This window comes from Streptomyces sp. WZ-12 (assembly GCF_028898845.1).
Classification (GTDB): domain Bacteria; phylum Actinomycetota; class Actinomycetes; order Streptomycetales; family Streptomycetaceae; genus Streptomyces.
This window is the reverse complement of sequence record NZ_CP118574.1, coordinates 5,481,544-5,539,214: the sequence shown is the minus strand read 5'-3', so window position 1 is coordinate 5,539,214 and position 57,671 is coordinate 5,481,544. Positions and strand designations below refer to the sequence as shown.

The following is a 57,671-nucleotide window of genomic DNA, read 5'->3' as shown; positions in this document are numbered from 1 at the left end:
GTGTGGACGTTGTTGGAGAGGGTGTCCTCCATGTACGTCTGGCTGAAGGTCGAGCCGGCCTGCCGCAGGTACTTGGCGTAGGCGCGGAGCACCATCGCCTGGCGCCAGTTGAGACCGGCGCGGAGCACCAGCTTGTTGAAGTTGTCGCTCTCCGCGGCGCCCGTCCACACCGCGGTGAACGCCTCCTGGAAGCGCTCACGGGCGTCGTCGCCCGTGACGTGCTCGGGCATCCGCAGGCCGAAGTCGTAGATCCAGGCGAGGGTGGCGTCGGCGCGGCGCAGCTCGTGCGGGCGCTCGTCGACGACCTCGACGCCCAGGCGGTTCAGGCCCGGCAGCACCTTCGACAGCGAGACCGGCTCGCCGCGGCGGTAGATCTTGAACCGGCGCTCGCCGGGCGCGGCGTTGACCGGCTCGTAGAGGCTGACCGAGAAGTCCCGGCCGGGCTCCTCGGTGAGCTTCTCCAGGTGCGTGAGGTCGGCGACCGCGGCGCGCGGGCTGTTGTCGGCCTTGTAGCCCTCGGGGAAGGCGTGCGCGTAGCGGCGCAGCAGCTCGGCGGCGCGCTCCTCGCCGACCTCGGCGGTCAGCGCCTCGGCGAAGCCGTCGGCCCAGGAGCGGGCGGCCTCCACCAGGCGGGCCTCGATGCGGTCCACGTCCGCGTCGGTGGGCTCGGGCAGGCGGGTGCCCGGCTCGACGCGGATGAGGAAGTGCAGCCGGGAGAGGACCGATTCGGTGTTCCAGGCGGTGAAGTCGACGCTGGTGCCGCCCAGTTCCTCCTTGAGGAGGTCGATCAGCCGCAGCCGGACGGCGGTGGTGTAGCGGTCCCGCGGGAGGTAGACGAGGGCGGAGTAGTAGCGGCCGTACTCGTCCTGGCGGAGGTAGAGCCGCAGCCGGCGGCGCTCTTGGAGGTAGAGCACGCTGGTGGCGATGGTCCGGAGTTGGTCCGGCGGGGTCTGGAACAGCTCGTCGCGCGGGTAGGTCTCCAGGATCTGGAGCAGGTCGCGGCCGTCGTGGCTGTTCGGGCTGAAGCCGGCGCCCTCCAGGACCTCGGCGACCTTGCGGCGGATCATCGGCACCCGGCGGACGGACTCGGTGTACGCCGCCGAGGAGAACAGGCCCAGGAAGCGCCGCTCCCCGATGACGTTGCCCGCCTTGTCGAACTTCTTCACGCCGACGTAGTCGAGGTAGGAGGGGCGGTGCACGGTGGCGCGGCTGTTGGCCTTGGTGAGGATCAGCAGCTTGTGCTCGCGGGCCTTGGAACGGGCGTCCGCGGGCAGCCGGTTGAAGGACGGCGAGACCGGGTGGCCGGCGTCGCTCTCCCGGTGCGCGGGGTCGGAGCGCAGGATACCGAGGCCGGTGCCGGGCACGGCGGACAGGACGTCCTCGTCGACGCCGTCGTCGCCGGGCGCGGAGGCCAGCTCGTACTCGCGGTAGCCGAGGAAGGTGAAGTGGTCGTCGGAGAGCCAGCGCAGCAGCTCCCGGGCCTCCTCGACGTCCTCGGCGCGGATGTCGTCGGCGATCGGCTCACCGGGCAGTTCCTCGGCGATCCGCAGCGACGCGGAGCGCATCTTGTCCCAGTCCTCGACGGCCTCGCGGACGTCGGAGAGCACCCGCAGCAGATCCGCGGTGATCTGCTTGAGGTCCTCCCTGTCGGTCTCGCGGTCGATCTCGACGTGGATCCAGGACTCGACGACCGCGTCGTGCGGCAACTCGGCGGCCTTGGCACGGCCGTTGGGACCGTGGATCTCGCTGCCCGCGTCGAGGACCTCGATCAGCTTGCCGGCGACGTCCCGGCGGACGGTCAACTGCGGGTGGATCACGACATGGATGCCGCGCCCCTGCCGCGAGAGCTCGTTGGTGACCGAGTCGACCAGGAACGGCATGTCGTCGGTGATCACCTCGACGACGGAGTGGCTGCACGTCCAGCCGTTCTCCTCGACGGTCGGGGTGTGCACCCGCACATTCGCAGTGCCCTGCGGCCGGTGCTTGGCGAGGCGGTAGTGGGAGAGCGCGGCACCGAAGACGTCGACCGGGTCGCGGTCCGCGAGGTCCTCGGGGGCGGTGTGCAGGTAGTAGCGCTGGAGGTATCCGGCGAGGGTGTCCGGGTCCAGCCCGCGGACCGGGGTGCCCCCGGCCGGGCTGCTCTCACCTACCCGGGCGGCCCTCGCGAGCAGCTCGTTCTTGGCTTCGTCCAGCTTGGTCTGCATGTCCTCTGGCTCCTGTCGCGCGCCGTTGCGTGACGTTGTGGAAGAACTCCGATGAAGCCGCACAACGCCACCGCGACGCGGGGTGTCCTGTCGCTGTCGACGCTATGCCGCGATGGGGAAAGGCCGGGCCGTCGTCGACGAGTTTTGACGAAGTCGACATGGGTTGGCGGCCGCAACGATCAGCGGTCGCCCGGTCACGGTGGTGTCCCGGGCGCACGGCGGGGGGCTTGCCACCCCCGCGGGCTATCGCGCTGATCACGGTGCAAGGCTATCGCTCCCGGCAAGTGGCCGGTTATGCGCCGTGCACGTAAAACCACACCTCTAACTTAGCCCTTCTGGACAACGGACCGCCGGGGTGTCGTATGCCTGGCGGACGCCCGGACCGGCCGGACTCCACGGCCCTACGCGCCGAGCTCCTCCGCGACCTGTACGGCCTCGGCCAGGCTGTCCACCACCGGCGCCCCGGCGACCGCCAGGCTGCCGCGGCTGTGCGATCCACCGGTGTAGAGCACCGCATGGGCCCCCGCGTCCCGGGCGGCGACCGCGTCGTCGACGGCGTCCCCGATGACCACCGTGCGCCCCGGGTCGACGCCCTCCAGGGCCGCCAGATGACGCACCATGTGCGCGCTCTTCGACCCGCCGGACGGCCCCGTGCGGCCCTCGACCCGGACGAACCGGGAGGCGATGCCCATCCCCTGCACCAGGGGTATCAACTCGTCATGGCCGAACAGGCTGAGGATCGACTGGCTCCGCCCGGCCGCCTGCCACGACTCCAGCAGCGCCGCCGCGCCGTCGGCCAGCCCGCACCCCGCGCGGTGCTCGGTGTAGTGCCGTTGGAAGGCCGCGTCCATGACCAGCCACTCGGCCTCGGTCGGCAGCCGGCCCATCAATCTCTCGTAGAACCGCGGCACCGGCACGCAGTACAGCTCGCGGTAGCGCTCCAGCGTGATCGGCTCCAGGCCGATCTCCGCGAAGGCGGAGTTGGTCGCCGCGATCACGGCGTCGATGTCGTGGAACAGGGTGCCGTTCCAGTCCCACACGATGTGTGCGGCGGGCTTCCTCATGCCGTCCGGTCCTTCCCCCCGTGCGAATGCCATGGGAAAAACCGTACCCGCCGCCACTGACAACGGCGCCGGGTCGCGGTCGAGCCCGCCGGAGCGGGTGTCACCCCAGCAACTGCGGGATCTCCTGCACCCCGAACCACATCAGGTCGTGGTCCTCGGCGCCGTCCACCGTGAACTGCGCGTCGTCGTCGCCGAGATCGGCCGCGCCGAGCATCGCCGCGGCCGCCGCCACGTCCTCCTCGGCGTCCGCGGAGTCCACGTGCACCGCCGCGGCCTTCGCCAGCGGCACCGGCCCGGCGACCCGCACCTCGCCCAGCGCGGACTGGTCCAGCCCGCGGTCCGGGTCCACCGCCGCGCTCCGCTCCGGCACGTCCACCGCCACCACGACGCGCCGCCGCGCCGTGTCCGGGTGGCCGGCCAGCAGCCGCAGCGACGCCTGCGCCGCGCGGTTCAGCGCCGCGTACTCCAGCTCCTCGATGTCGTCCGACACGTACCACTCCCGCAGCGCGGGCGTGACGGCGTACGCGAGCAGCGGGCCGGCCGCGAGCTCGCCGCTCTTGTGCGCCTCAGCGAGCCCGGAAAGCGTCAGGGGAACGTAGACACGCATAACAGCCGCTCTCGCTAGATCCAGAACAATGCCCCGCCAGCATACGGCGGTGCGTCCCCCTTCGTGCCGCCCGCGTTCCCCCCGGGCCGCCGGGCCGCGACCCCGGTGCCGTCCCGGACCCGCCCCGTGATCCCGGGCCCGTGCCACGGACGGGTGAAAATCGACCGCCGCCGCCCGGCCGGCCGGACGCCTTGCTGATGCCGGCGCCCCGCCGACAGGATCGCTCACCACAAGCTACCGCCCGGTAAACGCGCCGGGCCCGGCCTGAGGGGGCACCGCGATGACCGATCCGACCAGCCAGAACACCGCACCGACCGGCGCCACGGCACCGACCGCGCGCACCCCTGAGGCGCCCGCTCCGACCGTCCCCCGGCCCCGCCGCTCCCCCACCGACCGCACCCCCGACGCCCCGGCCGCCGCCCACCCCGTGCCGCCGCCCGCCGCGCCGCGGCGCACCGCCCCTCCGGCCCGCCGCGGCACCCGCCGCCCCAACGGCCCCGCGGGCCGCGGCCCCGGCTCAGCCGGCAACCGCGGCCCCACCCGCACCCCCTACCTCGCCCGCAACACCACACAGCGCCGCCCCGATACCACCGCCCCCACGCTCCCCACCCCCGGCGCCCAACGCCGCGCCCACGAGAACCGGCCGCACTTCTGGTTCGCCCACCAACTCCTGCTCACCCTCAGCGACCAGCGCCCCGTCCACGCCCTCCTCGGCCACACCCTCCCCGACGCCTACGACCGGCTCGCCGAACTCGCCCCGCTGTCCCCACTGCGCCCCTACGTCGCCCCGGGCCTGCGCGCCCCCGTCCCGGCCCTGCACGCCTGCGGCCTGTGTCGCCCCCGCGAAGGCATCATCGAGGCGTTCGCCCGGATCACCACCGGCGCCCGACTGCGCGCCCTGGCGTTCCGCCTCGAACGGGGCGCCGACACCCGCTGGCGCTGCGCCGCCCTCGACCTCGGGCCCCTCCCCTGACGGGCACGCCCCACGGCGCCCGCCCCGGGACGGCGCGAAGGGCGCCCGGCCGGATGGCCAGGCGCCCTTCGCGCGGTGCTCGGTGGTCGGCTACTTCTTGCGGCGCCGCCCGCCGCCCTTCTGCGCCTTGCGCCGCTCGGCGCGGGTCAGCCCGTCGGACTCCGAGCGCGCCCGCCCGTCGGACTCCAGGTCGCTGACGAAGTCGCCCTCGATGACACTGCCGTCGCCGTCGACCTTCGGCGCGGTGAAGTGCAGCCGGTCCGGACGCTGCGGCGCCTCCAGACCCTTGGCGTGGATCTCCGGGCGCCCCGCGCCGGCCGCCGCCGGAACGGCGTCCCCGTCGCCCTGCGCCGCCTCGGCCCGGTCCCCGGACTCCTCCACCGGAACCTCCTCGACCTGCTGCTCCACCTGGACCTCCAGGTTGAACAGATAGCCGACGGACTCCTCCTTGATGCCCTCCATCATCGCGGTGAACATGTCGAAGCCCTCGCGCTGGTACTCGACCAGCGGGTCCTTCTGGGCCATCGCCCGCAGGCCGATGCCCTCCTGGAGGTAGTCCATCTCGTAGAGGTGCTCGCGCCACTTGCGGTCCAGGACGGACAGCACCACGCGCCGCTCCAGCTCCCGCATGATCTCCGAGCCGAGCTGCTCCTCACGGGCCGCGTACTGCTCGTGGATGTCGTCCTTGATGGCGTCCGCGATGAACTCCGAGGTCAGGCCCGCGCGGTCGCCGACCTCCTCCTCCAGCTCCTCGATGCTCGCCTTGACCGGGTAGAGCTGCTTGAACGCGCCCCACAGGCGGTCCAGGTCCCACTCCTCGGCGAAGCCCTCGACGGTCTCCGCCTGGATGTAGGCGTCGATGGTGCCGTCCATGAAGTGCTTGACCTGCTCCTGGAGGTCCTCGCCCTCCAGGACGCGGCGCCGCTCGCCGTAGATGACCTCGCGCTGGCGGTTGAGGACCTCGTCGTACTTCAGGACGTTCTTGCGGGTCTCGAAGTTCTGCTGCTCGACCTGCGATTGGGCGGAGGCGATCGCCCGCGTCACCATCTTGTTCTCGATCGGCACGTCATCGGGCACGTTGGCCATCGCCATGACGCGCTCGACCATCTGCGCCTTGAACAGCCGCATCAGGTCGTCGCCCAGGGAGAGGTAGAACCGCGACTCGCCCGGGTCGCCCTGCCGGCCGGAACGACCGCGCAACTGGTTGTCGATCCGCCGCGACTCGTGCCGCTCGGTGCCCAGGACGTAGAGCCCGCCGAGCTCCTTGACCTCCTCGAACTCCGCCTTGACGGCCGCCTCGGCACGCTCCAGGGCGGCGGGCAGCGCGGCCGCCCACTCCTCCACGTGCTCGACCGGGTCCAGCCCCGCCTGGCGCAGCTCGGTCTCGGCGAGGTCATCGGGGTTGCCGCCGAGCTTGATGTCCGTACCGCGACCGGCCATGTTGGTGGCGACCGTCACCGCGCCCTTGCGGCCGGCCTGGGCGACGATCGTCGCCTCCCGGTCGTGCTGCTTGGCGTTGAGCACCTCGTGGGCGATGCCGCGCTTCTTGAGCTGCTGCGAGAGGTACTCGGACTTCTCGACCGAGGTGGTGCCGACCAGGATCGGCTGGCCCTTCCCGTGCTTCACGGCGATGTCCTCGACGACCGCGTCGAACTTCGCGGGCTCGGTGCGGTAGATCAGGTCCGCCTGGTCCTTGCGGACCATCGGGCGGTTCGTCGGGATCGGGACGACGCCCAGCTTGTAGATCTGGTGGAACTCCGCGGCCTCGGTCATGGCCGTACCGGTCATGCCGGAGAGCTTGTTGTAGAGGCGGAAGAAGTTCTGGAGGGTGATCGTGGCGAGCGTCTGGTTCTCGTCCTTGATCTCCACCCCCTCCTTGGCCTCGATGGCCTGGTGCATGCCCTCGTTGTAGCGACGACCGGCGAGGATACGACCGGTGTGCTCGTCGACGATCATGACCTCGCCGTCGATGACGACGTAGTCCTTGTCGAGCTTGAACAGCTCCTTGGCCTTGATCGCGTTGTTGAGGTAGCCGACCAGCGGGGTGTTCACCGACTCGTAGAGGTTGTCGATGCCCAGCCAGTCCTCGACCTTGCCGACGCCGGACTCGTGGATGCCGACGGTGCGCTTCTTCTCGTCGACGTCGTAGTCGCCGGACTCCTCGACCCCGCGCTGCGGGTTGGCCGGCTCGCCCCGCTTCAGGCGCTGCACCAACTTGGCGAAGTCGCCGTACCACTTGGTGGCCGAGTCCGCCGGACCGGAGATGATCAACGGCGTACGGGCCTCGTCCACGAGGATCGAGTCGACCTCGTCGACGATCGCGAAGTTGTGGCCGCGCTGGACCAGTTCGTCCTTCGACCACGCCATGTTGTCGCGCAGGTAGTCGAAGCCGAACTCGTTGTTGGTGCCGTAGGTGATGTCGCAGTTGTACTGCTCGCGACGCTGAGCCGGCGTCATGTCGGCCAGGATGCAGCCGACCTTCAGGCCCAGGAACTTGTGGACCCGGCCCATCATTTCGGAGTCGCGCTCGGCCAAGTAGTCGTTGACCGTGATCAGGTGGACGCCCTCGCCGGACAGCGCGTTCAGATACGCCGGGAGGGTACCGACCAGGGTCTTGCCCTCACCGGTCTTCATCTCCGCGACATAACCGAGGTGCAGCGCCGCGCCGCCCATGAGCTGGACGTCGTAGTGCCGCTGACCGAGCACGCGCTTGGCGGCCTCGCGGACCGTGGCGAACGCCTCGGGCAGCAGGTCGTCGAGGCTCTCACCGTCGGCGAAGCGCTGCTTGTACTCGTCGGTGAGCGCCCGCAGCTCGGCGTCGGAGAGGGCCGCGAAGTCCTCCTCGATGGAGTTCACCTGGCCCGCGATGCGGTGCAGTCTGCGCAGGATCTTTCCTTCGCCTGCACGCATGATCTTCGTCAAGACGGACACTTGGGCTGGTCTCCTTGCCGGTCGGGCCTGCACGGTCGAGTGCGCGGGCGCGGCATGTTTCCAGGGGGCAGGCCCCGCCGCAACGGCCATCGTAAAGGAGGACACTGTCCGGCCGGGAGGTCCGCCGCCACCGAGCCCGCCGACCCCTCGCCACGTCAACGCACGAGCCCGCGAGAAGGTGCCGGAAAACTTTCCGCCCGACCGTCCCAACGACCTGATCGCGGGGCGTTGTCAGTGCCCGCACCTACGCTGTGCCCCATGACCGCCGTGACGCAGCGACAGCCCACGCCACCCCCTGTGACCACCCTGTCCGCCGACGACGCCAGACGGCTGGCGCTGCGGGCCCAGGGCCTGCTCGGCGCCCCCGACCGACGGGCCGGCGTCCGCGGGATGCTGCGCAGCCTGGGCGCGGTCCAGCTCGACACGATCTCGGTGCTCGCCCGCTCCCACGAGCTGGTCCCCTACGCCCGCCTCGGCGCCGTCGGCCGCCCCGCCATCGAGGCCGCCTACTGGTCGGCGGGCCCCGCGGACGGCTCCCCGGCCCGGCCGCACAGCTTCGAGTACTGGTCGCACGCCGCCTGCATCCTGCCCATCGAGGAGTGGCCGCACTTCGCCTTCCGCCGCCGCGCCCGACGGGCCAAGGGCCACCGCTGGCACGTCATGAAGGACTCCGCCCGCTCCTGCGCCGCCGTCCTGGAGCGGCTGACGGCCGAAGGGCCGCTGACCACCTCGCAGTTGGGCGGAGGCCGGAAGGGCGGCGAGTGGTGGGACTGGTCCGAGACCAAGATCGCGGTGGAGTGGCTGCTGGACACCGGCGAGGTGGTCTGCACCGAGCGCCGCGGCTGGAAGCGGGTCTACGACCTCGCCGAGCGCGCCGTCCCCGGGCCGCTGCTGCACGACGACCTCGATGACACGGAGTGCATACGGCGCCTGGTCGCCCAGGCCGGCGCCGCGATGGGCGTGGCCACCCGCGCGGACCTGGCCGACTACCACCGTCTCAGGGGCGAGCAGGTGGCGGCCGTCATCGAGGACACCGGACTGGTGCCGGTCACGGTCGAGGGCTGGGCCAAGCCCGCCTGGGCCGACCCCGAGGCGCTCGCCGCGCCGCCCCGCGGCCGGCACCGCACGACCCTGCTCTCCCCGTTCGACTCCCTCATCTGGGACCGCCCGCGCACCGAGCGGATCTTCGACTTCACCCACCGCCTGGAGGCGTACGTCCCCAAGCCCCAGCGGATACACGGCTACTTCGCGATGCCCCTGCTGGCCGGCGGCAAGCTGATGGGCCGCGTCGACCCGGCCCGCGAGGGCACCACGCTCGTCGCCCGCCAACTCTCCCTGCACGGCCCCAAGGCCGTACGCCCCATGGCCCAGGCCCTCCGCGAGGCGGCGACCTGGGTCGACTGCGACGCCGTCCGCATCGAGCGCTGCGACGACCCACGACTGGCCGCCGCCCTGCACACCGAACTCGCCCGTACCGACGGGCAGGACATCCCCCTATCCCACGGCGCCCGACAGGACGCCACGGGCTGACCCACACCGTCCGGCACCGGCTCGGGGGCGAACCGCCCCCGGCCTCACCGGATTTCGAGGATCTTCTCCCGCATCGCATAGACCACGGCTTCCATCCGGGAATGCAGTTGCAGCTTCTCCAGGATGTTGCGCACGTGATTCTTGACGGTGTTCTCGGAGATGAACAACTCCTTGGCGATATCACGGTTGTTCATGCCCGTGGCGACGAGCTTGAGCACCTCCAGCTCGCGGTCGGTGAGCCGGGGCGCCGGTACCAGCCGGCGCTCGTCGGTGCGCTGGATCATCGACTTGAACTCCGTCAGCAGCTTGGACGCCATCGACGGGCTGATCTGCGACTGGCCGTCCGCGACCGCCCGGATCGCGGTGGCCACCTCGTCGGTGGAGATCTCCTTGAGGAGGTATCCGGTGGCGCCGGCCTTGATCGCGTCGTAGAGGTCGGCCTCCTCGTCGCTGATCGTCAGCATGATGATCTTCGCGCTGGGCGCCACCTCCTTGATGGAGGTACACGCCTCGATCCCGCCGCGCCGAGGCATCCGCACGTCCATCAGCACGATGTCGGGGAGCAGGTCGGCGGCCTTGTCGACCGCCTCCGCGCCGTCCCCCGCCTCGCCGACGACCTGGATGTCCTCCTCCTGCGCCAGCACGATCTCCAGGCCGCGACGGAAGAGCGCATGGTCGTCCACGACGAGGACGCGGATCGGCTCCTTGCGCGGCACTCGCGCGCTCTCCCCCTCGTCGACCCCCACGCCGCAGACGTCGCCGTCCGCATCACCCCGCGCGGGCCCGAAACTCTCCCCCATGGTTCCTCCCCGTCAACCACTCGGCCGAAGGCCAGAGCTTGGATATAAGGCTGGTTGACAACAGCCCTTTGCGGCCAGCCCGATCAATGCCATACGACCGTCTCCCCGGCATGTCGCCGTTTCGTGCCCACATACTCCCCGGCTGGCACAAACACTATACGGCTTCAACTCCAGCCTTCCGCAGGCACGATGGTGCCCCCGGGCGTGCGCCGGGGGCACCTAACGGGTGGGGATCAGCCGCCCAGTGCGCCCCCTGCACCGCCGGGCGATTCCTCTCCGAACGCGTCGGAATTCAAGTGGATGACGCCGTAGTCATAGGCGTGCCGCCGGTAGACGACACTCGGCTGCTTGGTCTCGGCGTCGACGAAGAGATAGAAGTCGTGTCCGACCAACTCCATCTCGTAGAGCGCCTGGTCGAGCGCCATCGGCGCGGCGGAGTGGGTCTTCTCCCGGACGACCACGGGCCCTTCGCCCTGGATCTCCAGCGATCCCATCCGGGTGGTCGGCACCTTCACCGCCTCCGCGGCTTCCTCCGCGGCCGTCAGGCCATGGCCGTTCAGCCGCGCCGCGTCGGGGACGGTGACCGCGACCTCGCTCGCCGGGATGCGTCCGTTGCCACGGCGCGAGTGACGCTTGTCGTTCTGTTTCCGCAGGCGCGCCTCCAGCTTGGCCGTGGCCAGGTCCAGAGCGGCGTACGGGTCGGCTGCGGCCGCCTCGGCCCGGACCACCGGGCCACGGGAGCGGAGGGTGATCTCCACTCGGTCAGAACGGTCGGCCTGCCGCGGGTTGGGCTCCTTGGACACCTCGACGTCCAGGCTGATTGCCTTGCCATCGAGCTTCTGGACCTTGTCCAGCTTCAGCTTCTCGGCCACGTGCTTGCGGAACCGCTCGGGCACCTCGGTCTTGCGGCCCTTGACGACGATGTCCACGCAGAACTCCGTTCCCGGATCGCCCCGCTCAGCAAGCGGAGCAGCTCCTTCTTGCACCAGGCCCCGGTGAGTGCCGGAGCCTCGGACTGGCGACTTTCACCTCCTCCTCCCCCAAGGACGAGCTCTCCACTCCCACTTTTCAGGATCGGCGAAAAACCCCGAAACGCATGCAATACGACATCCGAGGCAAAGCGTCTGCCAAGTCCTCACAACCGAACATAGCTCTACTGGACGGGTGTCGGCACCCCCTCGCCACGACCAGCTCCGTTTGAGTGAAAATCGCCCCTCACTACCAGCAACGACGCCGTTCCCGGCCCAGTTCCCTTTGCCGCTCGCGTTACCCGGCATCGAGGGGAGATCCGAGGAGAGAAACCCGCGGGGTCCGGTCTTGCGGGGTGTCCGGAGTTCGATCCGGTGTCCGGTCCCGCACCCGGTCCTGCGTCCGGCACCAGGCGTTGCGTGCGGGTGCGGCCGGCAGCCCCGGCCCCCCCGATTCGAGGGGCGCAATCGCCCCGGCTCTCGTAACACTCCTCAGCTTCCCGTTGGAACACCTCAGCTTCCGTTGAAAAGGAAAGAACTACGGGGTGCAGCCACCACCGCCGCACCCACCACCCGGCCCCCGGCCGCCCTCAGCGCCCGCGCCGCCTCGGCGAGCGTGGCCCCCGTCGTCACCAGATCGTCCACCAGCACCACCCGCGCCCCCGTCAGCAGCCTGCCGGCCGCGCCCGGCACCTCCAGTGCACCCGCGACGTTCAACAGCCGCTGTCGGGCGGCCAGCCCCGCCTGATCGGCCACCGCACGACGCTGCCGCAACACCGCCAACACCCGCACCCCGCGCCCCGCCCGCCGCAGCTCGGCGGCGGCCACCCACGCGATCCTGCGCACGGGGTCGTGACCACGACCGGCGACGGCCTTGCGGGCGGAGGGCACCGGCACCAGCAGGAGGGGGGTGCCCCCGCCCCCCCCACCCCCCGCACCGCCCCCGCCAGCACTGCTCCGAGCGGCGCGGCCAGCCGCAGCGCGCCGCGCTCCTTGTGGGCCAGCAGCACAGCCCGTACCTCGTCGGCGTACGGCGCACCGGCCCACACCCGCGGCAGCCCCGCGGGCACCGGCCACGGCCGTACCCGCCCGGCACCGCGACCACCGCGCCACAGCGCCCGCCGGCACTCCGCACACAGCTCCGTACGCGGCTGACCACACCCCGCACAGTCGACCGGCAGCACCAGCCCCGCCAGTTCTCGCCACACCCCCCGCATGACTCCACTTTCGCGTCGTGCGCGCCGGGCCACCACCCCTGTGGATAACTCCGCGCACGGGGCGAAGGCAGCGGACGGGACAGTGACCAGCGCTGACCCACCGCCCATCCGCCGCCGCTCAACAGCAGGCACGGCCATGCGCCCACGCCGGGGCACGGGCACGGCTACACGCCGCCGGCAACGGACCCGGTACGCGGGAGGGAGGCGCCGCTCATCCACCCACCCCGAGAGCCACGCACCTGCCAGTCACCCACAAGAAGCCAACCACCCGCCACCGAGCACCCCACGCCAGAAGCACCCGCCTCAGACGCCGGCGCCCAACGCACCCCACGAACAAGCCCAGAAGGCCAGAAGGTCAGAAAGCCGGAAGGCCACAACGACCGCCAAGCCCCCGACTGCAATCAGCAGCACGCCGGCAAGCGGAGCCCTCACCCCGGATAGACCGGCGCCGTCCCGTCCTTCGCCACCGTCTTCCAGTTCGCGTCCGGAGGGAGTCGCACGATGCCCTCCGTGGCGTCCGCGATCAGCGGGCGGGTCTCGTCCTCCGAAGCGGCCACCGCCTTCACGCCGTTGACACCGGGCAGCGTCTGCGCGTCCGACGCCGAACCGTCGGTCTCCATGAACTGCATCTGCTGCACCCCGCCGGCCTCCCGGCCCACGACCACCAGTCGGCTGCCGCCCGCCCAGGAGGCCGCCACCACGTCCTCCAACTGGGGCGCGATCGGCCGCAGTTCCTGCACCGACAGCACGGGGTGCGCCGAGGTGCCGTCCCGCTCGACCCGGCCGAGTTGGAGCGTCGTACGGCCCTTGTCCTCGACCAGGATCGCGATCCGGATGCCGTCCGCGGCCACCTTGATCGCCTTGATCCGGCGTTTGCCGAGGCCGGGCACCGAGACCTCCTCGGGGTCGCCCTTGCCCTCGCGCATCCGCAGCAACCGCGACCCGTGCGCGTCCCGGTCGGCGATCCACAGGTCGCCCAGCCCGTCCCAACTCGGCGCGGTCAGGCCCTCGTCGGCGCCCTTGCCCGTGCTGGTATTGGTGCTCGTACTGGTCATCAGTGGCGCGCCGCGTGCGGCGCCGGCCTCCAGCCCGGCCACGTACAGATACCGGCCGTCGCCGGACACCCCGGCCGCGGTCGTCTCCCCGCGGGAGATGGCGATCGAGCGCAGCGGGGTCTGGCCGGTGCCGAACGGCCCCTGCACCGGCGTCGGTTCGGTGGTCGCATCCGACATCGCGACGACGCGGTGCTCGGCGTCGATGAAGTACTCCCGGCCGGCGGGCCCGTTGTGCCCCGGCGCCGCGAAGTCCTGGTTGGCCTGATCCTGGGTCAGCGCGCACAGCGAGTTGCCGCTCGGGTCCTGGAGCTCCACCTCGCTGATCTTCGAGGCGCGCGTCATGTCCTGGACGGTGAAGAAGAGTTGCGCCGCCATCCGCTTGCACTGGGCGGTGTCGGTGTTCACCGCCTGCTTGCTGAGCTTGACCTGGAGGCTGTTGCTGTCATCCAGGGACAGGTCGCGGGCGGCGAGCCGGGTGCCGGGCGGGAACGCCGAACTCGTCACCCGGTCCAGCCAGTCGGTGGGCCCGGTGAGCAGCGCATCCACGCTGGACGTGATCGGTTTTATCCGCTGTCGCAGGTAGACCGGGTCGGCGACGAGGACGTTCTTGCTCGCCTTGGGGTCGTCCGACTCGGACTTGTAGGAGGCGAAGTAGTACTTGTTGACGGAGCGGTAGATGCGCTGGAAGTCGGACTGCCCCAACACCAGCCCGTCGGGCAGCCGGTCGATGCGCCACTGGTCCCCCTCCTTGATGAGGTGGATGGTCGCGCGGTACGGCTTCTCCTCCGGGGTGTAGGCATGGTTGCCGTCCACCGTCGCGACCTGACTGCCGGCGAGCGTGACGGTGTAGCCGTCGCCGCCCTCACGGCCGGGCTGGGCCTCCGGCTCGGACTTGGGCCGCTCCTGGAGCACGTTGGTCATCAGGAACGGCCGCCAGGTCCGCTTCGCCGACGAGGCCAGATACATCCTGGCCGTGCGGAAGTCCGCCTCGTCGCTGGTGGTCGCGTCCAGGAAGCTGCGCACGATGTTGGTGGGTTGGGCGCCCTCCGCCGGCGGCACGCCGTAGACCCGCACCTGGGAGTCGCCGTCGGCGCGCGGGGACGGGTCGACGGCCGTGACGTCGCCGCCGTCCGGCATCGAGGCACAGCCGGCCAGCAACGCCCCGGCGCAGCCCAGCAGAACGGCCTTCCGGCCCATCCGCCCCAGGCGTCCCGGGTGCGCGGTGCCGGCGCGCCGCGGTATCCACCCCCGGAGCCTCGCGGTGCGCGTCCCTTCGTGCTCAGCGCCCACGCCGCCCGCCTTCCCGCTCCACATCGCCTACGGTTTCCTGCTCGGTGCGGTCCGCGGCCGGACCGCCGCGCCGCCCCGCACCGTTGTCCGGCACGTCCGCGCCCGGTGCGTCCGCGCCCGGTGCAGTGTTGGGTGTCGTGTCGTCGGGTGCCGTGTCGTCGGCGCGCGCGTCCTCGGTCGTCGGCGCGGTTCCTTGCGGGGGCAGCGCGCGGGAGCCGCCGGGGGGCAGCGCGGCCGGGGTCGATGCCGGCCGGGCCGGGGCGTGCGGCGTGCCGGGGCGCGGCTGGGCCGGGACGGTGGCGGGCTTGCGGCCCGCGCGGGGCCGCCCGTTCTCGTCCAGGCCGCGGTGGCGCCGGGAGTCCTCCGGCTCCAGGGGTATCGGGGAGCCACGCAGCGCCTCGCCGGCCGTACGGGGCAGCGTCAGTCGGAACTGGGAGCCGCCGCCCGGCTCGCCCCACGCCTGGAGCCAACCGCCGTGCAGCCGGGCGTCCTCGATGGCGATGGAGAGGCCGAGCCCGGTGCCGCCGGTCGTCCGGGCCCGGGCCGGGTCCGCGCGCCAGAAGCGGTTGAAGACCCTGGTCGCCTCGCCGGGCTTGAGGCCGACGCCGTAGTCCCGGACCGCGACGGCCACCGCGCCGTCGCTGCGACCGCCCGCGGACGCCAGCCGGACCACGACGTCGCGGCCCTCGCCGTGCTCGACGGCGTTGACGACGAGGTTGCGCAGGATCCGCTCCACCCGGCGCGGATCGGCCTCGGCCATGACGGGGTGCTCGGCACCGCGCACGACGATGCGGGTGCCCGTGCGCTCGGCGAGCGGTTCGGCGCCCTCGATGACGCGGTGGACCACATCGCGCAGGTCGACCGGCTCGGCCTCCAGGGCCGCCGCGCCGGCGTCGAACCGGCTGATCTCCAGCAGTTCGGCGAGCAGCGACTCGAAGCGGTCGAGCTGGCCGCGCAGCAGCTCCGCGGAGCGCGCGGTGGCCGGGTCGAACTCGTCCCGCACCTCGTGGATGACATCGGCGGCCATCCGCACGGTGGTGAGCGGGGTGCGCAGCTCGTGCGAGACGTCGGAGACGAACCGCCGCTGCATCCGGGACAGTTCCTCCAACTGCTGGATCTTGAGTTGGAGGTTCTGCGCCATCTTGTTGAAGGACTCGCCGAGCCGGGCGATGTCGTCCTCGCCGGTGACCTTCATCCGCTCCTGGAGGAGGCCGGCGGCCAGCCGCTCGGAGATCCCCGCGGCCATCCGCACCGGCGTGACGACCTGACGGACCACCAGCCAGGCGATGGCGCCGAGCAGGATCACCACGAACACCCCGGCGGTCGCCAGCGTGCCGGTGACCAGCTTCAGCGACTCCTCTTCCTGGTTGAACGGGAAGAGGTAGTAGAGCTGGTACTGGTTGCCGTTGATGTCGTTGAGCCGCTTGCCGATGATCAACGCCGGCATGCCGTCGTTGGATCCGATGCGCCGGATCTGGGTGTACTGGCGGAACGTCCCGGACTTGCTGTCCAACTTCCGCCGCAGGTCCGGCGGGACGCTGCGCTCGGGATCGACGTCCCCGGAGGCGCGCGGTCCTCGGGTGCCGGGCGTGGCGTCGCCGAACGGCTCGTCGGAGTCGGAGCTGAGCGCGACGACCGAGAACACGCCCTGGCCGCCGCTGGCGAGCTGCTCGACGAGGCTGGTCAACCAGGTCGCGGAATCCTGGGAGCCGCGGCTGGCGGTGCGGTTGCTGTCGTCGGTGTGGTTGTCGTCGCCGCCGTCGGCCAGCTTCCGGGCGACCTCAAAGCCGCCGACGGCCTGGCTCTGGGCGGCCTGTGCCTTGGCGGTCAGCAGGCCGTTGCGGACCTGGCCGACGACCACGACGCCGAGCAACAGCACCACGGCCAGCGACATCAGCAACGTGGTGGCGACCACCCGGAGTTGGATGTTGCGCCGCCACAGTCGCAGTGCGGGCAGCAGCGGGCGGCGCACCCAGCGGCTGAAGAGCCGCAGCAGGGGGTGGACCGGCCCGCTCACCGCGCCGTCGGGCAGCAGTTGCCCGCCGCGCAGCAGCCGTGCCGCCAACCGATCCGAAAAGGACATATCACCCGCAGGAGCGACGGTGCGACCCCGCTGTCCCTCGGGGGCCGAACCGTCCCGGGCCATCTCAGCTAGGCCCGGCCTTGTAGCCGACGCCGCGCACGGTCACCACGATCTCCGGTCGCTCCGGGTCCCGCTCGACCTTCGAACGCAGCCGCTGCACATGGACGTTGACGAGCCGGGTGTCCGCGGCGTGCCGATAGCCCCAGACCTGCTCCAGCAGCACCTCGCGGGTGAACACCTGCCACGGCTTGCGCGCCAGCGCCACCAGCAGATCGAACTCCAACGGGGTCAGCGCGATCGACTGCCCGTCCCGCTTCACGGAGTGCCCCGCCACGTCGATGACGAGGTCCCCGATGGCCAGTTGCTCGGGCGCCGGCTCCTCCGAGCGCCGCAGCCGCGCCCGGATCCGGGCCACCAGCTCCTTGGGCTTGAACGGTTTGACGACATAGTCGTCCGCACCCGATTCGAGGCCGACCACCACATCCACCGTGTCGCTCTTGGCGGTCAGCATGACGATCGGTACGCCCGACTCGGCCCGGATCAGCCGGCACACCTCGATGCCGTCCCGTCCGGGCAACATCAAGTCGAGCAGTACAAGATCGGGCTTGGTCTCGCGGAACGCAGCGAGCGCCTTGTCGCCGTCCGACACGAACGACGGTTCAAAGCCCTCACCACGCAGCACGATGCCGAGCATCTCTGCCAGTGCGGTGTCGTCGTCGACGACCAGGACGCGTCCCTTCATTCGGCCATCATCCCATTACCTGATCGTGACGTTCTCCATCGTGAGGCGGAACACACGTCCGCCAGACGCTCGCCGGTCACCGGCGACACCACCCCGGCCTCCGTGACGATCGCCGTCACCAGCTCCGCGGGCGTGACGTCGAAGGCCGGGTTGTAGGCCGGCGCGCCCAACGGCGCCACCGGCACCCCGCCGCCGGCCTCCCCTCCGGCACCTCGCAGGTGCGGCAGGGAGAACTCCGTCACCTCGCCGCCCGGCCGCTGCTCCACCTCTATGGCGCTCCCCTCCTTCGTCTCCAGATCCACCGTGCTGGTCGGTGCCACCACCACGAACGGGACGCCGTGGTGGCGGGCGAGCACGGCCAGGGGATAGCTCCCGACCTTGTTGGCCACCGCGCCGTCCGCCGCGATCCGGTCGGCGCCGATGAGCACGGCGTCCACCTCACCGGCGGCGAACAGCGAACCCGCAGCGCCGTCCGCCAGCACCGTGTACGCCATCCCGGCGCGCGCCGCCTCGTAGGCGGTCAGCCGTGCCCCTTGCAGCAGCGGCCGGGTCTCATCCACCCACAACCGCCGCAGCGCGCCCGCCCGGTGCGCCGCCAGCGCCACCGCCAGGGCGGTCCCCTCTCCTCCGGAGACCAGGGCACCCGTGTTGCAGTGCGTGAGAATCCGATGTCCGCCACCGGGCAGCAGCTCGCCCAGCAGCGCCAGACCGTGCTCCGCCATGCGCGCGCTGGCCGCCCGGTCCTCCCCGTGGACGGCCCGCGCCTCGGCCAGCGCCGCCCCTGCCGCATCCTCCGGACCGGCGCCGCCGGCCACCGACCGCCGGTACGCCGCGGCCGCGCGCCGGACGCCGTAACCGAGGTTGACCGCGGTCGGTCGGGCGTGCGCCAGTGCCTCCGCGGCCTCCTCGACGTCGAGCCCCCGCGCCGCGGCCAGCGCAACGCCGTACGCGCCCGCGATGCCCAACAGCGGCGCCCCGCGCACGGCCAACGTCCGGATCGCCCGCACCAGCGTCGGGACGTCCGCGCAGACCAGTTCGGCCTCCTCTGCTGGCAGCCGCGTTTGGTCGAGAAGGACCACGGCCGGGCCCTCGGGTGGTTCCGCCCAGCGCAACGACGGGATCGCGAGCGACCCACCGCCCGCCTCCGGTGCTTCGTGCTGATCAGCCATGGCCTCAGTCTGCCGCCGACCACCCGCCCAACAGAAGGTCGTCTTCCTCGAAGGGCACGGGTACAGAGCGCCATCGGCCATGACACGATGACTGACACCGCGGACCCCGGACCCCGGCCGCCGCCCCGGCGGACGGGCAGCAAGAAGGAGCGACGATGAACAACTCTCCGGGCTGGGCCTCGCCCGGATCCTCCCCCTCCGACCAGCCGGACCGCGGTGCCTCGGAGCAGCCCACCCAGCCGGCCGCTCCGGAAGACCGCCCCGGCGCGCCCGAGCAGGCGGCCCCACCGAGCTGGTCCAGCAACCAGCCGCCCCCTGGGCAGTGGACGGCCCCGGCCGGTATCCCCGGCCAGAGCGGCCGTGGCACCGGTGACCGCACCCGCGCCTCGTCCGGCCAGCCCCGGGGCGGCTGGACCACCCCGCCGGGCCCCGGCGGCGCCCCCGGCTGGGGCGGAGGCTGGGCGGCAACGCCACCCGCCGCCAAGCCGGGCGTCATCCCGCTGCGCCCGCTGGGCGTCGGCGAGATCCTCGACGGCGCGGTGGCCACCATGCGCGCCCACTGGCGCACCGTGCTGGGAATCTCGCTGATCGTCGCGGTGATCTCGCAGACAGCCGTCACGCTCGTCTCCGGCCTGTGGTTCCCCGGCCCCAATCCCCGCGCCGCCCTCGACGAGGGCTCCGGACCGCCGCTGCGCCAGCTCATGAGCGACATGAGCGACTCCCTCGCCGGCTCCGCCATCAGCTCGGTCATCGGACTGCTCGCGACGATCGTCGCCACCGGCATGCTGACCATGATCGTCAGCCGGTCGGTGCTGGGCCGCTCGGTGACCACCAAGGAGGCGTGGCGCGACGCCCGTCCCCAACTCCCGCGACTGCTCGGCCTGGTCCTCCTGCTCTCGCTGGTCGTCACCGCCGTGTTCGCGGCCGGTCTCGCCCCGGGTCTCCTCGTCTCCGCCTCCGGCCCGCTCTCCGTCGGCCTGCTGCTCTCCCTGCTCGGCCTGTTCGCCGCCGCCTGCGTGAGCATCTGGTTGTGGGTCCGCTACAGCCTGGCCTCCCCGGCTCTGATGCTGGAGAAGCAGGGCGTCTTCGCCTCCCTGCACCGCTCCGCCAAGCTGGTCCGGGGCGCCTGGTGGCGGGTGCTGGGCATCCAGCTCCTGGCCTACCTGCTGATCGTCATGGTCGAGTTCATCGTCCAGATCCCGGCCACCCTCATCGCCTTCCTGATAGACGGTGAGAGCCTGATGGACTGGGCCAACGGCGCCAGCGGCTCCACCGGCTGGTCGTTCCTGATCACGATGGGCATCGGCGCGGTCATCAGCTCGACGGTCGCGCTCCCGATCAGCGCCGGCGTCACCGCCCTCCTCTACGTCGACCAGCGCATCCGCCGCGAGGCGCTCGACCTCGAACTCGCCCGTGCCGCCGGCCTCCCCGGCTACGGCGCCGAGGCTCCCGCCGCGCCGCAGGCCACCGGCACCGCCCCGGCCCCCCGGACCGCCCCCGACGCCGCGCCGGGCGCAACCGCCGTCACGGAACGGACGGTTGACGCCCCGTCCGACCAGGTGGCGACAGCCCCAACACACCCGACGGAGCGTCAGCCAACGGCCGCTCAGCCGGCGAACGTTCAACTGACGAAGACCCACCCCTCCGAGGGCGAGAACGCGGCACCGAACCCGACCGCACCCGCCGCCGACGAGACGCCCGACACTCCGTCGGCACCCGCGGAGCCGTCCACCGACATTCCTGGCCCACGCCCGACCGACGCCGCGCCGGGAAGCTGATGCGGTGACCACAGGGGGGAAGATCGCCGCGCTCGTGCGCCTCACCGCGCTCTCCGACGAGGACACACCGGTACGGATCTCTCGCGTCCCCGCCCGTGAGGCGGCGGAACGCGAGCTGTCCGATCCCCGGTACCACCAGCACGACCCCAACCTGCTCCAGCGCGCCCTGAATTGGCTCTGGGACCATGTCGGCGAGCTCTTCCACTCCGCCGCCGGCGCCACTCCTGGCGGCTGGGTCGGGCTCATCGCACTCGCCGCGTTCGTCGTGCTGCTGATCGTCGCCCTCCGGCTGCGGCTCGGCGCGGTGCGCCGCACCCCGACCACGCTCGGCGCCCTCTTCCCCGATACGCCCCGGACCGCCGCCCAACACCGCGCGACCGCCGACCGGCACGCGGCCGAGGGCCACTGGAACGAGGCCGTCCAGGAACGGATGCGCGCCCTCGTCCTCGCCCTGGAAGAGCGCGCCCTGCTCACCCCCGGCCCGGGCCGCACCGCCGACGAGGCGGCCGCCGAGGCCGGCCTCGTCCTACCCGCGTACGCCGGACAACTGCGCACGGCGGCCCGCACCTTCGACGACGTTGCATACGGCGGGCGCCCCGGAACGGAACGGGCGCACGCCCTCCTGGCCGACCTCGACACCGAGCTCCAGCGCGCCAAGCCCCACCTGGCCGCTGCCTCAACCAGGAGCCGCGGATGACCACGGCCACCACGACTCCCAGCCACACCGCGCACCGCCTGTGGACCCGCTCCCGGGGCGTCCTGCTGGGCCTGCTGCTGCTCGTCATCGGCGGCATCGTCCTCGCCACTCTGCGGTCCGGCGAACAACACGGCCGGCTCGACCCCCGCTCCGCGGACCAGACCGGCAGCCGGGCCCTCGCCCAACTCCTGTCCGCCCACGGCGTCACCACCCAGGTCGTGACCACCTCCGAGGAGGCCGCCGCCGCGGCCGGCCCGGACAGCACCCTGCTCATCACCGCCCCCGACGTCCTGACCGAGGGCCAGCTGACCAGCCTCTCCGCAGCGGCCGACCGCGCTCCCGGCCGCACCGTCCTGCTCGCCCCCGGCGCCACCTCCCTCCAGGTCCTCGCGCCGACCGTCCAAGTCGAACCGCAGATCGGCAACGCGGCGCGCCAGCCCGGCTGTTCGCTGCCCGCGGCCCGCAGCGCGGGCGACGTGCTCCTCGGCGGTCTCCGCTACACCACCTCCGCCCCCTCGGTCGACCGCTGCTACGACGCGAGCGGTTACTCCGCCCTGTTGCGCCTCCCCGCACTCGACGCCGACCGTGACACGGTCCTCCTCGGCTCCCCCGACTTCCTCTACAACCAGCACCTCGCCGAGCGCGGCAACGCCTCGCTGGCCCTTCAACTCCTCGGTACGCACAAACATGTGGTCTGGTACCTCCCCTCCGTCAGCGACCCGTCCTCCACCGTCCCGGACGACAAGCCCGGTCTGCTCGGCCTCATCCCCGCCGGCTGGCGCTGGGCCCTCCTCCAACTCGCCCTCGCCGCCCTCTGCGCGGCCCTGTGGCGCGCCCGCCGGCTCGGCCCGTTGGTGCCCGAACGACTCCCGGTCACCGTCCCGGCCACCGAAACCACCGAGGGCCACGCCCGCCTCTACGAACAGGCCCACGCCCGCGACCGGGCCTCGGCCGTCCTGCGCTCGGCGACCCGCGACCGGCTCGCCCCCTTGATCGGCGTGCCCGCCGCGCACGCCCACACCCCCGACGTCCTCCTCCCGGCCGTCCGCACCCAGTTGGGCACCGCCCCCCTGGCCACGACCGACCTCCAGTCCCTGCTGTTCGGCCCCGCCCCGGCGGACGACAAGGCCCTGGTGCACCTGGCCGACCAACTCGACACACTCGAAAGCTCGATCGTTTCCCAAGAGAGGCACGCACCTCGTGAGCACCCCGACCGCTGACAGCGCCCGAGCCTCCCTTGAGGAACTGCGCACCGAGATAGCCAAGGCCGTCGTAGGCCAGGACCCCGCCGTCACCGGCCTGGTCGTCGCCCTGCTCTGCCGCGGTCACGTACTCCTCGAAGGCGTCCCCGGCGTCGCCAAGACCCTGCTCGTCCGCGCCCTGTCGACAGCCCTCGAACTCGACACCAAGCGCGTACAGTTCACCCCCGATCTGATGCCCAGTGACGTCACCGGTTCGCTGGTCTACGACACCCGCAACGCCGAGTTCTCCTTCCAGCCCGGCCCAGTCTTCACCAACCTCCTGCTCGCCGACGAGATCAACCGCACGCCCCCCAAGACCCAGGCGTCCCTGCTCGAAGCGATGGAAGAGCGCCAGGTGACCGTCGACGGCACGCCTCGCCCACTTCCCGAGCCGTTCCTCGTCGCCGCAACCCAGAACCCCACGGAGTACGAGGGCACTTACCCCCTGCCCGAGGCCCAGCTCGACCGCTTCCTGCTGAAGCTCACGATGTCGCTGCCCGCCCGTCAGGACGAGATAGACATCCTCACCCGGCACGCAGCCGGCTTCAGCCCTCGCGATCTGAACGCCGCGGGACTCCGCCCCGTCGCCTCCGCCGCCGACCTCGAAGCAGCTCGCGACGCCGTCGCCAAGACGGCCGTCTCCCCCGAAGTCACCGGCTACATCGTCGATATCTGCCGTGCCACGCGCGAATCCCCCTCGCTGTCTCTCGGCGTCTCCCCCCGAGGAGCCACCGCCCTGCTCTCCACTTCACGTGCCTGGGCCTGGCTCACCGGCCGCGACTACGTCACGCCCGACGACGTCAAAGCCCTGGCTCTCCCCACCCTCCGGCACCGCATCCAACTCCGGCCCGAGGCCGAGATGGAAGGAGTCACCGCTGACTCCGTGATCAGCGCCGTGCTCGCTCATCTCCCTGTCCCCCGCTGAGGCAAGCCCGTGGCCCTCACCGGACGTACCGCTCTCCTCTCCGCACTCGGAGCCCTCGTCGTGGGCTTCGCGCTCCCCGGCTGGCTCGGGATCCTCACCGTCCAACTCGCCTTGCTGATAGCAATCGTGTGCGATCTGGCCCTCGCCGCGCCAGTGCGAAAGCTCCATTTCACCCGAACCGGTGATACAAGCGTTCGACTAACGGGCGAAGCCCACATCCGCCTCACCCTCACCAACCCAGGCCGCCGCCCCCTACGTGCCGAGCTCCGCGACGCCTGGCCCCCGAGCTCCTTCCGCCCCGGCGACGACATCCCCGCGTCCCGCCACGCCCTCCGCGTCCCCGCCGGCGAACGACGCCGCCTGACCACCACGCTCCGCCCCACCCGCCGCGGCGATCACCACGCCGTCCGCGTCACGGTCCGCTCCTACGGCCCGCTCGGCCTGGCCGCCCGCCAAGGAAGCCACCACGTCCCCTGGACCCTGCGAGTCCTGCCTCCGTTCACCAGCCGCAAGCACCTCCCCGCCAAACTGGCCCGGCTCCGCGAACTCGACGGCCGCACCAGCATCCTGACGCGCGGTGAGGGCACCGAATTCGACAGCCTCCGCGACTACACCCCCGGCGATGACACCCGCTCCATCGACTGGCGCGCCACCGCCCGCCGGCAGACCGTCGCGGTCCGCACCTGGCGCCCCGAACGCGATCGGCGCATCCTCCTCGTCCTGGAAACCGGCCGCACCTCCGCTGGCCGCGTCGGCGACATCCCCCGCCTCGACGCCTCCATGGACGCCGCCCTGCTCCTCGCCGCCCTCGCCGCCCGCGCCGGCGACCGCGTCGACCTCCTCGCCTACGACCGCCGGGTACGCGCCTCCGTACAGGGTCGCACCGCCCGCGACCTCCTGCCGGCCCTCACCGACGCCCTCGCGCCCCTGGAACCGGAACTCATCGAAGCGGACGCCCGCGGCCTGGCCGCAACCATCCACCGCCACGCCACCCGTCGCTCCCTGATCGTCCTCTTCACCGGCCTCGACCCGGCCCCCACGGAAGAGGCCCTCCTCCCGGTCCTCCCCACCCTCACCCAACGCAACGAACTCATCGTCGCCGCCGTCGCCGATCCCCGTATCGAAGAGATGGCCGCCGGCCGCCGCACCCCGCAGGCCGTCTACGCGGCCGCCGCCGCGGAACAGACCCGCGCCGCCCGCCGCCGCACCGCCGACCGCCTCCGCCGCCACGGCATCACGGTCCTCGATTCCACTCCGGCCCACCTGGCCCCCGACCTCGCCGACGCCTACCTCTCCCTCAAGTCCGCCGGCCGCCTCTAACCACCACCCCACACAGCACGGCATGGCCCCGCCCCCATCCGTTGCCCCCTCCACACCACAAGCAGGCCAGACGGCCCCTCCCTTCCACCGGTCCCCTCCACTGCGCCCTTGCACCCTCGGCCTTGCGCACCCCACCCCACGATCAACTGCGTTGCCTTTCTATCCACACGGATACGTGCGGCCCACCACGGCCCCCAACAACATGCCTGTCTCACCCGCACACACTGCTGAAACCCGGCCCCACCACAAACCAACACCCGCCCCACAACGCAAAAAAGCCCCACCCCAAGCCAAACCCAGGAACGAGGCTCCAACACCACAACCACCAACCACCAACCACCACAACAACAACGCAAAAAAGGCTCCGACCCCCGAATCTTACGATTCAGAGGCCGGAGCCATAAAAGAAGTTCGGCGGCGTCCTACTCTCCCACAGGGTCCCCCCTGCAGTACCATCGGCGCTGAAAGGCTTAGCTTCCGGGTTCGAAATGTAACCGGGCGTTTCCCTAACGCTAAAACCACCGAAACACTATGAAACTTAGAACAACCGTTGGTCTGTTCGTGGCTTCAGAACCAACACAGTGGACGCGAGCAACTGAGGACAAGCCCTCGGCCTATTAGTACCAGTCAACTCCACACCTTACGATGCTTCCATATCTGGCCTATCAACCCAGTCATCTACTGGGAGCCTTACCCCATCAAGTGGGAGGGAGCCCTCATCTCGAAGCAGGCTTCCCGCTTAGATGCTTTCAGCGGTTATCCTTTCCGAACGTAGCCAACCAGCCATGCCCTTGGCAGAACAACTGGCACACCAGAGGTCCGTCCGTCCCGGTCCTCTCGTACTAGGGACAGCCCTTCTCAAGACTCCTACGCGCGCAGCGGATAGGGACCGAACTGTCTCACGACGTTCTAAACCCAGCTCGCGTACCGCTTTAATGGGCGAACAGCCCAACCCTTGGGACCGACTCCAGCCCCAGGATGCGACGAGCCGACATCGAGGTGCCAAACCATCCCGTCGATATGGACTCTTGGGGAAGATCAGCCTGTTATCCCCGGGGTACCTTTTATCCGTTGAGCGACGGCGCTTCCACAAGCCACCGCCGGATCACTAGTCCCTACTTTCGTACCTGCTCGACCCGTCAGTCTCACAGTCAAGCTCCCTTGTGCACTTACACTCAACACCTGATTACCAACCAGGCTGAGGGAACCTTTGGGCGCCTCCGTTACCCTTTAGGAGGCAACCGCCCCAGTTAAACTACCCACCAGACACTGTCCCTGATCCGGATCACGGACCCAGGTTAGACATCCAGCACGACCAGAGTGGTATTTCAACAACGACTCCACACCAACTGGCGTTGGCGCTTCACAGTCTCCCACCTATCCTACACAAGCCGAACCGAACACCAATATCAAGCTATAGTAAAGGTCCCGGGGTCTTTCCGTCCTGCTGCGCGAAACGAGCATCTTTACTCGTAATGCAATTTCACCGGGCCTATGGTTGAGACAGTCGAGAAGTCGTTACGCCATTCGTGCAGGTCGGAACTTACCCGACAAGGAATTTCGCTACCTTAGGATGGTTATAGTTACCACCGCCGTTTACTGGCGCTTAAGTTCTCAGCTTCGCCTGAACGAATCCAGACTAACCGGTCCCCTTAACGTTCCAGCACCGGGCAGGCGTCAGTCCGTATACATCGCCTTACGGCTTCGCACGGACCTGTGTTTTTAGTAAACAGTCGCTTCTCGCTGGTCTCTGCGGCCACCCCCAGCTCAGACAGAAAATGTCATCACCAGAAATGGCCCCCCTTCTCCCGAAGTTACGGGGGCATTTTGCCGAGTTCCTTAACCATAGTTCACCCGAACGCCTCGGTATTCTCTACCTGACCACCTGAGTCGGTTTAGGGTACGGGCCGCCATGAAGCTCGCTAGAGGCTTTTCTCGACAGCATAGGATCATCCACTTCACCACAATCGGCTCGGCATCAGGTCTCAGCCTTAACATGTGACGGATTTACCTACCACACGGCCTACACCCTTACCCCGGGACAACCACCGCCCGGGCTGGACTACCTTCCTGCGTCACCCCATCGCTTACCTACTACAAGTCTGGTCCGTCGGCTCCACCACTCCCCTTTGCCCGAAGGCTCCAGGGCGGCTTCACGGACTTAGCATCGCCTGATTCAGTATTGGGCGCTCCAAAGCGGGTACCGGAATATCAACCGGTTGTCCATCGACTACGCCTGTCGGCCTCGCCTTAGGTCCCGACTTACCCTGGGCAGATCAGCTTGACCCAGGAACCCTTAGTCAATCGGCGCAAGAGTTTCCCACTCTTGTATCGCTACTCATGCCTGCATTCTCACTCGTGAACCGTCCACAACTCGTTTCCACGGCTGCTTCACCCGGCACACGACGCTCCCCTACCCATCACCACACCCGTTAGGGCTCTCATGGCAATGACACGACTTCGGCGGTGTACTTGAGCCCCGCTACATTGTCGGCGCAGAATCACTTGACCAGTGAGCTATTACGCACTCTTTCAAGGATGGCTGCTTCTAAGCCAACCTCCTGGTTGTCTCTGCGACTCCACATCCTTTCCCACTTAGCACACGCTTAGGGGCCTTAGTCGATGCTCTGGGCTGTTTCCCTCTCGACCATGGAGCTTATCCCCCACAGTCTCACTGCCGCGCTCTCACTTACCGGCATTCGGAGTTTGGCTAAGGTCAGTAACCCGGTAGGGCCCATCGCCTATCCAGTGCTCTACCTCCGGCAAGAAACACACGACGCTGCACCTAAATGCATTTCGGGGAGAACCAGCTATCACGGAGTTTGATTGGCCTTTCACCCCTAACCACAGGTCATCCCCCAGGTTTTCAACCCTGGTGGGTTCGGTCCTCCACGAAGTCTTACCTCCGCTTCAACCTGCCCATGGCTAGATCACTCCGCTTCGGGTCTAGAGCGTGCAACTCAACGCCCTCTTCGGACTCGCTTTCGCTACGGCTTCCCCACACGGGTTAACCTCGCTACACACCGCTAACTCGCAGGCTCATTCTTCAAAAGGCACGCAGTCACGACGCAGAAACAAAGTCTCTGCGCGACGCTCCCACGGCTTGTAGGCACACGGTTTCAGGTACTATTTCACTCCGCTCCCGCGGTACTTTTCACCATTCCCTCACGGTACTATCCGCTATCGGTCACCAGGGAATATTTAGGCTTAACGGGTGGTCCCGCCAGATTCACACGGGATTTCTCGGGCCCCGTGCTACTTGGGTGGCTCTCAAGCAAGCCGCTGACGTTTCAGCTACGGGGGTCTTACCCTCTACGCCGGACCTTTCGCATGTCCTTCGCCTACATCAACGGTTTCTGACTCACCGACCGGCCGGCAGACCGATCAAGAAAGCTCCCACAACCCCGCACTGGCAACCCCTGCCGGGTATCACACCAATACGGTTTAGCCTCATCCAGTTTCGCTCGCCACTACTCCCGGAATCACGGTTGTTTTCTCTTCCTGCGGGTACTGAGATGTTTCACTTCCCCGCGTTCCCTCCACACTGCCTATGTGTTCAGCAGCGGGTGACAGCCCATGACGACTGCCGGGTTTCCCCATTCGGACACCCCCGGATCAAAGCTCGGTTGACAGCTCCCCGGGGCCTATCGCGGCCTCCCACGTCCTTCATCGGTTCCTGGTGCCAAGGCATCCACCGTGCGCCCTTAAAAACTTGGCCACAGATGCTCGCGTCCACTGTGCAGTTCTCAAACAACGACCAGCCACCCGTCACAACCTGCACCAAGCAGACCTACACCGGGACCGGCACACCGAAGGACGAGCAACGCTCGCACCCTCAGACACCCAACAGCGCGCCCAACACAACCAGCCAAGACCCCGCGTTCCACGCCGAAGCAGTACTAACAGTCCCAAACCGATCGTGCCGAATAGTCAACGTTCCACCCATGAGCAACCAGCATCAGACACTCGCCGATGTACTGGCCCCTGACCAAGCACAAAACTTGGTAAGAAGTGCTCCTTAGAAAGGAGGTGATCCAGCCGCACCTTCCGGTACGGCTACCTTGTTACGACTTCGTCCCAATCGCCAGTCCCACCTTCGACGATTCCCTCCCACAAGGGGTTGGGCCACCGGCTTCGGGTGTTACCGACTTTCGTGACGTGACGGGCGGTGTGTACAAGGCCCGGGAACGTATTCACCGCAGCAATGCTGATCTGCGATTACTAGCAACTCCGACTTCATGGGGTCGAGTTGCAGACCCCAATCCGAACTGAGACCGGCTTTTTGAGATTCGCTCCACCTCACGGCATCGCAGCTCATTGTACCGGCCATTGTAGCACGTGTGCAGCCCAAGACATAAGGGGCATGATGACTTGACGTCGTCCCCACCTTCCTCCGAGTTGACCCCGGCAGTCTCCTGTGAGTCCCCATCACCCCGAAAGGCATGCTGGCAACACAGAACAAGGGTTGCGCTCGTTGCGGGACTTAACCCAACATCTCACGACACGAGCTGACGACAGCCATGCACCACCTGTACACCGACCACAAGGGGGCGACCATCTCTGGCCGTTTCCGGTGTATGTCAAGCCTTGGTAAGGTTCTTCGCGTTGCGTCGAATTAAGCCACATGCTCCGCTGCTTGTGCGGGCCCCCGTCAATTCCTTTGAGTTTTAGCCTTGCGGCCGTACTCCCCAGGCGGGGAACTTAATGCGTTAGCTGCGGCACGGACGACGTGGAATGTCGCCCACACCTAGTTCCCAACGTTTACGGCGTGGACTACCAGGGTATCTAATCCTGTTCGCTCCCCACGCTTTCGCTCCTCAGCGTCAGTATCGGCCCAGAGATCCGCCTTCGCCACCGGTGTTCCTCCTGATATCTGCGCATTTCACCGCTACACCAGGAATTCCGATCTCCCCTACCGAACTCTAGCCTGCCCGTATCGAATGCAGACCCGGGGTTAAGCCCCGGGCTTTCACATCCGACGCGACAAGCCGCCTACGAGCTCTTTACGCCCAATAATTCCGGACAACGCTTGCGCCCTACGTATTACCGCGGCTGCTGGCACGTAGTTAGCCGGCGCTTCTTCTGCAGGTACCGTCACTCTCGCTTCTTCCCTGCTGAAAGAGGTTTACAACCCGAAGGCCGTCATCCCTCACGCGGCGTCGCTGCATCAGGCTTTCGCCCATTGTGCAATATTCCCCACTGCTGCCTCCCGTAGGAGTCTGGGCCGTGTCTCAGTCCCAGTGTGGCCGGTCGCCCTCTCAGGCCGGCTACCCGTCGTCGCCTTGGTAGGCCATCACCCCACCAACAAGCTGATAGGCCGCGGGCTCATCCTTCACCGCCGGAGCTTTCCACACGAAACCATGCGATCCCGTGTCATATCCGGTATTAGACCCCGTTTCCAGGGCTTGTCCCAGAGTGAAGGGCAGATTGCCCACGTGTTACTCACCCGTTCGCCACTAATCCCCTCCCGAAAGAGGTTCATCGTTCGACTTGCATGTGTTAAGCACGCCGCCAGCGTTCGTCCTGAGCCAGGATCAAACTCTCCGTGAATGCTTTACCCGACTGCGTTTAACTAAAAACCGCCGGTGAGACACTCGCGTTGAGCGGAACCACAAGGAGGAATAATCCCCGTGGTTCACAGCGTCCTCGCTGTGTGCGCCTCCCAAGAAACTTGGAAGGACTTTTCAAAGGAACCTCATCCCCCACGATGTGGGGAACGGGGTATCAACATATCTGGCGTTGACTTTTGGCACGCTGTTGAGTTCTCAAGGAACGGACGCTTCCTTCGGCCTGCCCTCGCGGGCTTCCTCCGGGCGCTTCCCTTCAGTCTTGCGTCTCCGACTCTATCAGATCCTTTCGGCCCTGATTTTCGCCGGTGCGATTCGACCTTTCGGCTTCTTCGCGATTCCAACCTTACCAGATCCGTTTCCGTCTCCGGCCCCCTGTTGGAGCGGGGTTCAACCGCTTCGCTTTCGCTTTTCGGTCTTTCCGACTTTATCAGATCTTCCTTCGTTTCCGGCCGCTGAGCGGCTGGTTCGAATTTCGCTCTGAATTGCCCGTCGAAGGGGCTTGCCTTTCGGCTTTTCCGACTTTATCAGAAGAAGATCGACCCGAAAGATCGGGTGAGACTTCCAGTGAAAGGCCGGATACGCTCCACCGATCTGAAAGGTGCGGCCGGAGCGGAGATTGAGACTAACCGTCGCGATCGAATTTGTCCAGTTCGTTGCAACCGTTTGAATCTACCTCCCCCTGCTACCCGTGTCAACGGGTTACTGGGGTGAAAAGGAGATTAGCAGGTCAGCGGGGGTATGCGCACGTCAGGCGGCGGTGGGGAGGAGGGCATCGCGGTCGGTGGGGGCGATGTCGCCGGTCTCGCCGACGCGTACGGCGCGGCCGCCCAGGACGTAGACGTAGGTGAGGAACGCCAGCTCGGCGAGGACGCCGATGCTGATGCGGGCCCAGGTGGGGAGGGCGGAGGGGGTGATGAAGCCTTCGAGGATGCCGGAGACGAAGAGGACGGCGGCGAGGCCGATGGCCACGCCCAGGGCGGAGCGACCTTCTTCGGACAGGGCCGTGCGGCGAGTGCGGGGGCCCGGGTCGATGACCGTCCAGCCGAGGCGGAGGCCGATTCCGGCGGCGACGAAGACGGCAGTGAGTTCGAGGAGGCCGTGCGGGAGGAGGAGGCCGAGGAAGGTGTCGAGGCGGCCTGCGGAGGACATCAGGCCCAGGCCGGCGCCGAGGTTGAGCATGTTCTGGAAGAGGACCCAGAGGACGGGGAGGCCGAGGAAGGCGCCGAGGACCAGGCAGAGGGCGACGGCCTGGGCGTTGTTCGTCCATACCTGGGCGGCGAAGGCCGCGGCGGGGTGGTTGGAGTAGTACGCCTCGTACTGGCCGCCGGGGCGGGTCATCTCGCGTAGGTCCTGTGGGGCGCCGAGGGTGGCCTGGACCTCCGGGTGGGCCGATATCCACCAGGCCAGGAGGGCGGCGGCGGTGAGGGAGAGCACCGCGGTGGGGATCCACCAGCGGCGCAGGCGGTAGACGGCGGCGGGGAACGAGGTGGTGAAGAAGTGGGCGGCGTCGCGCCAGGACGCCTTGCGGGCGCCGGTGACCTTGCTGCGGGCGCGGGCCACGAGGGAGGTCAGGCGGCCGGTCAGGGCGGGGTCGGGGGCGCTGGAGAGGAGGAGCGAGAGGTGGGTGGTGGTGCGTTGGTAGAGGATGACGAGTTCGTCGGCCTCGGCGCCGGTGAGATGGCGCTTGCGGCGCAACAGGGCTTCCAGTCGGTCCCATTCGGCGCTGTGGGCCGTGACGAAGACATCCAGGTCCATACGGTTCGCTCCTCGCAGCGCGGTGGGTGGGTGCCGGGCCAGCTTGGCAGACTGGCCGGACGCGGGGCCCCGGGTCTTCGGGGGTGGGACCGCGGTGGGACGAGAGGGAGTGGGTGCGTGAGTCAGCTGGTGACGGGGGAAGCGGTGGTGCTCGGGCTGCGGCCGGCGCGGCTGGCGAGCCGTGGGCTGGCGGTGGCGGTCGATCTCGCGGTGGCCTGGGGGACATACATCGCGGTGACGCTGGTGATGCTGAGCGCGGCGTCCTCGATGGACAGTGCGGTGCTGGCGGCCGTCCAGGTGGCGACGTTCGTGCTGGTGCAGGTCGGGGTCCCGATCGCGGTCGAAACGCTGAGCCACGGGCGGTCGTTGGGGAAGCTGATCTGTGGGCTGCGGGTGGTCCGGGAGGACGGAGGGCCGATCCGGTTCCGGCACGCGCTGGTGCGGGGTGCCATGGGGGCCGTCGAGATCGTGATGACGATGGGGGTGTTGGCATCGGTGGCGTCCCTGGTGTCGGCTCGGGGGCGGCGCCTGGGCGACGTGTTCGCCGGGACGCTGGTAATACGGGAGCGGGTGCCCGAGGCGGAGGGCGCGGGCGTGCAGTTGCCGGAGCCGCCGCCGTGGCTGGCCGGGGAGGTCGGGGGGCTCGATCTGTCGCGGGTCCCGGACGGGTGGTGGCTGGCCGTGCGGCAATGCCTGGGGCGGCTGGGCGAGTTGGACCCGCAGGCGGGCGCGGCGGTGGCCTGGCGGCTCGCCGGGGATCTGCGGGGCTTCGCGGGGGCGGAGCTGCCGGCGGGGGTGGATCCGGTGGTGTACCTGGCCGCGGTGGTGCGCGAACGGCAGGGGCGGGAGTCCCGGCGGGCGTTCGGGGAGGGCGGCGTTCCGGGGGTGGCTTCGGGGGGCGTGCCCGGGGGTGCGGCCCCTGGGGGCGGGGTGCCGACGGGTGGCGCTGTGGTGGGAGCAGCGTCCTCGGGTAAGAGGGGTGCGGTGGTGGCCGGTGGGGCGTGGGCTGCGCCCGGGGGTGCCGTGGCGACAGGGCAGGCGGTGGCTGGCCAGGTGGCCCGGCCCGCGGGAGAGGACGTGCCGGGTGACGGGCCGCGTGGGCGGTCGTCGACGGGCGGCGGGACGGGGTTCGCGCCGCCGGTGTGAGCCGGACGGAAGGCGCGCGGGGGCAGTCGCGAGACGGGCAACCAGTGAGGACGGCAGGGCGGGTGGGGGCCAACTGCCCGTCCACCGGCTCGCGTTCATCGGCAGTGGTGCTTCGGCTCGCGGTGTGGTGCGTGCGGTGCCGCTCCCTTCCTCCGCGTCAGGTGAACGTCGAGGGCGGCGAGTCGAGGGATTCGAGTTCGATGCCGGGGGCGGCGAGGACGACGTCGCCGGCGAGGTGGACGGCGTGCTGTTCGCCGGTTTCGAGGTCGGTGACCTGGTACTCGTCGGCGATCAGCGGGGCGTTGTCAGTGGCGTGTGGTGTGCTGGAGAGCAGCGCCCAGGACTGGTCGAGGGTGCGGGGTGCGAGGACGGGGGGTGTGAAGGCGACGAGGCGGACGCGGGTGGCTCCGGCGCCGGCGGTGAGGCGCAGCAGCCGGGCGGTGGCGACGAGGAACGCCGGTGAGGCGCCGGTGAAGGCGTGGGCGGGGACGTTGCCCTCGGTGGCGTGGGTGCCGGTGGGGTCGGTGCGTACCCAGGTGACGCCGTCGAGGGCGGCGCCGCGGACCTGCCAGGCGACGGCGTGCAGTTCGAGGCGGAGGGGGCGGCCGAGTTCGTCGAGGGTGAGGTCGACGGAGCCGGTGTGTTCGCCGGCGGTGTTGAGGGTCTGGGAGACGTAGCGCCAGCCGGAGGGGCCAGTGGCGCAGTGGAAGTGTTCTTCGCCGAGGGGGGTGTGGTCGTGCGGGTCGTGCAGGGAGTAGTGGCCGCGGGGCATGGGGGTGCAGTCCTTGGGAGCGGGGGGTGGGGCGGTGCGCGGGTGGCGCGGGGGTTTCCGGGGGTTCTGCGGGCCAGGCCCCCGCCCGGAGGGCGAGGGCCTGGTGCCAGCGGCTGCTGGGGGTGCCGGGTGCCGGTCCGCGGGCGGACCGGTGGCGGCTCAGTAGCGGTAGTGGTCGGGCTTGTACGGGCCCTCGACCTCCACGCCGATGTACTCGGCCTGCTCCGGGCGCAGGGTGGTGAGCTTGACGCCCAGCGCGTCCAGGTGCAGCCGGGCGACCTTCTCGTCCAACTGCTTGGGCAGCACGTACACGTCGGTCGGGTACTGCTCGGGCTTGGTGAACAGCTCGATCTGCGCCAGCGTCTGGTCCGCGAAGGAGTTGGACATCACGAACGACGGGTGACCCGTGGCGTTGCCCAGGTTCAGCAGCCGGCCCTCGGACAGCACGATGAGCACCTTGCCGTCCGGGTGGGTCCAGGTGTGCACCTGGGGCTTGACCTCGTCCTTGACGATGCCCGGGATCTTCGCGAATCCGGCCATGTCGATCTCGTTGTCGAAGTGGCCGATGTTGCCCACGATCGCCTGGTGCTTCATCTTGGCCATGTCCGCGGCCATGATGATGTCCTTGTTGCCCGTCGTGGTGATGAAGATGTCGGCCGTCTCCACCACGTCGTCCAGGGTGGTGACCTGGTAGCCGTCCATCGCCGCCTGCAGCGCGCAGATCGGGTCGATCTCCGTGACGATCACGCGGGCGCCCTGGCCGCGGAGGGACTCGGCGCACCCCTTGCCGACGTCGCCGTAGCCGCAGACGACGGCGGTCTTGCCGCCGATCAGGACGTCGGTGGCCCGGTTGATGCCGTCGATGAGGGAGTGGCGGCAGCCGTACTTGTTGTCGAACTTCGACTTGGTCACCGCGTCGTTGACGTTGATCGCCGGGAACAGCAGGACGCCGTCGCGGTGCATCTCGTAGAGGCGGTGGACACCGGTGGTGGTCTCCTCCGTCACGCCACGGATCTCGGACGCCAACTTCGTCCACTTCTGGGGCTGTTCGGCCAGCGTGCGGTTGAGCAGCGCCAGGATCGCGGCGTGCTCCTCGTTCTCCGCGGACTCCACCGCCGGCGCCTGGCCGGCCTTCTCGTACTCCACGCCCTTGTGGACGAGGAGGGTGGCGTCACCGCCGTCGTCCAGGATCATGTTCGGGCCACCGGTGGGGACGTCCGCCCAGGTCAGCGCCTGCTCGGTGCACCACCAGTACTCCTCAAGCGACTCGCCCTTCCAGGCGAAGACCGGGACGCCCTGGGGGTTCTCCGGCGTGCCGTTCGGGCCCACCGCGATGGCCGCGGCGGCGTGGTCCTGGGTGGAGAAGATGTTGCAGGACGCCCAGCGCACCCGCGCGCCCAGGGCGACCAGGGTCTCGATCAGCACGGCGGTCTGCACGGTCATGTGCAGCGAGCCGGTGACCCGCGCGCCCTTCAGCGGCTGCTGCGCGGCGTACTCCTTGCGGATCGCCATCAGGCCGGGCATCTCGTGCTCGGCGAGGGTGATCTCCTTGCGGCCGAAGGCGGCGAGGGACAGGTCGGCGACCTTGAAGTCCTGGCCGGTGGCTGCTGTGGTCATACGGGCTGCTCCTCGGAGTCGAGGTTGATCGGGCATTTCGGGCAGTCTGCGGCGCGGGTCGGGGTCCCGGGGTTCTCCGGGCGTAGGCGAGCCTACGGGGAGGCGGGTACACCTCTCCCCTTGCCGCAGCGCAGTCCGTCGGAGGCCCTCTCTCCCTCGGTCGGTCCGCGGTGCGGACCGCCCGACCGCCATCAGCAGCGACGTCTGGCACTGGGGTCGAATTTACACCGATCCGATCCGTGGCCCCAGACCGCATGGTCTTCTCCGCCGGCTTGGCTTCGTCGGGCGGTTGGTTGGCTTGTTCCGTGTGGTGCGGGGAGGGCGGGCCCCGGGGGGACGGTGCGGGCCCCGCCTCCCTGGGGGTGGCGGGGCCCGCGGTGGTCAGTTGGTGCCGGGGGGCGCGGCGGCGGCCCGCTCGTCGTAGATGTCGGGTTCGAGGTAGATGACGCGGGCGATGGGGACGGCTTCCCGGATGCGGGCCTCGGCGGCGTTGATGGCGTCGGCGATCTGGCGGGCGGTGTCGTCGTGCTCGACGGCGATCTTGGCGGCGACGAGGAGTTCCTCGGGGCCGAGGTGGAGGGTGCGCATGTGGATGACGCGGGTGACGACGTCGCCGTCGACGAGGGCCGCGCGGATCTTGGCGATCTGGTCCGGGCCGGCCGCCTCACCGAGCAGCAGGGACTTGGTCTCGGCGGCGAGGACGAGGGCGATCAGCACCAGCAGGGCGCCGATCGCCATGGTGCCGATGCCGTCCCAGACGCTGTTGCCGGTGACGAGGGTGAGGACGACGCCGCCGAGGGCGAGGACCAGACCGATCAGGGCGCCGAAGTCCTCCAGCAGCACGACGGGGAGTTCGGGAGCCTTGGCCCGGCGGATGAACTGGGTCCATGTCTGCTGGCCGCGCAGCGTGTTGGACTCCTTGACGGCGGTGCGGAAGGAGAAGCCCTCGGCGATGACGGCGAAGAGCAGGACGCCGACCGGCCAGTACCAGTTGTCCAGCGGGTGGGGGTGCTGGATCTTCTCCCAGCCCTCGTAGAGCGCGAAGACGCCGCCGATGGTGAACAGGACGATGGAGACCAGGAAGCCGTAGATGTAGCGCTCGCGGCCGTAGCCGAAGGGGTGTTCTGCGGTGGCGGCGCGCTTGGCCCGCTTGCCGCCGAGGAGCAGCAGGCCCTGGTTGCCGGAGTCCGCGATCGAGTGCACGCCCTCGGCCAGCATCGAGGACGAGCCGCTGAAGGCGAAGGCGACGAACTTGGCTGCGGCGATCGCCAGGTTGGCGCTGAGCGCCGCAACGATCGCCTTGGTACCGCCGGATGCGCTCATGGGTGCGCAGGTCCCTTCCGTAGACCGGGCTTTACCGCTCCTTTAACGCGGTTGCGGCGGTCATTGTCGCAGTCGGGCCGGTGGGGGATGGCGGGCGGCCGGATGCCGGACGGGCCGTTACGCGACGACGGTGGCGCGGAAGAGGGTGCCGTCCCCGCAGGCGGTGAGGTGTTCGCCGGCGGGGGCGAAGACGGAGCCGCCGGGGGCCAGGGTCAGCTCCCGGGTGGTGCCGGCGTCGCTGGTGAGGCGCACGGTGCCGGCGGTGCAGAGCAGGATCTGCGGGGTGCGGGCGGGCAACGGGCGCGGGGTCCCCCCGGGGGCGAGGAGGAAGCGGGAGAGGCGGAACTCGTCGACGGGGGTGTCGTAGACCTCCTCGCCGTCGACGTCCTCGGGGCGCAGCACGCCGGCGTCGCGGGGCTCGAAGCGGACCACGCGCAGGAGTTCGGGGACGTCGACGTGCTTGGGGGTGAGGCCGCAGCGGAGCACGTTGTCGGAGTTGGCCATCAACTCGACGCCCAGGCCGCTGAGGTAGGCGTGCGGGATGCCGGCGCCGAGGAACAGGGCCTCGCCGGGCCGGAGTTGGACGTGATTGAGCAGCATCGCGGCGAGGATGCCGGGGTCGCCGGGGTGGTGGTGGGCGAGGTCGGCGTAGGCGGCGTACGCCTCGGCGTGCGGTCCGCCCTTGGGGGCGAGGTGGGCGGCGGCGGTGGCGGCGCGTTCGACGGTCTCGGCGATGGCGTGCCGTTCGGCGCCGAGGACGGCGGTGAGCACCTCGCGCAGGGCGGATTCCTCGGGGTTGGCGCGCAGGATGTCGACGTACGGCTTGAGGTCGGCGACGTCGAGGCCCTCCAGGAGGTCGGCGGCCTCGGCGGGGTGCCGGAAGCCGCACAGGCCGTCGAAGGGGGTGAGGGCGCAGAGCAACTCGGGCTTGTGGTGCGGGTCCTTGTAGTTGCGGTGCGGGGCGTCGAGGGGGACGCCGCGGGCCTCCTCGGCGGCGTAGCCGGTCTCGGCCTGGATGCGGTCGGGGTGGACCTGGAGGGAGAGCGGGGCGCCGGCGGCGAGGATCTTGAACAGGAACGGCAGCCGGGGGCCGAAGGCGCGGACGGTCTCGGCGCCCAGTTCGGCCTCGGGGTCGGCGGCTATCACGTCGGCGAGGGAGACCGGGCCGTCGCCGCGGTCCAGGCGGGAGGGGGCGCCGGGGTGGGCGCCGAGCCACAGCTCGGCCTGCGGCTCGCCGGTGGGCGGGACGCCCAGGAGGTCGGGGAGGGCGGTGAGGGAGCCCCAGGCATAGGGGCGCACGGTGTTGACGAGGCGGTCCATGGGGCGGCTGCTTCCTGACGTGGCGTGGGCGGTCCGGTGGGGCGCGGGGCCCTGCTCCCTAAGAGCTCGGGGCCGGGCCGTCTGCCGCGGGCCCCACCGGAGCCATGATCACTCGGTGCCGGCGAGCGCCAGGTAAACGGCGCCGAAATCGGCGATGGCGAGGAGTTCCGCGGCGCGTTCCAGGTCGCTGCCGGCGGTCGGCTCCAGTGCGCTGAGGGGGGTGTCGCGTTCGTCGGCGAGCTCCTGGGCGGCGCGGGTGGCGGAGAGCGGGCCGGGTGCGTCCTCGCGGAGCAGGACGACCCGCGCGTGCAGGGCGGCGGGCTGTTCGACGCGGTCGCGGAAGAAGTCGTCCGGGTCGGCGCCGGCGGCCAACGCGCCGGCGAGCAGCGCGCGGTGGGTGGTGAGCGCCTCGGGGAGGTCGGCGGCAAGGGCGGGGCGGCCGGCCAGTCCGGCGAGTTCGGTGGCGAAGTGGCGGCCGACGGCGCCGGCGATCAGGCCCTCGGTCCAGATGAGCGGGAGCGCGTCGGCGAGGTCGGCGGCGAGGGTCTTGCCGGGGTTGGTGTAGGTGGGGATGGCCGGGCCGCAGCGCTCGGCGACCTGGTCGAGGCGGTCGGCCAGCTTGCCGATGTCGTCCACGGAGGCGCTGATCAGGCCGATCCGGTCGGCGAGCACCAGCAGCGGGATGAGGACGGACCAGAGGGTGCCGGGGGCGGCCGGCGGGGCGCCCTCGACGTCGAACTCGGCGTCGTAGTCGGTGGTGGCCAGCGGGACGGCCAGGCCGCGGGCCTGGACGACGGCGTCGGCGAGCGGGCCGCCGGCGGGGGTGACGGCGACGACCGCGCAACCGCGGCGGTAGGACTGCTCGACGAGTTCGGCGAGGCCGGGGTCGGCGGCGTCGGGGCCGGCGACGAGGAGGAGGTCGAGGGGGCCGGCCCAGCCGGGGAGGGTCCAGCGCAGCGCACCGGGGACGGGGGCGACGCCGGTGGGCTGGATGAGACTGACCGGGCAGCTTCCGCCGCTGAGGGCGCGCAGCAGGTCGGCGACGCCGGCGGCGGCCGGGCTGGGGCCGGCGACCAGGACGGCGCGCGGGCGGCCGTCGGGGGTCAGCTCGGGGATGCCGGACTCGGCGGCGCTGCGGGCCGCGGTGCGGACCCGGGCGCCGGATTCGGCGACGCCGCGCAGCAGGCCGAAGCGGTCGGCGCCGGCCAGCGCCTCGGGAGCGTCGAGGAGTGACTCGTCGAGCATGGTGGCGCGGCCTCCGATCGCCGGCGGGGCGGGTGGTGCCGGGTCAGGCGGGGCGGACGGCTTCGTCGACGAGGAGGACGGGGATGCCGTCGCGGACCGGGTAGGCGAGGCCGCAGGCGCCGGAGGTGCAGACCAGCTCCGCATCAGACGCCGGACCCGAAGGGTCTCCGCCCGGGGTGGTGGCGGGAGACGGGTGGGAGGCTGCGCTGCGGTCCTCCAGCGGGGCGTGGCAGGCCGGGCAGGCGAGGATCTGGATCAGGCTGGCGTCGACCGGCATCGGGGCTCCTTCGGCGTGGTTGCGGCGTGGCCAGCGTACCGCCGGAGTGGGGGCCGGGGCTTGCCCGGAGGGGTGGGGCTGCGGGGAGGGCCGGGCGGCCGGCCCTCCCGTGGGTGGCGGTGGGTCAGCCGCGGATGATCGCGAGGGCCTCGTCGCGGATGCGGTCGACGGTGGCCCGGTCGCGGGCCTCGGCGTTGAGGCGGAGCAGCGGCTCGGTGTTGGAGGGGCGGACGTTGAACCACCAGTCGGCGGCGGTGACGGTGAGGCCGTCGAGCTCGTCGAGGGCGATGCCGTCGCGGCCTTCGTAGGTGGCCTTGAGGGCGGCCAGGCGGCCGGCCTGGTCGTCGACGGTGCTGTTGATCTCGCCGGAGGCGGCGTAGCGGTCGTACTGGGCGACGAGCTGGGACAGCGGGCCGGCCTGTTCGCCGAGGGCGGCGAGGACGTGGAGGGCGGCGAGCATGCCGGTGTCGGCGTTCCAGAAGTCGCGGAAGTAGTAGTGGGCGGAGTGCTCGCCGCCGAAGATGGCGCCGGTGCGGGCCATTTCGGCCTTGATGAAGGAGTGGCCGACGCGGGTGCGGACGGGGGCGCCGTCGTGCTCCTTGACGACCTCCGGGACGGACCAGGAGGTGATGCAGTTGTGGATGACGGTGCCGCCGGGGTGCTTGGCCAGTTCGCGGGCGGCGACCAGGGCGGTGATGGCGGACGGGGAGACCGGGTCGCCGTTCTCGTCGACGACGAAGCAGCGGTCGGCGTCGCCGTCGAAGGCGAGGCCGAGGTCGGCGCCGACGGCGCGGACGCGGGCCTGGAGGTCGGTGATGTTCTTGGGGTCGAGCGGGTTGGCCTCGTGGTGGGGGAAGGAGCCGTCCAGCTCGAAGTAGAGGGCGTCGAGGTCGAGGGGCAGGCCCTCGAAGACGGTGGGGACGGTGTGGCCGCCCATGCCGTTGCCGGCGTCCACCACGACCTTCAGGGGGCGGATGGCGGTGAGGTCCACCAGGGAGCGCAGGTGGGCGGCGTAGTCAGCGAGGACGTCGCGCCGGGCGACGGTGCCGGGGCGGGCGGCCGGCTCGGGGGCGCCCTGCTCGGTCCAGCGCTCGACCAGCGCGCGGATGTCGGCGAGGCCGGTGTCCTGGCCGACGGGGGCGGCGCCGGCCCGGCACAGCTTGATGCCGTTGTACTGGGCCGGGTTGTGCGAGGCGGTGAACATCGCGCCGGGCAGGTCCAGGGCGCCGCTGGCGTAGTAGAGCTCGTCGGTGGAGCACAGGCCGATCTCGGTGACGTCGACGCCGCGGGCGGCCGCACCACGGGCGAAGGCGCGGGACAGGCCGGGCGAGGAGGGCCGCATGTCGTGGCCGATGACGATCGCGTCGGCGTCCGTGACCTGGACGAAGGCCGCGCCGAAGAGCTCGGCCAGCGCCTCGTCCCACTGGTCGGGGACCACACCGCGCACGTCGTACGCCTTCACGATCTGCGACAGGTCAGTCACGCCAGCCTCCTGGGGTCGCCTACGGGGGGTCACAAACCTACCCGTACGTTCTGTACGGGGGCCGTGAACCAGCCGGGTACGGGGGCGGGCGGGCCGGTGACGGCCCGGTGCTCAGGAGTCGGGCGAGCGCAGGACCCGGAGGTGGCCGCGGCGGGCGACCTCCATGGGGTGGCCGTCGCGGCCCGTGGGGGTGGGGGTGTCGGTGCCGCCGGCGGCGCGCTCCTGGGGGCGGGCGGCCTCGCGGACGGCGTTGGCCAGCGCTTCGAGGTCGTCGCCGCTGGGGCGCGCGGGTCCGGGGTCGATGGCGAGGCGGACGACCTCCCAGCCACGGGGGGCGGTCAACCGCTCGGAGTGCTCGGCGCACAGGTCGTAGCAGTGCGGTTCGGCGTAGGTGGCGAGCGGTCCGAGCACGGCGGTCGAGTCCGCATAGACGTACGTCAGCGTTGCGACGGCGGGGCGGCCGCACGCAGTGCGCGAACAGCGACGTACAGGGCTCACGACGTTGGACGGTACCGCACTCTTGAGCGGGCCGCGACGACTCTCCCTCGGCTCACCCAACCGTGTCGTCCCGCTTCGTCCGATGCGTCTGACCTGCACCCCCCGGCCGGGGGGCGGTACGGAGGTGACCGCCGAGGCCGTGCGGTGGGCGGGATCCCGAGGGCATCCCATCACCAGGTAGTGCATTTCATGTCATTCCGCGTCGGACCGCGGGAGTTGGGCGGTCGGATGCGGTGCGGCAAACGGACCGAACCGGGTCTGGTCCGGTCAGCCGGCGACAAGTGGCGAGTTGTCGCACAACGCCGTGCCGGTCGTCCCCGGAGGGCTACGCTCGATCTGATGGACAGCCCCGTACCTCCCCGTCCTGCGGAGCCCCGGCCCCGGCGCCGCGACCGCCACGGCCGTGGCATGCGCGGCCCGATCGCCCCTCCCCAGGTGCCGCTGTCGGTGAGCCGCGGCGACGCGTTCGCGGACCTGGTCTACGACTCCCGGGACCGGCTGGAGCGGCGCTGGCCGCAGCTCGCACAGGTCGACTTCCTGGTGCTGGAGGTGCCGGGGTTCGGGCTGGACGGCGGGGCGGATCCGCTCCTGGAGGACGACGTCGTGCCGCTGGGTCGGGTGCTGCCGGCCGGCGACGAATATCGCGATCGGATCGTGATCTACCGCAGGCCGGTGGAGATCCGCACGAAGGGCCGCGACGAGCGGGCGCTGCTGGTGCACGAGGTCGTCGTCGAACAGGTCGCCGAGTTGCTGGGGCTCGCGCCGGAGTCGGTGGACCCGCGCTACGGGCAGGAGTGAGCCGGCGGCGCGGGTGTCGCCGCTGAGGGGCGGTGATCGGCCGTCAGCGGGCGAGCAGGGACAGGTCCTGGCCGGCGGTCGGGACGAGCACCGAGCCGCGGTCGTCGGGCAGCGGCTGGATGGTGAAGGCGGGCAGCCCGCCCTGCGGGACCTCCAGCATCCGGGCCGCGTAGACCGGGCCGCTGCCGGACTGGGGCTCGACGGTCAGCGCGTAGGAGCCCTTCAGGCCCGTCGGTTGCGGCGGCTGGACGGCGAGGCTGGTGCCGCCCTTGACCGTGTACGTCTTGCTGGTCGGGGTGCCGCCGCCGCTGCCGGCCGACGCGGTGACCTTCACCTTGGCGTCCTTGCCCTTCTGGGGGGCGACGAGGGTGAGCGTGCTGCCCTTGGCGCGGTTGTCGACGGCGGTGCCGCGGGCCTCGATCGGCCGGGTCGCCGGGATGAACGCCATCTCCTGGTTGTCGCCCTTGCCGCGGACGACCCGCAGCGCCGCGGCGATGGGCGCCGCGGAACCGTCGCCGCTGGGGGTGAGGACCAGCGAGCCGGCCTCGCCCTTGGTGACGTCCTTGAGGTCGACGGTGGCCGTCATCCCGCTCTTGACGTGCAGGCTGTCGAGGCCGGTCGGGGTGATCAGGCCGGTGGGCGTGGCCAGTTGGACCTTGAGGTCGGCGTCGGAGTTGCCGGGGGCCACGGCGACGAGCTGGACGTCGGTGGCGTCGGAGGGGATGCCGGGGAGGACGGCCTCGGGGGCCGGGTCGGCGGCGGGCGGCAGCCAGTCGCCGCCGCTCTTGGCGTCGGCGGCCTGGACGGCGGCGCCGACCCGGCCGGAGCGGGCGGTGACGTGCAGCGCGGCGCCGTCGGCGGGGCCGCTGGTGAGGGTGGAGAGCAGCACCGGGACGGTGGTGTGCGGCGGCACGGTGATGTCCTCGCCACCGCCGCTGCCGGTCAACGGGCCGTCCTTGCCGCGCATTTCGAGGTCGACGACGGCCGGCGCGCTGTCGGGGTTGGTGAGGTGGACGTAGTCGGTGCGCCCGGCGGCGGTGCTGACGCCGGGGAACCAGAACTGGGTGTCGGGGGCGGTGCAGCTCAGGCCCTGGAGGCCGCGGCCGGAGCCGGCGGCGATGCTGGTGGTCTGCTGGACGGTCCAGCCGGGGGCCAGCACGCCGTCGGCGGAGCCGGCCAGGGCGGGGGCGTTGGCGCTGTCGGTGCTGGCGGTGACGGGCTTGCCGGCTTCCTGGAGGGGCACCAGCGGCTTGCTGTCGGCCGGCGGCACGGTCGCCGGCGCCCCGCCCTGGTCCACCGCGCCGCCCTTGCCCTTGGCGTCCTTGCCGCCCTTGCCGGCCGGGTTGCCGTGGCTGTCGGCGAGCGTCCCGGTGGGCCGGAGTTGGGCGGTGCCCTTCTTGGTGTCCGCGCCGGCCGCCGCCCCCGGGGGCGCGAAGGCGGTGTAGGTGGTGTCGGCGACCTCCGAGGAGCTGGGCGCCGGGCACACCAGCGTGGACCGCTGGACGGGCAGCCGGGTGCCGCTGGTGGGGGCCGCGGTGGTGCCGTCGCCGGGGGCCGCGACCGCGGCGACGCCGGTGACCGCGGCCAGCGCGGCGGCCGCGGCGGTCAGGGACAGGATGGTGCGCTTCACTGCTGGTCGCTCCCGTCACGGCGCGGCTCGGGGAAGGCGCCGGGGTACGTCGTGCCGTCGTAGTGCTGCGGGTGCTGGGGCTGCTCGGGGTGCTGGGGCTGCTCCACCGGCCCGGCGTCGGGGTAGGGCGACTGCTGGCCGTAGCCGTACGGGTCGTAGGCGCCCGCCTGGTACGGGTCGGTCGCGTAGCCGCCGGACTGGTAGCCGCCCGCCTGGTAGGGGTCGGCCGGCGCGGGCTGCTGCTGGCCGTCGTAGTAGCCGGGCTGGTACGGGTCGGCCATCGGGGCGTAGGGCTGCTGGTCGGCGGCCGGGTCCGGGGCGGGGGCCCAGCCCTCGTAGGAGGGCTGCGGCGGGACCGCGGCATACGGGTCGACGACCGGGGTCGGGTCCGGGGCCGGCGCGGCGGCCGGCGGCTCCTCGGCGCTGCGGGCGGCCGGGATGTCGGTGGCCTGGGCGGCGGTGCCGGCGGCCTCGGCCTGGGCGCGCAGCCGGCGGGCCCGGCGCCCCTCCCCCGCGACCGGGGCGGTGACCACGGCCGCGGGGGCCTCCTCGGGCAGGTCGTCGTCGATCTCCCGCCGGCGTCCCGGCAGCGCCATCACGACCAGGACGAGCGCCAGCAGGCCCTGCGCCCACAGCCAGAGGGTGTGGCCGAGGGGGTTGTCGTGGGTGAGGTCCAACCGGCCGCCGTTGGACGGCAGTTGGAAGCCCTGGGCCCAGCCGTCGACGGTGACCGGCTTGAGCGGGGTGCCGTCGAGGGAGGCGTGCCAGCCGTCGTCGGCGGCGTCCGCGATCCGCAGGATCCGGCCGGCGGGCCCCGCCGGCACCTTGGTGGTGTGCGCGTCGACCGGCCCGGCCGGCACCGGGACGGGGGCGACGGCGTCACCGCTGGCGGTGCCCTCCTTGGTCGGGCCGGGCACGATCGCGATCCGGGAGACGCGCTGGTCGACCCGCCACAGGGCGCTGCCGTCCTCCTGGCTGAGCCGGGTCAGGCCCGGGGTGGCGTCCAGGACGCGGCCCATCTCCCGCGGGGCGCCCTTGCGGACCAGGATGTAGCGGACCGCGTAGCCGCCGAGCCGGTCGGTCTGGTCGGCGCCGGAGCCGGCGACGAGGTGGGCGACGACAGCGTCCAGGCGGGCGTCCGGGCCGGCCTCGGCGGCCAGGTCCGCGTCGCCGAGCTGGGCGCCGGCGCCGCGCACGAGGGAGTAGTCGACGTGGCCGGGGGTGCCGTCCAGGACGAGGGTGCGGGCCCGGTCGGTGGTGGTGGACTCCTCGGCGACGAACGCCGGGACCTGGGTGGCGTCGCGCCGCTGGACCGGGCCGGCGGCCCCGGTGATCATCCAGCTGACCGCCGCGTAGAGCGGGGCGATCAGGCAGGCCAGGGCGATCAGCACGGCGGCCGGCTGCTTCCAGCCGAAGCCGAGCGCGGTCATCCGGGTGCGGATGCCCTCGGCACCGAGGGCGGCCGCGCACAGCAGCGCCAGGCCGTAGACGAGCAGGGCCGGGCCGGTCCAGCCGGAGCCGTTGCCGAGCGCCGCGCACAGCAGTCCGACGAGGGCGACCGCCCAGGCGGTGCGGATCGCGCTCTGCCGGGCGTCGCGCAGGGTCGCGCCGAGGGCGGCCAGCACGACGCCGAGGAGCAGCAACCCGCCGACGGCCTTGGGGCCGCCGGGGCTGATCCCGATGAGGTTCAGGACGGAGGCGGAGCCGGCACCGTAGTCGAGGCCGACCTCGCGGAAGAACCGCGACGGGTTGGCGAGCAGCGACAGCGACCAGGGCGCCAGCACCACGAGCGGGGCGAGCGCCACGGCCAGGAACCGCAGCAGGTAGGGCACCAACAGGCCGCGGTTGCCGTCCAGGAACCGCAGCACCAGAAGGCCCACCCCGAGCAGCACCGCGATCGGCCAGACGATCGGGGTGAAGGCGGTGGTGACGGTGACCAGCAGCGCGTACGCCCAGGCGGCCCGCCAACTGGGCCGGGTGCCGGGAGCCAGCCGCAGCCCGCTGGCGGCGACCGCCGCGCGGGCCATCAGGGGCAGCAGGATGGCCAGTACGGCGGTGCCCAGGCGGCCGCCGGCGAGCGCGCCGGTGGCGGCGGGCAGGAAGGCGTAGGCGATGCTCGCCCAGGCCCGCAGCAGCCGGGAGGCGACGAGGGGGCGGGAGGCGAAGTAGGCGGTGAGGCCGGCCAGCGGCACCGAGCAGACCAGCAGCAGGGTCAGGGTGAAGCCGGTGCTGCCCAGGAAGAGCGAGGAGAGCGCGGCGAGCACGGCGAGGTAGGGCGGCGCCGCGGCGGTGTCGCCGACGCCGACCGGGTGCCAACTGTCGACGTACGAGGACCACAGCGCGCCGAGGCCGCCGGGCGCCGGCAGCAGGGCGCCGCCGACCAGCGAACCGCCGCCGAGCAGCCCCCGGCAGGCGATCAGCGAGACGACCAGCAGGACGAGGAAGAGCACCGGCGCGGGGCGGCGGGCGATCCGCTTGAGCCGCGCGAACTGCTCGATCTCCAGGTAGTCGGCGTCGTCGCCGCCGGGCCCGGACTCCACCGCGCCGTGCCGGCCGGCGGAGGCGACGTCGGGGGCGGCCCGGCCGGCGAGGTTGCCGGCGACCTGTTCGACGGTGGCGCGGACGGTCGCGCCGGGCGGCGGGAAGAGCGAGCGCAGCTCGCCCGCGTCGACCGTCGGCTTCCCGCGTCGCTTACGGGCCGCGAGGATCTTCCCCGGGCGCAGCAACGTGCCGAAGAGTCCGGCGAGTTCGTCCAGGGCCTGCCCGGGGACCTTGCCGACGAGGTAGGCGACGACCCGCAGCAGCGTGCCGATCAGCAGCCGCAGCAGGGTGTACGGGAGCAGCGCGCCACGGGTGTTGGCGAGCAGGGCGTAGACGGCGCCGGCCTTGTCGACGCGGTGCGGGCTGGCCACCGAGCGGCCGACGCAGTCGATGGGGCGGCGCTCGCGGGCGGCGGCCTCGGCGTGCCGCAGCGCCGCGTCGGGGGCGATGAGCACCTGGTGGCCGGCGGCCTGGGCGCGCCAGCACAGGTCGACGTCGTCGCGCATCAGCGGCAGCCGGCGGTCGAAGCCGCCCAACTGCTCGTAGACGTCGCGGCGGATGAGCATGCCGGCGGTGGAGACGGACAGGACCGGGCGGACCTGGTCGTGCTGGCCCTGGTCCTGCTCGCGGCGGTCCAGCCCGGTCCAACGCCGGCCGCTGCGGGCGATGCTGACGCCCGCTTCGAGCAACTGCCGGCGGTCGTACCAGCTGCGCAGCTTGGGGCCGACGACGGCGGTGGACGGGCTGGCGTCGGCGACCCGCAGGAGCTCGGCGAGCGCGTCGGGCGCCGGCGCGCAGTCGTCGTGCAGCAGCCACAGCCACTGGACCGGTTCCCCGTGCGGGAGTTCCGGCAGGTCGTACGCCTCGTCGTGCCAGGTGCGGCTGACGGGGTCCCAGCCGCTGGGGCGGCGCAGGTAGGGCAGGTCGTCGGGGCCGAGGACCGGGGCGGTGCGCACCGCCTCGTCGACGGCGGTGCCGAATCCGGAGCGGCGGGCGAGGTGGAGCACGCGGTCGTCGCCGATCGCCTCGGCGAGGAGTTGGGCGGAGTCGTCCGCGCTACCGGTGTCGGCGCCGATGACGTTCTGCACCGGTCGCTCCTGGCCGAGCAGCCCGGCGAGCGCGTCGGGCAGCCAGCGGCCGCCGTCGTGCGAGACGATCACGGCGGTGACGACGTGCCGCGGGAACTCCGGTGCGGCGGTTGCGTAGGGGGCGGACTGGGCCGCCGACTGGCTGTGCACGGACATCGAGGTACGGGCCCTCCGGACCCGGGAGTTCGGGGCCCGCGGCGAAGTCGCTCAAGGCCCCCGCCCCCGGAAGACACTGCGACGGACTACGAGGGACACGCGCACCCCGCGCCGGCGGTGCGGGCGTGTCTCGGACGGGGCCCCACACTAATGGTTCGCGACGGGGCACCGATCGGCTCCGTACACAGCAAACCGCCTCCGGCGGACAGGGCGCCGGAGGCGGTGCGTTCGGTATAGGTGGATATGGGGAGTTGGAGAGGTGCGGCGGCGCGGTCGGCACGGCCGCGGGGTGCGGGGTGCTGGGCTGCCACGGTCAGACGGCGGCCTTCTTCAGGCGGCGGCGCTCGCGCTCGGACAGACCGCCCCAGATACCGAAGCGCTCGTCGTTGGCGAGGGCGTATTCGAGGCACTCGGACCGGACTTCGCAGGCGAGGCAGACCTTCTTGGCCTCGCGGGTGGAGCCACCCTTTTCCGGGAAGAAGGACTCGGGGTCGGTCTGGGCGCACAGTGCGCGCTCCTGCCAGCCGAGCTCCTCGTCCGCCTCCTCGACCAGCAATTCCTGGAACAGCTCGGTCATGTGCGCCCCTCGTCTGTCTTTACGTCCCCGTGATCAAGCCGTGATCGAAATCGGCTGAACGACACGAGTGAAATTACAAGTGTGCTGATCCGGGCCAGTCAAGCCGAGATCTGCTATTGGGCCTCTTATTCACTCTGCGGAACCAAGCGTATGCGGAAAGTGTTCAAATCATCCAAAACTAGGACACTTCACCGGGCAATCAACCCGTGGCCTCCTTCTCACCGAGTGAGACGCCACCGGACACCTTTTGCGTTGCACTTCGCGCGCCAGAGCGGGGAAGATCACAGCGGGGTCACAGCTCTACAACGGCCGCCCCGGGTGCGGATGCTGGTCCGCTTCTCCTCACCGGGGGTCGCACAAACCTTTCTCCGAACGGCGTAACCGGATGAGGTGAACGCCGCCGACCCCCGCGCCCTCCGTTTGACATCGCGCTGCCGCCCCGTGTCTCCTTGTCCGCATGCCAGCGACCTCCGCGCACCGACTGACCCGCTCCTACGGGTCCCTCTGCGCCGTGCAGGCCCGCTGTCGCTGTTCGAGCTGTCGTAGCCACTGAGCTCCAGCCGCCGCGCTCGGAACACCCCTCCCCCAGCCACCGCTGGGAGGCACCCGCAGCGCACCGCTTCTCCGCGACCACCGCGCCGTGCCCCCACAAGGAAACGGCCCGCGCCGTGCCGCACCCTCTCCCGCCCCGCCCCGCGGGGTTTCGCGCGTACGCCCAGCACTCCCGCCGAGGAACCCGTCCATGAACAGCGACGTCCAGATCGCCGGCGACCCGCTCGCCATCCCCCACCTGCTGCCGCCCGTCCCCGCCCACCCCAGCACCGTCGCCGGCTTCGCGGGCCTGGCCCGCTCGATCGCCGCCGACCGCGACGCCTGGGCACCCCTGGTCCGCTACGACGCCACCACCCGCTGGTACCACCGGCTGCGCACCGGCCCCCAGTACGAGGTGTGGCTGCTGAGCTGGCTGCCCGGGCAGGGCAGCGGCCGGCACGATCACGGGCCGTCGTCGGGCGTACTGACCGTCCTGGAGGGCGAGTTGACCGAGCACACCGCGGACGGGCCGCGCGGCCTGACGGCCGGGAACCAGCAGGTCTTCGCCCCCGGTTACGTCCACGAGGTCGTCAACGACGCGCTGGTGCCGGCCGTCAGCCTGCACGTCTACTTCCCGGGCCTGACCGAGATGCCGATGCGTCCGCGCGGCCGCCTCCGTCCGGCCGGGGCGGCCCCCGCGCAGGAGCCCGCGGCCAACTGACGCCCCGCGCCCGGTCCGTGGTCCGGCCTTCCCCAAGCTCCCAACTCCGTCCGGGCAAAGGGGAAACCCCATCCCCCTCAAGGACTCGGCCGGCGGCTGACATGCTTATGGGCATGCGCATTGTGGTTCTGGCCGGCGGTATCGGCGGCGCCCGCTTTCTGCGGGGACTGAAGGCAGCGGCTCCGGACGCGGACGTCACCGTCATCGGCAACACCGGTGACGACATCCATCTGTTCGGGCTGAAGGTGTGTCCGGACCTGGACACCGTGATGTACACGCTCGGCGGCGGCATCAACGAGGACCAGGGCTGGGGACGGGCCAACGAAACGTTCCGGGTGAAGGAGGAGTTGGCCGCGTACGGCGTCGGGCCGGAGTGGTTCGGGCTGGGCGACCGGGACTTCGCCACCCACATCGTGCGGACCCAGATGCTGGGCGCCGGCTATCCGTTGAGCGCCGTCACCGAGGCGCTCTGCGACCGTTGGCAGCCGGGCGTGCGGCTGCTGCCGATGTCCGACGACCGGGTCGAGACCCATGTGGCCGTCGAGGACGAGAACGGCGAGCGCAAGGCGGTGCACTTCCAGGAGTACTGGGTGCGGATGCGGGCCTCGGTGCCGGCGCTGGCCGTGGTGCCGGTCGGCGCCGAGGAGGCCAAGCCGGCGCCCGGCGTGCTGGAGGCGCTCGCCGAGGCCGACGTGATCCTCTTCCCGCCGTCCAACCCGGTCGTCAGCGTCGGCACGATCCTGGCCGTGCCGGGCGTCCGGGAGGCCGTCGCGGCGTCCGGGGCGCCGGTCGTCGGGCTGTCGCCGATCGTCGGGGACGCGCCGGTGCGCGGGATGGCGGACAAGGTGCTGGAGGCGGTCGGCGTCCGGTCGACCGCGGCGGCGGTGGCCCAGCACTACGGCGCGGGCCTGTTGGACGGCTGGCTCGTGGATGACGTGGACGCCGGCGCGGTGGCCGAGGTCGAGGCGGCGGGGATCCGTTGCCGGGCGGTGCCGCTGATGATGACCGACCTGGACGCGACCGCGGCGATGGCCCGCGAGGCGCTGGCGCTGGCCGCGGAGGTGCGGGCATGACCGGGACGGCTCCGGAGCCCGGCTACCGGGTGTGGGCACTGCCGGGGATCCCCGAGGTGCGGCCGGGCGACGACCTCGTGAAGCTGATCGCGGCCGCCACGACGGCCGAGGGCGCGACCCAACTCGCCGACGGCGACGTGGTGGTGGTCACCTCGAAGATCGTCAGCAAGGCCGAGGGGCGGATCATCGAGGCCACCGACCGCGAGGCGGCGATCGACTCCGAGACGGTGCGGGTGGTGGCCCGCCGCGGCACCCTGCGGATCGTGGAGAACCCCCAGGGTCTGGTGATGGCCGCGGCCGGCGTGGACGCCTCCAACACCCCTGCCGGCACGGTGCTGTTGCTGCCCCTGGACGCCGACGCCTCGGCCCGCGCGCTGCGCGCCGGGCTGCGCGAGACGCTCGGCGTGGACGTCGGGGTGCTGATCAGCGACACCTTCGGGCGGCCGTGGCGCAGCGGGCTCACCGACGTCGCCATCGGGGCGGCCGGGGTGCGGGTCCTGGACGACCTGCGCGGCGGCACCGACGCGTACGGCAATCCGCTCAGCGCCACCATCGTGGCCACCGCCGACGAACTGACCGCCGCGGGCGACCTGGTGAAGGGCAAGGCGACCGCGCTGCCGGTGGCGGTGGTGCGCGGGCTGCCGCACGTCGTGGCCGAGGAGGCGGAGACCGACGAGGGGGAGGTGCCGGGGGCCCGGGCGCTGGTGCGCGACGCCGAGAACGACATGTTCCGGCTGGGCACCTCCGAGGCCGTACGGGAGGCGGTGACGCTGCGGCGCACGGTGCGGGAGTTCACCGACGATCCGGTGGACCCGGGCGCGGTGCGGCGCGCGGTGGCGGCGGCGCTGACCGCGCCAGCGCCGCACCACACCGCGCCGTGGCGGTTCGTCCTGCTGGAGTCGGCGGAATCCCGGACCCGGCTGCTGGACGCGATGCGGGACGCCTGGGTGGCGGACCTGCGCGCGGACGGGAAGTCGCAGGAGTCCATCGCCAAGCGGGTGCGCCGCGGCGACGTGCTGCGCAACGCGCCGTACCTGGCGGTGCCGTGCATGGTGCTGGACGGGTCGCACGCCTACCCGGACGCGCGGCGCGCCGCCGCCGAGCGCGAGATGTTCGTCGTCGCGCACGGCGCGGGCATCCAGAACTTCCTGGTGGCGCTGGCCGGTGAGCGGCTGGGGTCGGCGTGGATCTCCTCGACGATGTTCTGCCGGGACGTGGTCCGGGAGGTGCTGGAACTGCCGGCGGAATGGGAGCCGATGGGGGCGGTGGCGATCGGGCGGCCGGCGGCGCCGCCCCGGGAGCGGCCGGCGCGGCCGGTGGACGGCTTCGTCACCGTCCGCTGACGCGTCACCGTCCGCAGACGCCGCGCGCGGTGGGCGGCGCCGCCCCGGTCACAGCCGGGCGATGTCGCCCACCGGGAAGCGTGGGGCGCGGCGCGGCGGGACGAGGCCGGAGAGCAGGATCAGCCGGGCCGCGCGGTGCCGTTGGCCCTCGTAGGGCGCGAGGAGCTTGAGCATCTCCTCGTCGGTGGTGCCGCGGCGGCCGGTCAGCGCATAGCCGATGATGTTCGGCAGGTGCAGGTCGCCGACGGTGAGCGCGTCGGGGGCGCCCAGGGCGCGCTGGAGGGTCTCGGCGGCCGTCCACGGGCCGATGCCGGGGATCGCGGTCAGCCGGCGGGTGGCGTCGGCGAGCTCCATCGACGCGGCCTGTTCCATCCGCGCCGCGGCCCGGACGGCGCGCACGATCGCCGACGACCGCTTGGCGTCGACGCCCGCGCGGTGCCACTCCCAGGACGGGATCAGCGCCCAGGCGCGCGGGTCGGGCATCACCCGCAGCCGGTCCCAGGGGCCGGGGGCGGGCGTGCCGTGCCGCTGGAGCAGCAACCGCCAGGCGCGGTAGGCCTCGTCGCTGGTGACCTTCTGCTCCAGCACCGAGGGGATCAGCGACTCCAGGACCAGGCCGGTGCGGGCGAGCCGGACGCCGGGGTGGCGGCGGCGCGCCTCGTGCACGACCCGGTGCCGGGCGGTCAGTTGCTCCGGCTCGTCGCACTCGCCCAGCAGCTCCGGCAGCTTCTCCAGCAGCCACTGCGCGCCCGGGCCCCAGGCCGTCGCCGCGACCGTCCCCTCGGCGGGGCGGGCGACCAGGCGCAGGGTGCCGGGGCCGGCGGGGGTGCGGGAGGCGCGCCAGACCTCGTCGCCGCGGACCGCGAACGCGGGGTCGCCGGGGCCGCGGCGCAGCACCCCGAGGGTGCGGTGCAGGTCGTACGGGCCGGGCGGTACCCAGGTGCGGGCGGGCATGGGGCCAGGTTAGGCGATCGGGCGCGGGCCCGGTCCCGGCTGTGGACGGGCCGCCGGTCGACGGCCCGTCGTCACTGGTCGGAGGAGAAGCGGACCGCGCCGGCCGGGATCTCGGCGCCGCACCAGATGCGGATGCCGCCGCGCAGTTCGTTGTCGGCGCCGACCACCGCGCCGTCGCCGATCACCGCGCCGTCCAGGACGGTACGGGCCCCGATCCGGGCCCCGGCGCCGATCAGCGAGTCGTGGATCCGGGCGCCCTCCTCGATGACCGCGCCGTCCAGGACGGTGCTGCCGTCCACCTGGGCGCCGGCCCCGATCCGGGCGGTGGGGCCGACGGCGGTGCCGCCGGTCAGCTTGGCGTCCGGGGCGACCTCGGCGCCCTCCAGGACCAGGCGGTCGCCGCAGCGGCCGGGGACGGCCGGGGACGGGGCGCGCCCCTGGACCAGGTCGGCGGAGCCGCGGACGAACGCCTGCGGGGTGCCGAGGTCCAGCCAGTAGGTGGAGTCGACCATGCCCTGGAGGTGGGCGCCGTCGGCGAGCAGGCCGGGGAAGGTCTCGCGCTCGACGGAGACCGGGCGGCCGGTGGGGATGGTGTCGATGACCGACCGGTTGAAGACGTAGGCGCCGGCGTTGATCTGGTCGGTGACGATCTCCTCGGGGGTCTGCGGCTTCTCCAGGAAGGCGGTGACCCGGCCGGTGTCGTCGGTGGGGACCAGCCCGAAGGCGCGCGGGTCCTCGACGCGGGTGAGGTGCAGGGAGACGTCGGCACCGGCGGTGCGGTGGGTGTCGACCAGGGCGCGGATGTCGAGGCCGGTGAGGATGTCGCCGTTGAAGATCAGCACCGGGTCGTCGGGGGCCGAGTGCAGCCGCGAGGCGACGTTGCGGATGGCGCCGCCGGTGCCCAGGGGCTCGACCTCGGTGACGTATTCGAGGTGCAGGCCGAGCGCGGAGCCGTCGCCGAAGTACGGCTCGAAGACCTCGGCGAGGTAGGACGTGGCCATCACGACGTGTTCGACGCCGGCGGCGCGGGCGCGCGCGAGCTGGTGGGTGAGGAAGGGCACGCCGGCGGCCGGGACCATGGGCTTGGGCGTGTGCACCGTCAGCGGGCGCAGCCGGGTGCCCTTGCCGCCGACCAGGAGGATCGCTTCGGTCACTGTGTCCTCAGTTCGCTGTGGGGTGGTCGGCCGGTGGGCGGACCAGTGTAGGCAGACGGTCCGCCGGCCGCCCTCGGCGGGACGCCGGGACGGGAGCCGGGCGACGGGTCCGGCGGGGTCCGGCGGGGGCGTTTGCGGTCCCTAGGACGGGCCGGGGCGGCGATCGGTTCAGTGCCGCGGATGACGGCGAAGTGACCGGCGGGTGACGAGTTTCACGGCGAACGGGGCCGGGTGGCGGGGAGCGTTGTCGACGGTCCGGTGTGCGGTCGTCAGCGGCCCTGGAGGCGGGCCGCGGTCTGGCGGATCGCCGGGAGGTCGGCGTAGAGCAGGGCACCGGGGCATTCGGTCTTGAAGCCGTCCCGGTGGCCGGAGATGACGTGCTGTCGGACGACCATGCCCTTGCGGTAGAGGTTGCCGCCGGTGGACGTCATCGGGGTGCTGCCGCGCGGATCGGCGCTGTGCAGGCCCAGTTTCCAGGCCGCCAGCCGGCCGAGCGCCTCGACGGCGGGCGGCGGCGGCGCGGTCTTCTGGAAGGTGCCCAGCAGGGCGATGCCGGTGCTGTCGTTGTTGAAGCCGAGGGTGTGCGCGCCGAGGACCGGCTTGGCGACGCCGCCGGCGCGGCCCTCGTAGACGGTTCCGCACTTGTCGATCAGGAAGTTGTAGCCGATGTCGCGCCAGTGGCTGCTCTTGACGTGGAAGCGGTACAGCGCGCGGATCACCAAAGGGGCCTGCGCGCAGGTGTAGTTGTTGCCGGTGGCGCTGTGGTGGACGAAGGCGGCGCGGACGGCGTGGGTGTAGACGAAGCGGGCCTCGCGGAGCCGTTCGTCGGCGCCCCAGCCGGCCCGGGTGACGATGCGGGGGCGGGCGCCGATGTACGCCGGCCCGTTGGGGGTGGGTTCGCCGGCGGCGGCGATGTCGGCCCGGGCGGCGGCCTGGTCGGCGGCGGGGATCTCGGTGGCGCCCGGTGCGGCCAGCGGCGCGTTGGCGGCGGAGCTGGCGGCGGCCTCGGGGCTGACGGGCGGTTCGCCGCGCAGGGCTGAGGTGTTGGGGCCGGGGTCGACGAGTTCGAGCCGCAGGCCGTGCGGCAGGACGACGGGGGCGCGCACGGCGACGGACGCGGCGTCGGCGCCCTTGGCCGGGTCGGTGCCCGGGGTGAGGGTGAGGCGCAGTTGGACCGCGTCGCTGGCGCCGACCCACAGCGGGGCGGTGCTGCCGCGCGCCGCGCTGCCGTCGCGGGCCTCCTCGGCACCCGGGTCGGGGGCGTCGTCGCTGGCGTTGGTCAGCTCCTGCCAGCCGGACCAGGTGCCACTGCCGCGGGCCCGGGTGCGGACCTGGGCCCGGCCCTGGAGCGCCACCGAGGCGTCGTCCCAGACGACGCCGACGAGGGAGAACGGGCGCACCCTGCGGGTCGTCAGTTCCCGGACGACGGGCCGCCGTGGGGCGGCCGAGGTGCGCGGGGCGGCCCGGCCGAGGGCGTCCAACGGGAGTGACTGGGTGGCGCCCGGTAGGCCACGGGCCCGCGCCGTGCCGGGCGCGGCGGCGGGGCGCGCGGCGGCCGGGGCGGGGGGCAGGGCGAGGGCGGCCGTGCACGCGGCGCCGAGGCAGGTCGCGAGGAAGGGGCGCATGGGAAATCCTGGGCACGGCCGAGGGCCGCCCGCCATCGCTGGTCTGACGGGGCATCGGCCGAACCGGTGGCCCGGCCGCGCCGCCACCGGACTGACCGTCGGCGGCCGCCGCGCGTACCCTGGCGCCGATGAACGCCACCGATCGCACCCCTGCCGACCTGCTGGGTTCCGCGCTGGCCGCGGACCCGGGCCGCCCGCTGCTGACCTTCTACGACGACGCCACCGGCGAGCGGGTGGAACTGTCCGTCGCGACCTTCGCCAATTGGGTGGCGAAGACCGCCAACTACCTCCAGGGCGATCTGGCCGCCGAGCCCGGCGACCGGCTCGCGCTGCTGCTGCCCGCGCACTGGCAGACCGCCGTGTGGCTGCTGGCCTGCGCCTCGGTGGGGGTGGTCGCGGACGTCGGCGGCGACCCGGGCGCGGCCGACCTGGTCGTCAGCGGCCCCGACACCCTCGATGCGGCGCGGGCCTGTTCCGGGGAGCGGGTGGCGCTGGCGCTGCGCCCGTTGGGCGGCCGGTTCCCGCAGCCGCCGGCGGGCTTCGCGGACTACGCGGTGGAAGTCCCGGGCCAGGGCGACCGGTTCGCCCCGTTCGTGCCGGTGGATCCGGGGGCGCCGGCGCTGGTCGTCGACGGCGAGGAGCTGACCGGTGCCGGGATCGGTCGGCGGGCGCTGGCCGACGCCGCGGCGGCCGGGTTGCCGGCGGCGCCCCGGGTGCTGTCGGGGCTGGCGTACGACACCTGGCGGGGGCTGTCGTTCGGGCTGTACGCGCCGCTGGCGGCGGGCGGCTCGGTGGTGCTCTGCCGGCACCCGGAGCGGGCGGCCGACGAGGCGCTGGCGGCCCGGGCGGCCACCGAGAAGGTGACCTTCACCGCGCCGCGTTCCTAAAAGGGCGGTCGGGCCGCCCGCTCCCCCGTCCGGCGCAGGCGGATTCCCGCCGGGCGGGCCGGTCCGCCCGGCGGGGGCCATGCTCGGTGTACGTACGCGCCGTGCGTGCGTCACTCCCCGGCGCGGGGTCCGGCGGTCTCCTCCCCGACGGTGCCCGGCGCGGAGCGCCCCGCCGACTTCCGCGAGGGAGACGCCCACGTGACCGAGAGCCCCGACATCCCGCCCGAACGCGGTCGCCGTCGCGGGCGCGGGGCACCGGGCGCCGGGCGGCCGGCGCAGTTCCCCGGGTGGCCCGCGCGGCCCGTCGGCCGCCTGGCGTCCGACCGGCCGGGGCCGCCGCGCACCCCACCACCGCGGCATCACCGTTGGCTGCGGGCCGCGGCGCTGGCGCTGATCGTCGCGGTGCTCGCCTCGGCCGGGCTGGGCTGGGCGATCTGGGCCCGGCTCAACGGCAACATCCGGGCCGACAGCGCGACCGAACGGGAGTTGGAGAAGTACGAGTCGGAGCGGCCGCCGGCGGGCCCGAAGAACGCGCAGAACATCCTGCTGATCGGCTCCGACAACCGGGGCGGCGGGAACGGCGCGTACGGGGAGGACACCGGCACCCAGCGCTCGGACACCACGATCCTGCTGCACCTGGCGGCGAACCGGCGCAGCGCCACCGCGGTGAGCATCCCGCGCGACCTGATGGCCCAGGTGCCGCACTGCCGGCGGTCCGACGGGTCGGAGTCGGCGCCCCAAGTGGTGCAGTTCAACTGGGCGTTCGCCTACGGCGGGGCGGCCTGCGCGATCCGCACGGTGGAGCGGATGACCTCGATCCGGATCGACCACCACATCATCGTGGACTTCATCGGCTTCAAGAACATGGTGGACGCGGTGCACGGCGTCCAGGTGTGCCTGGCGCGGCCCATCCGGGACGAGGAGGCGCACGTGTCGTTGCCGGCCGGTCGGCAGACGTTGGGCGGGGAGGCGGCGCTCGGTTATGTGCGGGCC

General features: G+C 71.6%; 39 protein-coding genes, 3 rRNA genes and 1 pseudogene (2 of these 43 only partly in view). 14 read left to right on the top strand and 29 right to left on the bottom strand.

Annotated elements, in window-relative coordinates; translation table 11 throughout:
• From PV796_RS23995 to PV796_RS23985, 3 genes are all read right to left on the bottom strand, one after another.
• Nucleotides 1-2,204, bottom strand: the 5' end (the start) of a protein-coding gene (locus tag PV796_RS23995; RefSeq protein ID WP_274915427.1) for an NAD-glutamate dehydrogenase. It extends 2,755 nt beyond the left edge of the window; 2,204 of the gene's 4,959 nt are visible here — the first part of the coding sequence; the start codon lies at nt 2,202-2,204; its stop codon lies off the left edge, out of view.
• A gap of 401 nt (nt 2,205-2,605) precedes the next feature.
• Entirely contained in the window at nt 2,606-3,268 is a 663-nt protein-coding gene (locus tag PV796_RS23990) for an HAD family hydrolase (protein ID WP_274919206.1), read from the bottom strand.
• Between the two features lie 100 nt (nt 3,269-3,368).
• The gene (locus PV796_RS23985) at nt 3,369-3,875 is read right to left on the bottom strand and encodes a DUF6912 family protein (protein WP_274915426.1); all 507 of its coding nucleotides are present in this window, start codon (nt 3,873-3,875) and stop codon (nt 3,369-3,371) included.
• 280 nt (nt 3,876-4,155) lie between these two features.
• Between PV796_RS23985 and PV796_RS23980 the strand changes: the two genes are divergently transcribed.
• Complete coding sequence (locus PV796_RS23980; protein WP_274915425.1) at nt 4,156-4,848, top strand: Rv3235 family protein; 693 nt, start codon at nt 4,156-4,158, stop codon at nt 4,846-4,848.
• 90 nt (nt 4,849-4,938) lie between these two features.
• Here the strand turns inward: PV796_RS23980 and secA are convergent, their stop codons facing one another.
• On the bottom strand, nt 4,939-7,779 hold the full coding sequence (secA, locus tag PV796_RS23975) for a preprotein translocase subunit SecA (protein ID WP_274915424.1): 2,841 nt from the start codon (nt 7,777-7,779) through the stop codon (nt 4,939-4,941).
• A 258-nt stretch (nt 7,780-8,037) separates the two neighbouring features.
• Here secA and PV796_RS23970 point away from each other — a divergent pair, with 258 nt between their 5' ends.
• Complete coding sequence (locus tag PV796_RS23970) at nt 8,038-9,309, top strand: winged helix-turn-helix domain-containing protein (protein WP_274915423.1); 1,272 nt, start codon at nt 8,038-8,040, stop codon at nt 9,307-9,309.
• Nucleotides 9,310-9,353: 44 nt separating this feature from the next.
• Here PV796_RS23970 and PV796_RS23965 read toward each other — a convergent pair whose 3' ends face one another.
• The 7 genes and pseudogenes from PV796_RS23965 to mtnA all read right to left on the bottom strand — a co-directional run bounded on the left by PV796_RS23965 (nt 9,354) and on the right by mtnA (nt 18,633).
• On the bottom strand, nt 9,354-10,109 hold the full coding sequence (locus PV796_RS23965; protein ID WP_274915422.1) for a response regulator: 756 nt from the start codon (nt 10,107-10,109) through the stop codon (nt 9,354-9,356).
• Between the two features lie 233 nt (nt 10,110-10,342).
• Entirely contained in the window at nt 10,343-11,038 is a 696-nt protein-coding gene (gene hpf, locus PV796_RS23960; protein ID WP_274915421.1) for a ribosome hibernation-promoting factor, HPF/YfiA family, read from the bottom strand.
• 552 nt (nt 11,039-11,590) lie between these two features.
• Nucleotides 11,591-12,294: pseudogene (locus PV796_RS23955) on the bottom strand (ComF family protein).
• Between the two features lie 428 nt (nt 12,295-12,722).
• Nucleotides 12,723-14,639 carry an LpqB family beta-propeller domain-containing protein gene (locus PV796_RS23950; protein ID WP_446750624.1) on the bottom strand — a complete coding sequence of 639 codons (1,917 nt, stop codon included), beginning with the start codon at nt 14,637-14,639 and terminating at the stop codon, nt 12,723-12,725.
• Entirely contained in the window at nt 14,629-16,722 is a 2,094-nt protein-coding gene (mtrB, locus tag PV796_RS23945) for an MtrAB system histidine kinase MtrB (protein ID WP_274915420.1), read from the bottom strand. Before mtrB ends, PV796_RS23950 begins: the two co-directional genes overlap by 11 nt.
• A 64-nt stretch (nt 16,723-16,786) precedes the next feature.
• Complete coding sequence (gene mtrA / locus PV796_RS23940; RefSeq protein ID WP_018542117.1) at nt 16,787-17,464, bottom strand: two-component system response regulator MtrA; 678 nt, start codon at nt 17,462-17,464, stop codon at nt 16,787-16,789.
• Nucleotides 17,461-18,633, bottom strand: coding sequence for an S-methyl-5-thioribose-1-phosphate isomerase (gene mtnA / locus PV796_RS23935; protein WP_274915419.1), 1,173 nt, complete (start codon nt 18,631-18,633; stop codon nt 17,461-17,463). The genes mtrA and mtnA overlap by 4 nt, the downstream gene beginning before the upstream one ends.
• Before the next feature lie 155 nt (nt 18,634-18,788).
• On the opposite strand from mtnA, the gene PV796_RS23930 reads away from it, so the two are divergent.
• The 5 genes from PV796_RS23930 to PV796_RS23910 are packed head-to-tail and all read left to right on the top strand — an operon-like array spanning nt 18,789 to nt 24,594.
• Entirely contained in the window at nt 18,789-20,411 is a 1,623-nt protein-coding gene (locus tag PV796_RS23930; RefSeq protein ID WP_274915418.1) for a DUF7544 domain-containing protein, read from the top strand.
• 4 nt (nt 20,412-20,415) lie between these two features.
• Nucleotides 20,416-21,108: a DUF4129 domain-containing protein gene (locus PV796_RS23925; RefSeq protein WP_274915416.1), complete on the top strand. Its 693-nt coding sequence runs from the start codon at nt 20,416-20,418 to the stop codon at nt 21,106-21,108.
• Nucleotides 21,105-22,328, top strand: a complete 1,224-nt coding sequence (locus tag PV796_RS23920; protein ID WP_274915415.1) for a DUF4350 domain-containing protein — start codon at nt 21,105-21,107, stop codon at nt 22,326-22,328. Before PV796_RS23925 ends, PV796_RS23920 begins: the two co-directional genes overlap by 4 nt.
• Entirely contained in the window at nt 22,309-23,274 is a 966-nt protein-coding gene (locus PV796_RS23915) for an AAA family ATPase (RefSeq protein ID WP_274915413.1), read from the top strand. Before PV796_RS23920 ends, PV796_RS23915 begins: the two co-directional genes overlap by 20 nt.
• Before the next feature lie 9 nt (nt 23,275-23,283).
• Nucleotides 23,284-24,594, top strand: a complete 1,311-nt coding sequence (locus PV796_RS23910; protein WP_274915411.1) for a DUF58 domain-containing protein — start codon at nt 23,284-23,286, stop codon at nt 24,592-24,594.
• Nucleotides 24,595-25,003: 409 nt separating this feature from the next.
• Here the strand turns inward: PV796_RS23910 and rrf are convergent.
• From rrf to PV796_RS23890, 4 genes are all read right to left on the bottom strand, one after another.
• A 5S ribosomal RNA gene (gene rrf, locus PV796_RS23905) occupies nt 25,004-25,120 on the bottom strand.
• 71 nt (nt 25,121-25,191) lie between these two features.
• A 23S ribosomal RNA gene (locus PV796_RS23900) occupies nt 25,192-28,312 on the bottom strand.
• Nucleotides 28,313-28,616: 304 nt separating this feature from the next.
• Nucleotides 28,617-30,144: ribosomal RNA gene (locus PV796_RS23895) — 16S ribosomal RNA — on the bottom strand.
• Together the 16S, 23S and 5S rRNA genes form the textbook arrangement of a ribosomal RNA operon.
• 767 nt (nt 30,145-30,911) lie before the next feature.
• The gene (locus PV796_RS23890; protein ID WP_274915410.1) at nt 30,912-31,919 is read right to left on the bottom strand and encodes a stage II sporulation protein M; all 1,008 of its coding nucleotides are present in this window, start codon (nt 31,917-31,919) and stop codon (nt 30,912-30,914) included.
• A gap of 117 nt (nt 31,920-32,036) precedes the next feature.
• Between PV796_RS23890 and PV796_RS23885 the strand changes: the two genes are divergently transcribed.
• Entirely contained in the window at nt 32,037-33,065 is a 1,029-nt protein-coding gene (locus PV796_RS23885; RefSeq protein ID WP_274915409.1) for an RDD family protein, read from the top strand.
• Nucleotides 33,066-33,222: 157 nt separating this feature from the next.
• On the opposite strand, the gene PV796_RS23880 is transcribed toward PV796_RS23885, so the two are convergent.
• The 8 genes from PV796_RS23880 to PV796_RS23845 form a co-directional block, all read right to left on the bottom strand.
• The gene (locus PV796_RS23880; protein WP_274915408.1) at nt 33,223-33,837 is read right to left on the bottom strand and encodes a hypothetical protein; all 615 of its coding nucleotides are present in this window, start codon (nt 33,835-33,837) and stop codon (nt 33,223-33,225) included.
• Nucleotides 33,838-33,996: 159 nt separating this feature from the next.
• Nucleotides 33,997-35,454, bottom strand: a complete 1,458-nt coding sequence (ahcY, locus tag PV796_RS23875) for an adenosylhomocysteinase (protein WP_274915407.1) — start codon at nt 35,452-35,454, stop codon at nt 33,997-33,999.
• 381 nt (nt 35,455-35,835) lie between these two features.
• Complete coding sequence (locus tag PV796_RS23870) at nt 35,836-36,777, bottom strand: cation diffusion facilitator family transporter (RefSeq protein WP_274915406.1); 942 nt, start codon at nt 36,775-36,777, stop codon at nt 35,836-35,838.
• Between the two features lie 117 nt (nt 36,778-36,894).
• Entirely contained in the window at nt 36,895-38,097 is a 1,203-nt protein-coding gene (manA, locus tag PV796_RS23865; protein ID WP_274915405.1) for a mannose-6-phosphate isomerase, class I, read from the bottom strand.
• A gap of 108 nt (nt 38,098-38,205) precedes the next feature.
• Nucleotides 38,206-39,342: an SIS domain-containing protein gene (locus PV796_RS23860; protein ID WP_274915404.1), complete on the bottom strand. Its 1,137-nt coding sequence runs from the start codon at nt 39,340-39,342 to the stop codon at nt 38,206-38,208.
• Nucleotides 39,343-39,385: 43 nt separating this feature from the next.
• A complete protein-coding gene (locus PV796_RS23855; protein WP_274915403.1) occupies nt 39,386-39,619 on the bottom strand; it encodes a Trm112 family protein in 234 nt (77 codons plus the stop codon).
• Nucleotides 39,620-39,743: 124 nt separating this feature from the next.
• Complete coding sequence (locus PV796_RS23850; RefSeq protein ID WP_274915402.1) at nt 39,744-41,102, bottom strand: phosphomannomutase/phosphoglucomutase; 1,359 nt, start codon at nt 41,100-41,102, stop codon at nt 39,744-39,746.
• 111 nt (nt 41,103-41,213) lie between these two features.
• On the bottom strand, nt 41,214-41,660 hold the full coding sequence (locus tag PV796_RS23845; RefSeq protein ID WP_274915401.1) for a DUF3499 domain-containing protein: 447 nt from the start codon (nt 41,658-41,660) through the stop codon (nt 41,214-41,216).
• Between the two features lie 279 nt (nt 41,661-41,939).
• Between PV796_RS23845 and PV796_RS23840 the strand changes: the two genes are divergently transcribed.
• Nucleotides 41,940-42,398 (top strand): metallopeptidase family protein, encoded by a 459-nt coding sequence (locus PV796_RS23840; protein WP_274915400.1) that lies wholly within the window; start codon nt 41,940-41,942, stop codon nt 42,396-42,398.
• Between the two features lie 43 nt (nt 42,399-42,441).
• Here the strand turns inward: PV796_RS23840 and PV796_RS23835 are convergent, their stop codons facing one another.
• The 3 genes from PV796_RS23835 to PV796_RS23825 all read right to left on the bottom strand — a co-directional run bounded on the left by PV796_RS23835 (nt 42,442) and on the right by PV796_RS23825 (nt 48,390).
• Nucleotides 42,442-44,028, bottom strand: coding sequence for a DUF5719 family protein (locus PV796_RS23835; protein WP_274915399.1), 1,587 nt, complete (start codon nt 44,026-44,028; stop codon nt 42,442-42,444).
• Entirely contained in the window at nt 44,025-47,813 is a 3,789-nt protein-coding gene (locus PV796_RS23830; RefSeq protein ID WP_274915398.1) for a glycosyltransferase family 2 protein, read from the bottom strand. Before PV796_RS23830 ends, PV796_RS23835 begins: the two co-directional genes overlap by 4 nt.
• A 313-nt stretch (nt 47,814-48,126) precedes the next feature.
• Nucleotides 48,127-48,390, bottom strand: coding sequence for a WhiB family transcriptional regulator (locus tag PV796_RS23825; protein WP_003983763.1), 264 nt, complete (start codon nt 48,388-48,390; stop codon nt 48,127-48,129).
• A 742-nt stretch (nt 48,391-49,132) separates the two neighbouring features.
• Between PV796_RS23825 and PV796_RS23820 the strand changes: the two genes are divergently transcribed.
• The 3 genes from PV796_RS23820 (at nt 49,133) to PV796_RS23810 (ending at nt 52,058) form a co-directional block, all read left to right on the top strand.
• A complete protein-coding gene (locus PV796_RS23820) occupies nt 49,133-49,642 on the top strand; it encodes a cysteine dioxygenase (RefSeq protein WP_274915395.1) in 510 nt (169 codons plus the stop codon).
• A 113-nt stretch (nt 49,643-49,755) separates the two neighbouring features.
• A complete protein-coding gene (gene cofD, locus PV796_RS23815) occupies nt 49,756-50,715 on the top strand; it encodes a 2-phospho-L-lactate transferase (protein ID WP_274915394.1) in 960 nt (319 codons plus the stop codon).
• Nucleotides 50,712-52,058, top strand: coding sequence for a coenzyme F420-0:L-glutamate ligase (locus PV796_RS23810; protein WP_274915393.1), 1,347 nt, complete (start codon nt 50,712-50,714; stop codon nt 52,056-52,058). Before cofD ends, PV796_RS23810 begins: the two co-directional genes overlap by 4 nt.
• 48 nt (nt 52,059-52,106) lie before the next feature.
• Here PV796_RS23810 and PV796_RS23805 read toward each other — a convergent pair whose 3' ends face one another.
• The 3 genes from PV796_RS23805 to PV796_RS23795 all read right to left on the bottom strand — a co-directional run bounded on the left by PV796_RS23805 (nt 52,107) and on the right by PV796_RS23795 (nt 55,791).
• Complete coding sequence (locus tag PV796_RS23805; protein ID WP_274915392.1) at nt 52,107-53,012, bottom strand: DNA-3-methyladenine glycosylase family protein; 906 nt, start codon at nt 53,010-53,012, stop codon at nt 52,107-52,109.
• Between the two features lie 71 nt (nt 53,013-53,083).
• Nucleotides 53,084-54,166, bottom strand: a complete 1,083-nt coding sequence (locus PV796_RS23800) for a nucleotidyltransferase family protein (protein WP_274915391.1) — start codon at nt 54,164-54,166, stop codon at nt 53,084-53,086.
• Between the two features lie 269 nt (nt 54,167-54,435).
• Complete coding sequence (locus PV796_RS23795) at nt 54,436-55,791, bottom strand: peptidoglycan recognition protein family protein (protein WP_274915390.1); 1,356 nt, start codon at nt 55,789-55,791, stop codon at nt 54,436-54,438.
• 128 nt (nt 55,792-55,919) lie between these two features.
• On the opposite strand from PV796_RS23795, the gene PV796_RS23790 reads away from it, so the two are divergent.
• Complete coding sequence (locus PV796_RS23790; protein ID WP_274915389.1) at nt 55,920-56,678, top strand: TIGR03089 family protein; 759 nt, start codon at nt 55,920-55,922, stop codon at nt 56,676-56,678.
• A gap of 198 nt (nt 56,679-56,876) precedes the next feature.
• Nucleotides 56,877-57,671: the 5' portion of an LCP family protein gene (locus PV796_RS23785; protein ID WP_274915388.1), read on the top strand. Its footprint extends 474 nt past the window's final position; only the first 795 of its 1,269 coding nucleotides appear in the window; it begins with the start codon at nt 56,877-56,879; its stop codon lies beyond the right edge, outside the window.

Coding starts and splice junctions, on each gene's coding strand:
- PV796_RS23825 (WP_003983763.1), bottom strand. CDS start 48,390: ATGACCGAGCTGTTCCAGGAATTGCTGGTCGAGGAGGCGGACGAGGAG.
- PV796_RS23985 (WP_274915426.1), bottom strand. CDS start 3,875: ATGCGTGTCTACGTTCCCCTGACGCTTTCCGGGCTCGCTGAGGCGCAC.
- ahcY (WP_274915407.1), bottom strand. CDS start 35,454: ATGACCACAGCAGCCACCGGCCAGGACTTCAAGGTCGCCGACCTGTCC.
- PV796_RS23870 (WP_274915406.1), bottom strand. CDS start 36,777: ATGAGCGCATCCGGCGGTACCAAGGCGATCGTTGCGGCGCTCAGCGCC.
- PV796_RS23980 (WP_274915425.1), top strand. CDS start 4,156: ATGACCGATCCGACCAGCCAGAACACCGCACCGACCGGCGCCACGGCA.
- cofD (WP_274915394.1), top strand. CDS start 49,756: ATGCGCATTGTGGTTCTGGCCGGCGGTATCGGCGGCGCCCGCTTTCTG.
- PV796_RS23855 (WP_274915403.1), bottom strand. CDS start 39,619: ATGCCGGTCGACGCCAGCCTGATCCAGATCCTCGCCTGCCCGGCCTGC.
- PV796_RS23840 (WP_274915400.1), top strand. CDS start 41,940: ATGGACAGCCCCGTACCTCCCCGTCCTGCGGAGCCCCGGCCCCGGCGC.
- PV796_RS23880 (WP_274915408.1), bottom strand. CDS start 33,837: ATGCCCCGCGGCCACTACTCCCTGCACGACCCGCACGACCACACCCCC.
- mtrA (WP_018542117.1), bottom strand. CDS start 17,464: ATGAAGGGACGCGTCCTGGTCGTCGACGACGACACCGCACTGGCAGAG.
- PV796_RS23830 (WP_274915398.1), bottom strand. CDS start 47,813: ATGTCCGTGCACAGCCAGTCGGCGGCCCAGTCCGCCCCCTACGCAACC.
- PV796_RS23930 (WP_274915418.1), top strand. CDS start 18,789: ATGAACAACTCTCCGGGCTGGGCCTCGCCCGGATCCTCCCCCTCCGAC.
- PV796_RS23820 (WP_274915395.1), top strand. CDS start 49,133: ATGAACAGCGACGTCCAGATCGCCGGCGACCCGCTCGCCATCCCCCAC.
- PV796_RS23795 (WP_274915390.1), bottom strand. CDS start 55,791: ATGCGCCCCTTCCTCGCGACCTGCCTCGGCGCCGCGTGCACGGCCGCC.
- PV796_RS23970 (WP_274915423.1), top strand. CDS start 8,038: ATGACCGCCGTGACGCAGCGACAGCCCACGCCACCCCCTGTGACCACC.
- manA (WP_274915405.1), bottom strand. CDS start 38,097: ATGGACCGCCTCGTCAACACCGTGCGCCCCTATGCCTGGGGCTCCCTC.
- PV796_RS23805 (WP_274915392.1), bottom strand. CDS start 53,012: ATGCCCGCCCGCACCTGGGTACCGCCCGGCCCGTACGACCTGCACCGC.
- mtnA (WP_274915419.1), bottom strand. CDS start 18,633: ATGGCTGATCAGCACGAAGCACCGGAGGCGGGCGGTGGGTCGCTCGCG.
- PV796_RS23890 (WP_274915410.1), bottom strand. CDS start 31,919: ATGGACCTGGATGTCTTCGTCACGGCCCACAGCGCCGAATGGGACCGA.
- PV796_RS23790 (WP_274915389.1), top strand. CDS start 55,920: ATGAACGCCACCGATCGCACCCCTGCCGACCTGCTGGGTTCCGCGCTG.
- PV796_RS23860 (WP_274915404.1), bottom strand. CDS start 39,342: ATGCTCGACGAGTCACTCCTCGACGCTCCCGAGGCGCTGGCCGGCGCC.
- PV796_RS23990 (WP_274919206.1), bottom strand. CDS start 3,268: ATGAGGAAGCCCGCCGCACACATCGTGTGGGACTGGAACGGCACCCTG.
- PV796_RS23810 (WP_274915393.1), top strand. CDS start 50,712: ATGACCGGGACGGCTCCGGAGCCCGGCTACCGGGTGTGGGCACTGCCG.
- PV796_RS23920 (WP_274915415.1), top strand. CDS start 21,105: ATGACCACGGCCACCACGACTCCCAGCCACACCGCGCACCGCCTGTGG.
- mtrB (WP_274915420.1), bottom strand. CDS start 16,722: ATGTCCTTTTCGGATCGGTTGGCGGCACGGCTGCTGCGCGGCGGGCAA.
- PV796_RS23965 (WP_274915422.1), bottom strand. CDS start 10,109: ATGGGGGAGAGTTTCGGGCCCGCGCGGGGTGATGCGGACGGCGACGTC.